The following is a 54,409-nucleotide window of genomic DNA, read 5'->3' on the forward strand; positions in this document are numbered from 1 at the left end:
CAAGGTTGTGCTCTACCCCTGAGCTACACCCGCTCAAAAATCCAAGGCCCGGGGTAGTCGCTGAGCCGTGGGTCGCTGCGTTGCGGCGACGGGGGCTATATCGCTCAATCGATTTTCAAATGCAACAGGGAAATGACAAAAAGAGCGAGAAAAAATGCATTCGTCATTCAAGTTATTGAAAGTAAATGGAAATTTTAGGGGTTTGTTTTGTGGATGCCATTGCGTGACTTGATTTTGCCGCTTAAAACCCTCTGACGGCTATTTCAGATCGAGTGACAGCAGAGAAGCGATGACATGACAAATCCGGCCCCTAAAACGCCAGAAGCCCTGTTCGAATTCTTCGATAATCTGGGCATTTCCCATAAGACAACGAGCCATGAACCGGTGTTTACCGTAGCCGAATCGCAGTCTTTGCGTGACCTCATTCCTGGTGGCCACACCAAAAATCTGTTCGTGAAGGACAAGAAGGACCAGTATTTTGTTCTGACCGTCGAAGAAAATGCGGTGGTTGATTTGAAGACCGTGCATAAGGCGATCGGTGCGGCGAGTAAGGTCTCTTTCGGCAAACCGGAAAAGATGCTGGAGTATCTGGGCGTGGTGCCGGGTTCGGTCACGGTGTTTGGTGCGATCAACGATACCGGTAATGCAGTGACCTTTGTGCTGGATGAAGCGCTGATGGAAAACGAGCTGATTAACGGCCATCCGCTTTCCAATGATGCAACCACAACTTTGACGTCCAAAGACGTGTTGCGTTTTCTCGAGGCGACCGGTCACACACCGCTTGTCTTGAAAGTGAGCGAGTGACATACGATCTTTGCCACGATAATGCTTTGGCGCACGACAGTGCGGCCTGTGCTGGCTTCAAGAACTGGAGACGACGATGAGCGGAATGGACAACCCCTATGGCGGTTCTTTTGGTGCGCAAATGAGCGCATCGGCCCAATATGGTGCCGCTAACGGTGCTGGTGAGGGCGGTTTCATCAAGGACACCACCACGGCAGGTTTTACCAAGGATGTGCTTGAAGAATCACGTCGCCAGCCTGTTCTGGTGGATTTCTGGGCGCCATGGTGTGGACCGTGCAAACAGCTCACGCCTGTTCTGGAAAAGGTCATCAACGAATCGGCCGGCCGCGTGAAGCTGGTCAAGCTGAACATCGATGATCATCCATCCATTCCTGGCCAGCTCGGCATTCAGTCCATCCCGGCAATCGTCGCCTTTGCGGACGGTCGCCCGGTGGATGGCTTCATGGGTGCTGTGCCTGAAAGCCAGATCCGCGAATTCATCGACAAGATTGCAGGACCGGCAGGCGATGACCCTGCAGCCGAGATTGACGCTGCACTGGCTGAAGCACGCCAGTTGTTGGCGGATGGTCAGTACGATCAGGCGGCCCAGCTTTTTGGCGCTGTAATGCAAGCTGCACCTGACAATGCCGGTGCGATCGCCGGTATCGCTGAGTGCATGATTGCGGTTGGCCAACAGGACCGCGCCAGCCAGTTGCTGTCGTCGCTGCCGCCGGAAATTGCCGAAGATGCAGGTATTCAGGCTGTTCAGAAAAAACTGGCGCAGTATGAAGAAGCCCGCAAGCTGGGCGACCCGACAGCGCTGGAACATGAGCTTGCACTGAACGCCGACAACCACGAAGCACGGGTGAAACTGGCAAAGATCCTCAATGTGCAGGGCAAGCGTGACGAGGCCGCAGATCACCTGCTGCTGGTGATGCGCAAGGACCGTACTTTTGATGATGATGGCGCGCGCCGCCTGCTGCTCGAGTTTTTCGATGCATGGGGCTTCAAGGACCCGGCAACGGTTGCGGCACGGCGTAAACTTTCTGCCGTTCTATTCTCCTGAACCGGGTGTGATCGCTGACAAAGGCTTGCGTTTTTGCGCAAAAACACCACATTTGGTGCTTTAGTGTATCTGGCCTGTTGTGGCTTTCACGCTGAGGGATTATCCTGATGCAAGTGGGAAATGCGAGATATGTGAAGGGCAGCGATCTGCCCGCCACCGTTCCGGTTTTTCCGTTGTCCGGCGCACTTTTGCTGCCCGGTGGCAATCTTCCGCTGAACATTTTCGAACCGCGTTATCTGACGATGTTTGATGCGGCGATGGCGGCGGAACGGTTGATCGGCATGGTGCAACCATCGCTGACAGAGGCGAATAATTACGATGTCAATACGCCCGTTTTAAGCCAGATCGGCTGCCTTGGCCGTATCACGTCGTTTACCGAAAGCGGTGACGGTCGTTATCTGGTGACCCTGACGGGCGTGTGCCGTTTCCGGCTGATAGACGAAGTGGCCTGCTCCAAACCCTACCGGGTTTTCAAACACGCGCCTTTGCTGACGGACCTCACCGGAGACGATGACGAGAGCGCCGTTGACCGGGATAGTTTGTTGCGAGTGTTTCGTGATTTTCTGGATGCCAACCAGTTGGAAGCCGACTGGGAAAGTGTCGAGCGGGCCGGAAACCGTATTTTGGTCAACTCCCTGTCGATGATGTCACCTTTCGGGCCTGCGGAAAAGCAGGCACTGCTTGAGGCGCCGGATCTTCGTTCACGCGCGGAAACGCTGATTGCGATTACCGAAATTGTACTGGCACAAGGGCGCAGCGATGGCGGTAATGTTTTGCAATGAAGGTGATGTTGCATGCATGAAAAAATGAGCCGGGTTGACCCGAAGATGCTTGAGCTTCTGGTCTGCCCGCTGACCAAGGGCACGCTGTCCTATAGCCGCGAGAAAAACGAGCTGGTTTCCGAGAGCGGGCGCCTTGCCTATCCCATTCGCGACGGAATTCCGATAATGCTAGTTTCTGAAGCCCGCAAGCTGGAAGATTAGCCTTCCAGCTGCCGCATAACATCGTCATGTCGGCGTTATGGATTTCGGCCATAAATTCTGAGGCTTGTTTTGGCTGCGTTGACAAGCCAAAAGGAATTTGAACACAATCGAATATAAAAATCTGTCGGGGAGAGAACAGATGTCCTTGCGCGCCTTGCTTCGCGGTTCCTTCGTGGTTGCTGCAACGGTTTTTGCAACGCTGCCCTCCAATGCTCAACAGGCAGACCGTAAAATAGTCACCACGCAAAATGGCGATTATTTCGGTTTTGACCTGCGTACCGAGCAAAATGTTTCACTAGATGAGTGCAAGACGACGTGCCTTGATGACGCGTCCTGCAAGGCATTTACCTATAATCCCAAGGTGCAATGGTGCTTCCTCAAATCGGACTTCAACCAGTTGAACGCTTTCCCGGGCGCTGTGGCTGGCAAAGTCGTGGAAGTGTCCAATGAACCGGATATCGGTGCGCCCAAGCGATTGTCGTTCATTTCCGACGATCTGGTTCAGGAGGCACGGCGCCTCAAGTCCAGCCTGACGGCGACGGACGAACAGGAGGCAATGGGTTTTGATGCCCTGCTTGGCAATGCCAATATGCAAAGCGGCGCGGGAAATATTCCGCAAGCGGTTGATTTCTTTAAGGCTGCCCTGTCACTGGAACCTGACAACGGTACGGTGTGGGCGCAATTGTCTGCGACCGCTGCCCGCGTCGATAACAATTATTCGATTGCCGGACAGGCTGCGTCTGCTGCGCTCAATGCCTATGAGCTGAGCCGTACCTCAAGTGCCAGAACCGACGCGCTGGATGCGTTAGCGCGAGCGTTTGAAAAAACGCAGAATTACCGTGCTGCCCTCAACACCTACAAGGCGCGTCTTGCACTCGTCGATGATGGAGCTATTCGCGCTGCCTATGTAGACCTGCGCACCCGCCAGGGCTTTAGGGTTATCGGCAACACCGTTGATACCGACAGCGCATCGCCGCGTGCCTGCGTGCAGTTCTCCGAACCGCTGTTGAAAGCCGGTGTCGATTATGCGCCTTTCGTGACGCTGGATGGTACGTCGCCAAAGGCTATGGAAGCCAAGGGCAGCGAAATTTGCGTGGAAGGTCTGACCCATGGCCAGCGCTACAAACTTGCTTTGCGTGCCGGTTTGCCATCGTCCGTGGAAGAGCCGCTGGAAAAGCAGGTCGATCTCGACATTTACGTCCGTGACCGTTCGGCCTCGGTGCGTTTTACCGGTGACAGTTTCGTATTGCCGGGCACTGCACGCCGTGGTGTGCCGCTGGTGTCCGTCAACATCGAAAGCGCATCTCTGAAACTCTACCGCGTCGGTGATCGCAACATTGCGCCATTGCTGGCCAATTCGCAGTTTCTCACCCAGATGGATGGCTATAGTTCAGACCGTATCGAAAACGAAATTGGTGAACTGGTGTGGCAGGGCGATATCGTCATTCAGCCTGAGTTGAACAAGGATGTGGTTACGAGCTTCCCGGTGGATGAAGCGCTGCCTGAGCGTAAACCTGGCATCTATGTTCTGACTGCTGTACCGCCTGGCACTGCGCCGGAAAACTGGGATTCACGCGCAACCCAATGGTTCCTGGTGTCGGATACCGGCGTAACGACCTATGCCGGAACGGATGGCCTGAATGTCTTCGTGCGTGCACTCAGCACCGCCAAGCCATTGGAAGGCGTGGAACTGCAATTGCTGGCCAAGAACAACGAAGTTCTGGCGACCGCAACGAGTGATGCAGAAGGTCGCGCGACCTTTGCCGCCGGTCTGATCCGCGGAACGGCAGCACAGGCACCGGCAGTCATTACCGCCCGTAATGGCGACAGCGATTACGTTTTCCTTGATATGACGCGCGCCGGTTTTGATCTTTCTGATCGCGGTGTGACAGGACGTGCAGCCCCCGGTGCTATCGATGTGATGAGCTGGACGGAGCGCGGAATTTACCGTGCTGGTGAAACCGTCAATGCTGTTGCGCTTGCCCGTGACATTGAAGGTAACGCCATTGAAAATCTGCCGCTAACCTTCGTGTTCTCGCGCCCTGACGGCGTTGAGGATCGTCGCGTGGTCAGTGATGGCCGGGCGCTTGGTGGACACGCGCTGCAGTTTGAAACGCAGGCCACCGCAATGCGTGGCACCTGGACAATGAGGGTCTATACCGATCCAAAGGCGTCATCGCTCAGCGAAACATCGTTCTTGGTGGACGATTTTGTGCCTGATCGGACCGAGTTCGAGCTTTCCAGCTCGGTGAAGGAAATCGTGCCCGGTGCGGAAGCTGATGTTACTGTCGATGGTCGTTATCTTTACGGTGCGCCAGCCGCCGGTCTTGAGCTTGAAGGCGAAGTTGCCCTCAAACCGACCCGCAACAGCGATGCTTTCCCCGGTTATTTCTTTGGTCTCGCTGACGAGGAAAGTCAGGAAGAAAGCCGCATGCCGCTGGAAGAACTTCCCGTGCTGGATGATGATGGCAAGGCGACCTTCCCGGTGACGTTGAGTGAAATTCCGTCGACCACGCAGCTTCTCAATGCCAATGTCATTGTGCGGATGCGTGAGGCTGGTGGCCGTGCTGTCGAGCGCACCCTGACTTTGCCGGTCAAGTCTGAAGGTTCGATGATTGGTATCAAGCCAGAATTTTCCGGTGACCTTGCTGAGAATTCGGTTGGTCGTTTCCACATCATTGGCGTTTCGGCAGACGGTGCAAAACAGGCTATGAGCGGCCTGACATGGAAGTTGATCAAGGTTGAACGGAACTACCAGTGGTATCGTCAGGGTAATTCCTGGCGTTATGAGCCGGTTGTGTTTACCCGTCAGATGGAAACCGGAACGGTGTCCGTTGACGCCAATGGCGGGCAGATTTCCGTGCCTGTCAGTTGGGGTCGTTACCGTCTGGAAGTGGAAACTGCCCAGAATGATGGCCCGACTTCCAGCGTTGAGTTTGATGCTGGCTGGTTCGTGGAGGCAAGCTCAACGGAAACGCCTGATGGCCTCGAAATAGCACTGGACAAGGAACGCTACACGGTTGGCGAAACTGCCAAGCTGCAGATTTCTTCCAAATTTTCCGGTGAACTGATGGTCACTGCCGGTTCGGAAGCGTTGATTGCCGTCCAGAATGTCTCGATTGGCGAAAACGGCGGTGAAGTGGACATTCCTGTTACTGAGGACTGGGGTGCGGGTGCCTATGTGACCGCCACACTGTTCCGCCCTGGTGATGCGCAGGAAAGCCGCATGCCGATGCGTGCCATCGGAATCAAATGGCTGGCCGTTGACCCGGCTGAGCGCAAGCTTAATGTCTCGCTGACCCTGCCGGAAAAGACGCTACCCCGTCAGCCGCTGGAAATCCCCGTACAGGTGACGGGAGCCGGTGCTGATGAAGACGCCTATGTGATGGTTGCTGCTGTCGATGTCGGGATATTGAACCTGACACGTTACCAGCCGCCAAAGCCGGATGACTGGTATTTTGGCCAGCGCAGTCTGGGACTTGAAATCCGCGATATTTATGGACGATTGATTGACGGTTCGCTGGGTGCGACCGGCCGGTTGCGCACCGGTGGTGATGGCGGGCAGGTTGCCCTACAGGGTAGCCCTCCGACCGAAAAGCTGGTGGCGTTTTTTGCCGGTCCGGTAAAACTGGATGGTGAAGGCAAGGCCGTTATCACCTTCGATATTCCGCAGTTTAACGGCACTGCTCGGGTTATGGCTGTTGCCTATTCCAAGACCGGGGTTGGACATGCGGTGTCTGATGTCGTCATTCGTGATCCGGTGGTGATTACCGCCAGTGCGCCTAAATTTCTGAGCCCCGGTGACGAGGCCCAGTTGCGGCTGGACATTGCCAATACTGATGGTCGCGCTGGCGATTACACACTGACGGTCTCCAGCAACACTGCTGCGACAGTGGGTGAAGGACTGGTGCAGCAGACCCTGACTTTGGCGACAGGTGGCAAAGCGGATCTGACTTTGCCGTTAACAGGCGAAATGCCCGGCAATGCCGAAGTGACGATACGGTTGGCGGATGCGACGGGTGCAGCTCTTGAACAGGAGTTGAACATTCCGGTGCGGCCAGCTGCCCTGCCGGTGACCACACGACGCAACATTCGTATTGCTCCCAATAGCAGCCTGACTGTGAACGGTGACCTGCTAGCTGACAGCATGCTGCTTGGTGCATCCGTTGCGGTCAATGTCAGCCGCTCGGCAGCATTCGATGTTCCGGCACTGGTGATGATGCTCGACAAATATCCTTACGGATGTGCCGAGCAAACGACCAGCCGTGCATTGCCGCTGCTCTATCTGTCTGAAATGACAAGCGACACTGCTCTTTCGCAAGACCCTGAGATCAAGAAGCGCGTACAGGATGCAATTTTCCGCGTGCTGTCCTTCCAGTCGAGTTCGGGCAGTTTCGGCCTCTGGTCGCCCGGCTATGGTGACCTTTGGCTGGATGCCTATATCACCGACTTCCTGACCCGTGCCCGCGAACAGTCCTATGAGGTTCCGGAGCAGGCGATGGTTCAGGCTTTGACCAACCTGCAAAACGGCCTGGCGATTGACAACAATGTCCGGGATCGTGGCAATGAAATCGCCTATGCACTCTATGTGCTGGCCCGCAACAAGAAGGCCGCGATCAACGACCTGCGCTACTTTGCAGATACGGCGCTTGGCGAATTCCCGACACCTCTGGCCAAGGCACAGATCGGTGCAGCACTTTCGCTTTATGGCGATAATAATCGCTCGCAGTCGGTCTTTGCATCCTCACTTGGCATGGCGGCCAACTCCGCCAATGTCAGCCTTGCCCGCGCCGATTATGGTTCGGCACTGCGTGATGGTGCGGCCTCTCTGGCACTGGCGGCAGAAAGCCGTCCGGTGCCGCCTGTTGTGCCGCAACTGGCCAGCAGTGTTGCCAAGGAATGGGAAAACAAGACCTACACCAGCACGCAGGAACAGGCGTGGATGCTGCTGGCTGCACGCGCGCTTAAGGGCGAAGACAAGGACATTCGCCTTGATGTGAACGGCGAAATGTCGACCGGTGGGTTTGGCAAACAGATGACGGGCGACGAGCTGCTGCACAAGCCGCTGACCATCTCGAATGCCTCTTCCGATCCAGTCATGGCAACGGTCACCACGGTTGCCGCGCCGGCCTCGCCGCTTGCGGCAGGTGGCGATGGGTTCACGATTTCCCGTGCCTATTATTCGCTTGATGGCGAAGAGGTAAACATTAGCGAGGCCGTGCAGAACGAACGTTATGTGGTGGTGCTGAATGTCACACCGCAGCATGACTGGCAGTCGCGCATTCTGATTACCGACCTGTTGCCAGCCGGTTTTGAAATCGACAATCCAAGCCTTGTGGATAGCGCGCAGCTTTCCAACTTCGAATGGATTGGCGAGGTCGAGGCAGCACACACCGAATTCCGCAGCGATCGTTTCGTGGCGGCATTTGATCGCTCGGCCGGTGACAATTCGGAAATTTCATTGGCCTATGTGGTGCGTGCGGTCACACCCGGTACCTACGATCATCCGGCGGCAAATGTGGAAGACATGTATCGTCCGCAGTTCTCCGCCCGCACAGCAACCGGCCGCATGTCGGTGGTGAAGGCCGAATAAGGCTTTCGCCATGATGCGGATCAAAAGCATGCGGTGTAAAAAGACAGCTATAGCGGTTGCCCTGGTCAGTATTCTGACCATCGGCGCCGCCTATACGCTGGATGCTCTCGATAAGGCCTATCCGCCGCCGCTTGATGCCGCATTGAGCCGCTCATTCGAAGTGAAGGACGCAAATGGCCAGTTGCTGCGCGCCTTTGCCACGACGGACGGGCGCTGGCGGTTGAAGACGACGGCTAACGATGTTGACCCGCAGTTTCTGAAAATGCTGGTTGCTTATGAGGACCAGCGTTTCTGGCAACATGCCGGTATTGACCCATGGGCGTTACTGCGGGCGGGCTGGCAGCTGGTCTCAAATGGGCGGATCGTCTCCGGTGCTTCCACACTGTCCATGCAGGTGGCCCGATTGATCGAGCCGCGCACGGACCGCTCCTTTTCTGCGAAATTCTTGCAGGCAGCGCGCGCGGTACAGATCGAACGACGTCTGGGCAAGGCGGAAATCCTTGACCTCTACCTCAATCTTGCACCCTATGGCGGCAATCTTGAGGGGGTCCGTGCTGCAAGCCTCGCATGGTTTGGCAAGGAGCCGAAACGCCTCTCAACGGCAGAAGCTGCTTTGTTAGTGTCATTGCCGCAACTGCCTGAAAGGCGACGACCAGACCGTTTTCCTGAGGCAGCAAAGGCCGCCCGGGAGCGGGTGTTGTCGCGCCTTGCCGTTGCCGATGTGTTAGGCGATGGTGAAGCCGCCCGCGCATCGCTTTCAATGGTACCCTCACGACGAATGGAGCTGCCGGCCTTTGCACCGCATCTGGCGGAGGTTGCCAGACGGAAAGCGCCTGATGCCGGCGAAATCTCAACCACTTTGTCGCTGTCTGTTCAAAGAGAGCTGGAGGCGCTGGCAAAACGTGCAGCTGAAAAGCTCGGGTCAAAAGTCTCGGTGGCGATCGTGATGGCTGACAGCCGCACTGGAGACATTCTCGCGGAAATCGGTTCTTCCGATTATACCGACACGTCGCGACGCGGCTGGGTGGATATGACGCGGGCGGTGCGTTCGCCTGGCTCGACACTCAAGCCGTTTATCTACGGCCTTGCCTTTGAAGATGGCGTGGCAGCGCAGGAAACGCTGATTGAAGACCGGCCGTCCGATTTTTACGGCTATCGTCCGCGCAATTTTGACATGAGTTATCAGGGTGACGTCAGCATCCGCCAAGCATTGCAGCTTTCTCTCAATGTGCCTGCGGTGAAATTGCTGGATGCGGTTAGCCCTGCTGCCTTGATGGTGCGTTTCCGAAGGGCGGGCGTGTCGTTGTCGCTGCCAGCAGGCGAGGCGCCGGGGCTTGCCATTGCGCTTGGTGGGGCCGGTGTTTCTTTGGTTGATCTGGTTCAGCTTTATGCCGCTCTTGCTAATCGTGGAGTGCCGGTCGCTCTCGGCGACGGCGTTCGATCGCAGCCCCAGGCGCAACAGACATCGACAATGCTGGATACGGTCGCGGTGTGGAATGTCAGCGATATACTGGCCAGTGTTCTGCCGCCGCTTGGCATGAAGCAGCGCGGCATCGCTTACAAAACCGGAACCAGTTACGGTTATCGTGACGCGTGGTCGGTGGGGTATGACGGCCGCCACGTCATTGGCGTCTGGGTTGGCCGTGCCGATAACGGCGCTGTGCCGGGCATTGCGGGATATGCCTCTGCTGCACCAATTCTGTTTGAAGCCTTTGAAAAATCTGGCGTGGCGATCACACCCTTGCCATCGGCACCCACAGGTGCGGTGCGGCTGGCCGCACAGGATCTTCCTGCTGCGCAACGTCGTTTCAGTGTGACATCAAGCGGGCTTGTGACCGCTTCAACCCGTGAAGCTGCGCCGCATATCGTCTACCCACCCGAGGGGGCAAAGGTGGAACTGTCGGGGCAGGGCGGTGACATGTCGCCGCTGGTTTTGAAGATGCAGGGTGGTCGGGCGCCGTTTCGCTGGCTGGCCAATGGCAAACCCATTCGCGACCTGTCGCGCAAGCGCACCAGCCAATGGCTGCCGGACGGTGCCGGTTATTCGACGCTGACTGTCATCGACGCGGATGGGCGTGCGTCCAGCGTGCGCGTCTTTGTAGATTAGCCCTGTCCGAAGTCTCGCATAACGTTATAGCGTGGTTTTAATGGCGTAGTTATTATCTGCGATCTTGCTTGTTTTTTGACATGGATCAGTTCTGAGTGGCTAAAACTATCCCATACTTATTGCCAAGTTGCGCTGGTGCGAACTAAGCGCGATGTCTGTTGCAGTGCAATATATTGTCGTCGTGACGATGACATAAGTGCGTTTTTAGGAGAGTTTCATGCTTCAGGATCGTATTCGCAACGCCAGCCTTCTCGACAGGGTGGTCAGTGCGGACGAGGCTGCTTTGCTCATCAAGGACGGCATGACCGTTGGTATGAGTGGCTTTACCCGTGCTGGCGAGGCCAAGGCCGTGCCGCTGGCACTGGCGGAACGGGCGAAGAAAAGCCCACTCTCCATTACGCTGATGACCGGTGCGTCGCTTGGCAATGATCTCGACAAGACCATGGTCGAAGCCCATATGCTGGCGCGGCGCATGCCTTTCCAGTCCGATCCGGCGCTGCGCAAGGCCATCAATGCCGGCGAGGTGATGTTCATCGATCAGCACCTGTCGGAAACCGTTGAGCAACTGCGTTCGGGCCAGATCCACGGCGTTGATGTTGCCATTATCGAGGCGGTGGCAATCACTTCCGAAGGTGGCATCGTGCCAACTACATCGGTTGGTAACTCGGCAAGTTTTGCCATTCTGGCGGACAAGATCATCGTTGAAATCAACCTTTCGCAGTCGGTCATTCTGGAAGGGCTGCATGACATTTTCATTCCCGCACGTCGGCCTACCCGCATGCCCATTCCGGTGGTGACCCCGGATAGCCGCGTTGGTCTGCCCTATATTCCGGTTCCGCCGGAAAAGATTGCCGCTATTGTGGTGACGGAAAAAGAAGACAGCTTCTCGACCGTTCTGCCACCAGATGACGATACCAAGGCGATTGCTTCCCACCTTTCGGACTTCCTGCTGAACGAGGTGAAGCAAGGTCGCATGGGTTATGAGCTGCAGCCGCTACAGGCCGGTATCGGCACCATTGCGAACGCGGTGATGCACGGTTTTATCGATACGCCGTTTCATGACCTGAAAATGTATTCCGAGGTTCTGCAGGACTCGACCTTTGAATTGTTCGACAGTGGCAAGCTGACCTTTGCATCCGGCTCATCGATCACCCTTTCAGGCGAGATGAACGAAAAAGTTATGCCGCGCCTGATGGACTATAAGTCCCGGTTAATCCTGCGTCCGCAGGAGGTCAGCAACCACCCGGAGGTTATTCGCCGTCTGGGGATTATTGGCATCAACACGGCATTGGAATTCGACATTTACGGCAATGTGAACTCCACACATGTTGGCGGCACCAATATGATGAACGGCATTGGTGGTTCCGGGGACTTTGCCCGCAACGCGTACATGTCGATCTTTGTCACCAAGTCTATTGCCAAGAATGGTTCGATTTCCAGCGTTGTGCCGATGGTAAGTCATGTCGACCACACCGAACATGATGTGGATATTCTGGTGACGGAAGTGGGCATCGCTGACTTGCGTGGACTTGCGCCGCGTGAGCGTGCTCCGGTGATTATTCGCAACTGCGTGCATCCGCTCTACCGCGACCAGTTGGCAGATTATTATGAGCGGGCTGTAAAACGTGGTGGACATACACCGCATATCCTCGAAGAAGCATTCTCCTGGCACACGGCACTGCGGGAAAAGGGCACCATGTTGCCTTCTGCCTGATCACCAAAAATGCGGGATTGTAAAAAGCAATTCCGCTTCATTGGGCTTTGCTATAGAAGGGACCCGGCCGGATGCTGTTTTGACGAAGGCTCCATGGTTCGGGGAGAATGAATCTATGCCCTTTGGAATGCGCACAAAATGTGCGGCAGTGTTTATGGTATTTGCCGTGCTGACCGGCTGTGGTGGGCGTCCAATCGGCGTGATGACCCCAACCGGAACGACCGTACCGGGCACGTCTGAAGTCAATCTTCTCGTTGCGACGACCCGTGCTCCCTCTGATAATACCGCAATCCTGTTTGGCGGAGAGCGTGGCACCGGCCTCAAGATCGACGCTGTGACTGTCTCCATTCCACCTGAAGCCAATCGCAAGGTCGGGCAGGTGCAGTGGCCAAAGAAATTGCCACCCAACCCGATCAAGGATTTTACAACGGTTTCGATCGAGCCGATCATCGGTGAGGCAGCCGGTTTTTCGTGGGTGAAGAAGCACCTTTCCAAGGACCGCCGCGTTTTGGTCTTCGTGCATGGTTTCAACAACCGCTACGAGGAATCGGTCTATCGATTTGCGCAGATCGTGCATGATTCCGGTACGGACGTGGTGCCAGTGGTGTTTACCTGGCCATCCCGCGCCAGCATCTTCGATTATAATTACGACAAGGAAAGCACCAACTATTCGCGCGACGCGTTGGAGGAAATGCTGACCCGCCTTGCCAAGGACACGTCTGTTGGTGAGATCACCGTGATGGCCCATTCGATGGGCACCTGGCTTGCGGTGGAATCGCTGCGGCAGATGGCCATTCGCAATGGTCGCGTGAATCCGAAGATCAAAAATGTCATTCTTGCTGCACCTGATCTGGATGTGGACGTATTCAGCCGACAGTACACGGCACTCGGCAAGACGCCGCCGAAGTTCACGTTGTTCGTGTCGCAGGACGACCGGGCCTTGACCCTATCTCGCCGCATCTCCGGTAACGTCGATCGCCTTGGACAGATTGATCCAACGGTTGAGCCCTATGCTTCACAGCTTGAAAAGGCCGGCATTACGGTTCTCGATCTCACCAAGCTGAAGTCAGGAGACAATCTCAATCACGGTAAATTTGCCGAAAGCCCCGAAGTCGTGCGGTTGATTGGCGACCGGTTGATTGCCGGACAGACAGTGACGGATTCTGATGTTGGCCTTGGTGAGGCAATTGGCGCCGTTGGAATTGGCGCAGCGCAAACCGTTGGCACGGCGGCCAGCGTGGTGGTCAGTGCTCCGATTGCTGTGTTTGATCCACGCACACGCGACAATTACGGTCAGCAGGTTGAACGCTTCGGTCGTTCGCTTGGCAACACAATTGGTTCGGTTGGGGATACGGCCGGCAGTGTGGTCAACGAGTCGGCAATGGGTTCGTCCGGCGTGAATTGCGATCTTTCCGTCAATCGCGATCGTGCCGTCTGTAATCGACGCTGACCGCGCAAAACTGTCGCCGGGAAACACAATTATTCAATATACAAACTGCATGCAGTTGAGTATTGCTTAAGGTTAGGTCGCGTCATGTGAACGGCGGCATTGTTCGTCTTGGTTGATTTTCGGAGAGAATATCATGCGTTGGAAACGCACACTTCAGCTTCTCGATGTGCATTGTGAAGGCGAAATCGGTCGCGTCGTCGTGGGTGGTGCGCCGAAAATCCCTGGCGACAGCATTGCTGAACAGCTTCACTGGATGAATACCGATCCGAAAGGTACCGAGCTTCGGCGCTTCCTGACGCTTGAACCGCGTGGCACGCCCATGGGGTCGGTCAATTTGTTGCTGCCACCGAAACATCCGGACGCCCAGGCGGCCTTTGTGATCCTGCAGCCGGATCAGGCCCATGCCAGTTCCGGGTCGAACTCCATCTGCGCCACAACGGCGCTGCTGGAAAGCGGCATGGTGGAGATGAAAGAGCCGGAAACGGTGATCATTCTTGAAACGGCTGCTGGCCTCGTCAAGGCAACCGCCACCTGCCGCGACGGGCGCTGTGAAAAGGTCAAGCTGACCATGGTGCCGTCTTTTGTTCATGAGCTTGATGTCAGCATCGACACACCGGACTGGGGCCGGGTGACGATGGATATCGCTTATGGCGGCATTTTTTACGCGCTGGTGGATGTGCGGCAGATCGGCTTGACCATCGACAAGGCGAACGCAGCCAAGTTGGTGGCGGCGGGTATGGTGCTGAAAGATATCGTCAACCGGGCAGTGCCTGTGGTTCATCCCGAAATCCCGGCGATCTCAGGTGTTGCCTATGTGATGTTCCGCGATGTGGATGCGGATGGCTCCATCCGCACCTGCACCACCATGTGGCCGGGGCGTGCTGACCGTTCGCCATGCGGTACTGGCAATTCGGCCAATCTCGCAACGCTTTATGCGCGCGGCAAGGTCAAACTCGGTGACGAATACACATCGCGTTCGATCATTGGCTCGGAATTTGAGGTGGGCTTGTCGGCGCTGACTAAAGTTGCCGGTCGCCCGGCTGTCATCCCGACCATTGCCGGTCGTGGATTTACATTCGGCCTGCACCAGGTGGGTCTGGACCCGTTTGATCCGCTGGCGGACGGATTTGCGATGACCGATGTCTGGGGACCAGAGGCAGGCGGTATCTAAAGCCGGTCTCAGATCGGTTCTTCCTGCCGGAAAAAATGCATTTACAGCCGCTGAAACCCGTTCAGCGGCTGTATCCCCGGTGCAAAAGATGTTAAGCGGTTGCCGCATTCCATACAGCACCCGAGGTCCGCACGATGAATTCGATCACCCTTCGCCGCCCTGATGACTGGCACCTGCATTTGCGCGATGGCGCCATGCTCGAAGGCGTGATCGGTGATACGTCCAAAGATTTCGCACGTGCGATCATCATGCCAAACCTCGTGCCGCCTGTTGTCACGACCGAGGATGCGCAGGCCTATAAGGACCGCATCGTCAAGGCTATACCGGCTGGCCATAAGTTCCAGCCGCTGATGACGCTTTATCTGACCGAACACACCGAAGCGGATGATGTTGAAGCCGGTAAAAACAGCGGCCTGATCACCGCCGTGAAGCTTTATCCCGCCGGTGCCACCACAAATTCCCACGGCGGCGTGCGTGACATGGACAAGGCCATGCCTGTTCTGGAGCGTATGGCCAAGATCGGTCTGCCGCTTTGCGTGCATGGTGAAGTGACAACGCCTGAGGTCGATATTTTCGACCGCGAGGCCGTGTTTATCGAAACGGTTCTCGAACCGCTGCGCAAGCGTTTGCCAGAGCTGAAAGTGACGATGGAACATGTCACCACAAAAGATGGCGTGGATTACATCAAATCCTCCAAGGCCAATCTCGCCGGTTCGATCACCACGCACCACCTGATCATCAACCGCAACGCCATTCTGGTCGGCGGTATCAAGCCGCATTATTATTGCCTACCGGTTGCCAAGCGTGAAGAACACCGTCTTGCGCTGCGCGCTGCGGCAACATCCGGCGACGCACGTTTCTTCCTCGGCACGGATTCCGCACCGCATATCGATCCGTTGAAGGAATGCGCCTGTGGTTGCGCCGGCGTCTACACCTCGATCAACACCATGAGCTGCCTTGCGCATGTGTTTGAACAGGACAATGCACTCGATAAGCTGGAGGCCTTCACGTCTCTCAACGGTCCGGCATGGTATGGCCTTGCCCCAAATGATGAGACGATCACGCTGGTCAAGCGTGATCAGCCCGTTGCCTTCCCAACCAAGCGGGAAACCGGTGCCGGCATCGTGACGGTGTTTGACCCAATGTTCCCATTGCATTGGGATGTGGCCTAAGCCGCAACACCCATTTACTGAATTTTGAAAAGCCAAAGACGCCCAAGGAGAGCCAGATGATCCATGCCAACTTTACAGATCGCGCCGTCATGGCAGAAATCGTCGCCAAAATGCTCTGGGAAATCAAGGCTGTGCATTTTTCTGCTGACCAGCCGTACAAGTTCGCGTCCGGCATGGCGAGCCCTGTTTACATCGACATGCGCAAGCTGATTTCCTATCCGCGCATTCGCTCAACGGCGATGGATTTTGCCGCGGCAACTGTGATGCGCGACGCAGGTTTTGAAAAGTTCGACTGTGTTGCCGGTGGTGAAACGGCTGGCATTCCCTTTGCCGCTTTCCTGTCCGAGCGTCTTTCACTGCCAATGATTTACTGCCGCAAGAAGCCAAAAGGCCATGGCCGTAATGCGCAGATCGAGGGCAACATGCCTGAAGGTTCACGCGTTCTGGTCATTGAAGACCTGACGACAGCCGGTGGTTCGATGTTTACCTTCATTGATGCAATCCGTGCGGCCGGCGGCATCGTTGATCATGGTATTGCGCTGTTTTATTACGGCATTTTCCCGGAAGCAGAACAGCGTTTTGCAGCCGGTAATGTCAAGCTGCACTATATCGCCACATGGCGCGATGTGCTGGCTGTTGCCAAGGCTGACAAGCTGTTCGATGAGAAGACATTGGCTGAGGTAGAAGCGTTTCTGGATGCGCCGCTGGCCTGGTCTGGCCGCAACGGTGGCGTCAGCGAATTGCCAACGTCCTGATCTGGTTTTTCTGCGTAACATCGGTTAAATCGATTTAAATCGCAAAGAATTTTCAGATTCATTTTTCATATGGGTGAGGAGGACCGAATGATCGTGTGTTGCGGCGAAGCTTTGATCGACATGCTGCCACGTCAAACGACGCAAGGGGAGGCAGGTTATGCCCCTTATGCAGGTGGTGCAGTGTTCAACACGGCCATCGCGCTTGGAAGGCTTGGTGTTGCCTCCGGCTTTTTCTGTGGCATTGCCAAGGACATGCTGGGCGATGTGCTGATTGAAAGCCTCAAGGCTGCCAATGTCGATTACAGCTTTTGTGCACTTTCGGATCGGCCGTCCACCGTTGCCTTTGTGAAGCTGGTCAATGGCCATGCGACGTACGCCTTCTATGACGAAGGCACGGCACTCAGAATGCTCTCGCAGGACGATCTGCCAGTGCTGGGTGATGACTGCGAGGCCATGCATTTTGGTGCCATCAGCCTCATTCCCGAACCCTGCGGCAGCACCTATGAAGCGCTGATGCAGCGCGAACATGCCAGTCGTGTCATCTCGCTCGACCCGAACATCCGCCCGGGATTCATCAAGGACAAGGAAAAACACCTGGCCCGCATTACCCGCATGGCTGCGATGTCGGATATCCTGAAATTTTCCGATGAAGATCTGGAATGGTTCGGCCTGGATGGTGATCTCGACGCCATGGCCACGCACTGGCTAAAGGATGATACCAAGCTGGTGGTGGTGACCAAGGGTGCTGAAGGTGCTGTCGGTTACACCCGGGATCGCAAGGTGTTCGTGCCAAGTCAAAAGGTTGAGGTTGTCGATACGGTCGGTGCGGGTGATACATTTGATGCGGGTATTTTGGCCTCGCTCAAATTGCAGGGACTGCTGACAAAGGCGCAGGTTGCAACGCTGAGCGAGGAGGCGATTACCAAGGCGCTGGCGCTCGGCTCCAAGGCTGCCGCTGTCACCGTTTCCCGCGCCGGTGCAAACCCGCCATGGGCCAAGGAAATCGGCCTTTAAAACAAGCTTTTGATGCGTTTTGAAATTTGCAGCGTGCGGCCGGATGACTGTCTGGGGGCACACTTCATATGTGTGTCCTACGGGCGGGGCTGCCCTGATGTAGGGCAGGTGGGGGAGACATTGGGATCAGTTGCAGGTGTCGGCTTTGGCCGGTTGATGATTTTTCTGGCCGTCTTGTTTCAGGCGGTCGGCAAGGTGAGGTTTGGCACATGGCTGACAGCCGTGCCCTCGCATTTTTTGTGTTCGTCAGTTTCACGCTTACCGCCGTGTTTTTCCTGCTTTTGTCGCGCCGCAGCGTCGGGCAAAAAGCGTGGGGGCCGATCATTCTGTTGAATGCCAGCACCGCACTGACCTTTCTTACTTTCTTTTATGCTCTGAAGCTGATCGAACCGGCCATCGTCGGCGCGGTTGATATCGGCATCGGGCCGGTTCTCGCCGTTATCCTGACCTTTGTAATGACCGGTGAACGTCCGTCACTCATCCGCGCCGTTGTGTGTATTGGGGTGCTCGCCGGATGTGGCATTCTCGCGCTTGCTGCGGTGAGTGGCAGCGGTTTTGCTTCCATTGGAGAAAATGCCTGGCTTGGCCTGGCTGCAAGTGTGGTTGCTGGTGTCGGTGCCGTGCTGATCACCATGGCTTCCAAGGCGCTTCTTAATCGCGGCTGGAAATTCGAGTCGGTGCTCGCGCATCGGTTTTATCTCATCATCCCGATTTCGCTTGTCATGACACTGGGCTCAGGCCTGCCAGCAATTGAATGGTCCGTCTATCTGGTTGCAGCTCTGCTTGCCGTGACAATGATCGGCGTTCTGGCACCGCTTTATCTTCTGCAGGTTGGTATCGGACGTTGTGACGCCTATACTGTGATGGTGACGATGGCGGCACTGCCCGTTTTGACCTTCATCATCGAAGGTTTTTCGCCGCTCTATGCCTGGTCCTGGCTGACCGCTGCCGGGATTGGTGTGGTCACCCTGTTTCTGTTGATTGATGTAATAGCCAAACGCTCCTGACGGATGGTTCCGGTTGAGGCGGCAACGGTGTGTCGGCGATAGCCGACGGCACGCACGAGGCTTGACGTTTTTGCAATCAGTAGGTAGACTGATCTACCTACTGATGAGGTTGCTGATGAGCGATGTGCAGATAACCGCGCCGGAAAGTGCTCGTGAACGTCTTTTGCGGGCGGCAGCCGTGCTGTTTTATGAAAACGGCATTGCTGGAACCGGCATTGACGCCATTGTGGAGCGAGCCGGCGTTGCTAAGAAAAGCCTCTACAACAATTTTGCCTCCAAGGCCGATCTGGTAAACCAGTATCTGCAAGTTCGCCATGCCGAATGGCTTGCCCTATATGACGTGCGGTTGGCCAAGGCGCAGTCCCCGAAAGACCGGATCATGGCGGTGTTCGATGCCTATCAGGATCATGCCGAATATGCCTATGAACGTGGATTTCGTGGATGTGGCCTGCTGAATGCGGCGGCTGAACTGACCGTTGGCGACATCGGGCGCCAGGCGGTGCGTGTTCACAAGGAAGAAGTCGAACGGCTGCTTGCCGATCATTTGGCCGAACTGATTGGCAGTGACAGGCCTCGTGCAATCAAGATCGCACGACAACTGGCCTTTCTCCTGGAGGGTGCCATTACCCGCGCCGGGCTGGAAGGCAACAGCGGGCTGGTGATTGAAGCGCGTGCCATGGCATCGGACCTGCTGGAGACATTATGAATACTGCGCCAAAAGATTTCAGGATTGGTGTGGCGGCCGTTCTATTCGCTTCCGTCGTCTGGGGTACGACCGGTACGGCGGCAACGTTCGCCCCAGAGGTTAGCGCTGCTGCAATTGGTGCTGCCGCCATGGGGATTGGCGGGCTGTTACAGGCCGCGATTGCTACCAAAAGTATCCGTCGCTCCATTCCCGATCTGGCTTTGCACTGGCGCAAGCTGTTCCTCGGTGGGCTGGCGGTGGCTCTTTATCCGCTGGCTTTTTACGGATCGATGCGTTTGGCCGGAGTTACGATTGGCACGGTGGTTACTCTTGGCTCGGCGCCACTACTGTCTGCCGTGATAGAAAATCTCGTCGATGGGGCGCGCTTGTCGAAACGCTGGTTGGGCGGTGCGCTGCTCGGCCTTGCCGGCATGTTGCTGCTTTGCGTAGCAGAAAGTTCCTCCACCGAAATCTTCACCGGTGGTCATTCGACAATTGCCGGGATTGGATTGGGTCTGGTCGGTGGCCTGACCTATGCGCTTTATTCGTGGACGGCGCGCGGGTTGATGTTGCAGGGCATTCGGTCATCCGCAGCCATGGGTGCGACCTTTGGTATTGGTGGCGTACTGCTAATGCCAGTGCTGATTATGACCGGTGGACCGTTTCTCGCCTCTTGGAACAATGCGGCGGTTGGCATCTATATGGCGATGGTGCCGATGTTCCTGGGTTACATCTGCTTTGGTGTAGGGCTGGCGCGCATTCCCGCCAGCATGGCGACGACGATAACACTTATCGAGCCGGTGATTGCGGCAATGCTTGCAGTTGCAATCATTGGCGAACGGTTGCCTATGTTGGGTTGGGTTGGGGTCGTCCTGATCATCTGCTGCCTTGTTGTCATTACGGTACCGATGAAGTTCATTCTGCGTCGACAAAGCTCACTATCTGGGCAATCGTGACAATCAGTAAGGCGGTTGTGCCGGCGCTACCGCCAAAGGATCCCGCCAATTGCCTGTATGGCGGAATGAATTTTCGTGAAGCGTCGGTTTCGCGCAATTGTGTCTGTTGATATTTAAGGCGAGATGCCAAATATATAGGCAGACAGCAGCGCCGCATTCATCAGCCGCTGCCACGTTTCTTCTTATCTCCATCAAATGGAATGCAAAATGTCTAGTTCAACATCCGCTTCGCGGGCGCAGAAGCCGTTTTACGCTTCGTTCGGCTTTCAGGTGTTCGTTGCCATGGCTATCGGCCTGGTCCTCGGCTACATCGCGCGCCAGATCGGCCCGACCGATGCTGGCCCGAATTGGCTCGTACAGACGCTTTCGACCATTGGCTCCATCTTTGTGCAGCTTCTGCGCGCCCTGGTGCCTCTGCTGATTTTCACGGCCATTGTGGCCAGTATCGCCAACCTGCGTGAACTCAACAATGCAGCGCGCCTCGTCTGGCAGACCCTGCTGTGGTTTGCGATTACGGCACTGATCGCGGTTCTCATCGGTATCGTGCTTGGTCTGGTCATCCAGCCGGGTATCAACAGCGGTGTTGCCGCAACGGCTGCCGCGGCACCTTCCAGTACCGGTTCGTGGCTTGATTTCTTGAAAGGCCTTATCCCTTCCAACGTGCTAGGCCTGCAGGCATCAACACGGATCAATGACAGTGGTGCCACCACATCGCTCAACTTTAACGTCTTGCAGATCCTTGTGGTTTCGATTGCCGTTGGTATTGCCGCCTTGCAGGTGGGTGAAAAGGCTGAACCGTTTCTGTCCTTCAACCGTTCGCTGCTTGCCATTACCCGTAAGATTCTGTGGTGGGTCATTCGCCTGACGCCAATCGGCACAATCGGCCTTCTGGGCAATGCGGTTGCCGTTTATGGCTGGGATGCGCTGGCATCGCTTGGTTGGTACTCTGCTGCGATCTACATCGGTTTGGCGATCGTGCTTTTCGTCGTCTATCCAATCGTGCTGGCGACAAACGGACTGAACCCCGTGCGGTTCTTCGCCGGTGCATGGCCTGCGATCCAGCTTGCCTTTGTTTCCCGTTCGTCGATTGGCACTCTTCCGGTAACCGAGCAGGTTACGGAGCGTAATCTCGGTGTCCCACGCGAATATGCAGCCTTTGCCGTGCCGCTCGGCGCGACCACAAAGATGGATGGTTGCGCGGCAATCTATCCGGCCATTTCGGCGATCTTTGTCGCGCAGTTTTACGGCATCCCGCTTGGTGTGCAGGAATATGTGCTGATTGCCTTTGTTTCGGTACTTGGTTCCGCTGCAACTGCTGGCCTGACTGGTGCCACCGTGATGTTGACGCTGACGCTATCCACCCTTGGCCTGCCTCTGCAGGGCGTTGGTCTGCTGCTTGCGGTTGATCCTATTCTAGACATGGGCCGTACTGCCGTTAACGTGGCTGGTCAGGCACTTATCCCGACCATCGTTGCAAAACGCCAAGGCATTCTCGATCAGGACGCCTATGACCGTGTTGAAGGCATAGACGCGCTTGATCCGACAGCCGTTCCTGCTGAATAAGCGAGGGTACTGTGAATGACAAAACCGCCGGGAAACCGGCGGTTTTTTTTATGCGATATGATGGGGCGGCGGAGGCAGGTCACTGTGTTTTGTGGTCAGCGAGCCCGGTGGATGGCCAATGATGCGTTTGAAGGCACGGCTGAATGCGGCCTGTGAGCCGTAACCGAGTTTCAGGGCGGCCGTTTCAATCGGCATATGTTCCTTGCCAATCCATTGCGAAGCAAGCCGCATGCGAAGCTCGGTTAGATAACGCAGCGGTGTTATGCCGGTCACTTCGAGAAAACGTTCGGCAAAAACCGAGCGTGACGCACCCATCTGGCTGGCAAGTTCTGCCAGAGACCAGTCGTGGCCGGGATTGTTGTGAATGGCAAGCAGAACGCGACCAAGGCGAGGATCGCGCAACGCTGCAATCCAACCGGAGGAATCGCCGCAGCCACATTCGACCCATGCCCGCACGATGAATGCTGCAACCACATCGGCAAGCCGCGCCAGAATGCCTGCAAAGCCGGCACGGGCCTGTCGCGTTTCCCGCTCCATCGCCTCCAGCATCGGCAGCAGTTCCGGGTAACGATTGATCAAGGTGCCAACAAACATCACTTCCGGCATCAATCCGACAAGCGGGTGCAGGCCGCCCAGGTCAAACTCCATGCAACCGCTGAAAACAAGGATGCGCTCAGCCACCGGTGTTTCGGGGCTGCAGGTCTTGATGGCGGTGACGGAATTGCAGAGCGGCGCAGTGTTGAAGGAACGGATGTTCTGGCAGGGCATTTCCGGGCTGGACAGCAGGGAATGTGCGCCACCACGTGGCAACAGAACGGCGTCACCGGTATTCATCTCATGCAGGCTACCGGACAGTGTTCTCAGATAGACCGGACCGCGTGCCACAAAGTGAAATTGTGCTCGTCCCTCGACCTCGCCAAACGCCAGACCAAAGGGCGGAGCAACCTCGATGCGATTGTAATTCAGGCCGACAAGTCGCATGCCCATCAGCAGTTCACTGACGAGATCCGGATCTGGCAAGGAGTGATTTTCGGACTTTCGATCAAGCATGACGGATTTTGTGACATAGATAGTCCGGCCTGTCCAGTTTATCTTCAGATCATTCCTTCCCTCCCAAAGGACAAGATGATGAACCCGACTTTTGAACCTACACAGGCTGGGGCTGGCCCGGAAACCCCTGCATGGGGTGCCGTGACCTCCATGGCGCTCGGTGTATTCGGACTGGTGACGGCAGAGTTTCTGCCCGCAAGCCTTCTCACCCCCATTGCTGCTGAACTTGGTATTACCGAAGGTGCGGCCGGACAGGCCGTTACCGTCACGGCGGTTGTTGGCATGATTGCCAGCCTGCTGATCACATCGGCTGCACGTCGCATTGACCGTCGACATCTGATGATGTTTTTCTCCGCGCTGCTGGTTGTTTCCAATCTTATGGTGGCGGCTGCCCCCGGCTTTACGCTGCTTTTGATCGGGCGTCTGCTGTTGGGCGTGGCGCTTGGCGGTTTCTGGGCAATGTCCACGGCGATCGTCATCCGCCTTGTACCGCCGCGTAATGTGCCGCGGGCCCTATCCATGGTGTTCAGCGGTGTGTCTGCTGCAACCATCGTTGCGGCGCCGATTGGAAGTTATGTCGGTGAAATGGCCGGCTGGCGTTTCGTATTCGTGCTGACGGCTGGTTTGGGTGTTATTGCTTTTATCATGCAGTATCTGACGCTGCCAAAGCTCGCCCCCTCAGGCACAAGCAGCCTGCGCACCCTTGGTACCGTTCTGACGAGGCCAGGCATCGCGCTTGGTCTCGTGGCGGCAACGCTGGTATTTGGCGGACACTTTGCGTTCTTCACTTACCTTCGTCCGTATCTGGAAATGGATATCGGTGCCAAAATCGGCATGGTCTCGGCGCTGTTGCTGGGCTTTGGATTGGCCAATTTTGTGGGCACGCTGACGGCTGGATCATTGATCGGCCGTAGCCTCAAGCTGTCGCTGGCCGTCTTGCCGCTGTTGATGGCTGCTATCGCATTCGTGATTGTGACCACACAACCGCCGCTGCCTCTGGCTGCCGTGCTTGTTGCGCTGTGGGGTTTTCTGTTTGGCGCGGTGCCGGTGTCATGGTCGACATGGCTGGCGCGCACCATTCCGGATGAAGCGGAAAGTGCCGGCGGTTTACTGGTTGCCTCCATCCAGTTTGCCATCGGCATGGGTGCGGCAGTTGGCGGCTTTATCTTCGACATGAATGGCGCAACCGGCGTTTTCGGTATCAGTGGTCTGGTGCTTGCTGTCGCCAGCATTGGCATCATTCTCGGGGTCAAGCCGCGTGCGCAGGTCAGTCTCGCCTGATCTCCTCAAAATATTGGATCATGGAAAAGCCGGGATCATCTCCCGGCTTTTTCTTTGTGTTTCAACCAGATAATCCTCTCTTGCTGCCAGTTGTCATGACTCGTCTCGGTCGATCTATTGCCATGAGTTAATCCGCCGCTTGCGCTCAGAGCGTTGCGGGTATATACCCATTATTATGGCAACCAGTAACTGTCACTGCATATTGTTGCGCCAAGCCTCCCGGAAGGTCTCGTCCTATTACGACGAGGCGTTGGCTCCGCTTGGGGTAAATATCGGTCAGTTCAGTCTGCTGAGGAAGATCAGGCGTTTGGCGCCGGCGTCACTGACCGATGTTGCTGCCGCCGCGGAATTGGACCGTTCGACGGTCGGCCGTAATGCCAAGGTACTTGAGCGTATGGGGCTGGTGGCAATTGGCCATGGCGAGGACCAGCGCGAGGCTATGTTGTCTATCACCGAGCAAGGGCAGGCGGTTCTGAATGAGGGTGCGCCGCTCTGGGACGGCGTGCAGGATGATATTGAGGCTCGGTTAGGCCCTGACAGAACGAGACAGTTACAGGAGCTGCTGGCAGCTCTCTAATTTTTATCATGAAGCGGGTATATGCATGCAAATAAGGGTATCTACCCGTATTTCGACGCAACACCAGTGATCAGGAAAGGGAAGTGCAATGTTTTCCGAACGTCTTGCTGGCTGGATGGCTGGCAAAAATCTTCATTATGGCTGGGTGGTGGCGTCGACCACATTTCTGACCATGCTAGCGACCGCCGGTGCCATGGGTTCCGCCGGCGTGATGATCCAGCCGCTGCATCAGGAATTTGGCTGGGACATTGCCGATATCTCTTTTGCCATGGCAGTGCGACTGGTGCTTTTTGGCCTTCTCGGACCGTTTGCTGCGGCCTTCATGAACCATTTTGGTGTGCGCCAAGTTGTTTTAACGGCGCTGACACTGATTGTGTTTGGCATCCTGACATCGTTTCTGATGACGGAAGTCTGGCAACTCGTCGCACTCTGGGGTGTGGTCATCGGTGTCGGCACAGGCATGACAGCGCTGGTCCTTGGCGCAACGGTCGCCACACGCTGGTTCTCGAAACGCCGCGGGCTGGTTGTTGGATTGATGACTGCCAGCAACGCAACCGGTCAGCTGGTGTTTTTACCCATTCTTGCCGCACTTACCGAAGCCTATGGCTGGCGCACAGCCCTGATGCTGGCTGTCACGGTAATCGTGTTGGCAATGCTACTCGTGCTGTTTCTGATGCGTGACTATCCGGCCGATGTTGGTTTGCCGGCCTATGGTGAGGAGACGGTGAGTGCGCGGGTAAAGCAGGATCACAAACTACTTGCCACACTTGTGTCGCCACTGCTGGTGTTGAAGGAAGTGTCTACAAACCCGGTATTCTGGGTGTTGTTCGGAACATTCTTCATCTGCGGTCTGTCTACCAACGGGCTCATTCAGACGCATTGGATTTCGATTTGCGGAGATTTTGGCATGGCTGCGGTGACGGCTGCGGGCACGCTAGCGGTTATTGGCATTTTTGATTTCTTCGGTACGGTATTTGCTGGCTGGCTGTCGGACCGTTTTGACAATCGTTTCCTGCTGTTCTGGTTTTATGGTCTGCGTGGTCTGTCGCTGATCTACCTTTCCTTTTCGGGTTTCAGTCTGGTGGAGCTGTCGATCTTCGCGGTATTTTACGGTCTGGACTGGGTTGCTACCGTTCCGCCAACCGTCAAGCTTGCGGCTGAGAATTTCGGACGCGAAAAAGCCGGTCTGGTTTTTGGTTGGGTGTTTACTGGCCACCAGCTTGGCGCTGCGACCGCCGCTTTCGGTGCCGGATATTTCAGGGATGATTTCGGAACCTATATGCCCGCTTTGCAGATCGCAGGTGTCATGTGCATGATTGCCGCTGTGTCAGTACTGCTTTTGAGAAAGCCCGGCACCACCAATCTTGCGACACCAAATTTGGCGCGGTCTTGACGTTCAAGCGGGTCGTACAGACACAGGATTGGTTTTCATGAAAAAGCCGGGAGCATATCCCGGCTTTTTTATCTTGTGTTGTTGGTTATTTCGCCAGACCGGCCAAAACCTTGACCAGCCCCTGTGTGGAACTGTCATGGCCATCGGCCTTTTCCTTGCCTTCCACAACCGGCAGCAGGCCCGTTGCCAGTTCCTTGCCAAGCTCCACGCCCCACTGGTCGAAGGAGTTGATACGGAACAGCACGCCTTCCACGAAAACGCGGTGTTCATAGAGTGCGATCAGGCGACCAAGCGCAAATGGTGTCAGTTGGTCATACACGAAGGTGATCGAGGGGCGGTTGCCGGTAAAGACGCGATGTGGCGCAATGAAATCGGCCTGTTTGTCGTCCATGCCCTTTGAGGTCAGCTGTGCCTTGGCTTCTGCCAGTGTGCGACCCTTCATCAGTGCCTCTGACTGGGCAAGGCAATTGGAAATCAGCAACTGGTGCTGATGACGCAATTCTTTCTCAAAGCCGTTGGCGGCAATCATGAATTCAGCCGGGATGATGCTCGTTCCCTGGTGAATCAGCTGATAGAATGCATGCTGTCCATTGGTGCCGGGTTCACCCCATACGACCGGGCCTGACTGACCTTCAACGGCTTTGCCGTCAATCGTGACGCCCTTGCCGTTGGATTCCATGTCGAGCTGCTGCAAATAGGCAGGGAAGCGCGAAAGCCGCTGGTCGTAAGGCAGAATGGCGCGGGTTGGATAATCCAGCACATTGCGATGGTAAAAACCGATAAGGCCCAGCAGCATTGGCAGGTTTTGACGGAATGGCGCTTCGCGGAAGTGCTTGTCCATCGCATGCGCGCCATCAAGGAACTTGCCGAAGTTTTCAGGCCCGATGGCAATCATCAATGGCAGACCAATTGCCGACCAAATGGAGTAGCGTCCGCCGACCCAATCCCAGAAACCAAAAATACGATCACTTTCGATGCCGAACGCGGCGACCTTGTCCAATGCGGTCGATACTGCGCAGAAGTGGTTCTTTACGGCGTCTTCACCCAGTTTGTCGGCGATGAACTTGCGTGCCGTTGCCGCATTGGTCATCGTTTCGATGGTGGTGAATGTTTTTGATGCAACGATGAACAGTGCTTTCTCAGGATCAATTGATTTCAGCGTGTCGGCAATATGCGCGCCATCGATGTTAGATACGAAGTGCGCACGTGGACCATCGTGGAATGGTGCGAGTGACAATGTCGCCATGACCGGGCCGAGGTCCGAACCACCAATGCCGATATTGATGACGTCGGTGATCTTTTTGCCGGTTGCGCCTTTCAGTGTGCCCAAGCGGATTGCATCGGCGAACTTGCCCATGGCGGCGAGAACGCCGTTGACATCAGGCATCACGTCCTTGCCGTCAACCACGACCGGAGTGTTGGAACGGTTGCGCAAAGCTGTGTGCAATACGGCGCGATCTTCGGTGAAGTTGATCGCCTTGCCGGAGAACATGTCTTCGCGTTTTTCAGCAACGCCACCTGCCGTTGCCAGCTTTTCAAGCAGGTCAACAATCTCGGCATTCACTGCGCATTTGGAATAATCCATCAGCAGATCGTCAAAACGGGCGCTGAAATTGTCGAAACGCTTTGCGTCATTGGCGAAAGCGGCCCTGATATCTGTTGCGGATGTGGCCGCAGCCGTAGATTTCAGGTTTTCGATGATAGCCTGCATGGAATGTTCCTCAGTTCCGTGGAAGGATGCAGAAACTATTCCCTTTCAGCAGGCCAAATCAAGGCGCGTATTTGACAAAAGAACGATGTTCTTGCCGACCATCGTTCTGTCGCTGAATGATACCGTCTTCAGCTGCGCAGTTCGCGTCGCAGGATCTTGCCGACATTGGTTTTTGGCAGCTCTGTTCTGAACTCGATCTGGCGTGGGCGTTTGTAGTTGGTCATGTTCTCAGCACAGAACGCCTTGAGTTCTTCTGCCGTCAGGTTCGGGTCTTTTTTGACTACGAATAGTTTAACGGCTTCACCGGACCGTTCATCTGGAATGCCAACCACGGCGCATTCCAGCACGCCGGGATGTGAAGCGACCACTTCTTCGATTTCATTGGGGTACACGTTGAAGCCGGAAACCAGGATCATGTCCTTCTTGCGGTCCACGATTTTGGTGTAACCGCGCTCATCCATGAAGCCCATGTCGCCGGAGCGGAAGTAACCATCCGCTGCCATGACCTTGGCGGTTTCATCCGGTCTTTGCCAGTAGCCGGCCATGACTTGCGGGCCACGAATGCAGATTTCTCCAACCTCGCCAAATGGCAGGCTGTTATCGTTTTCATCCCGAATATCCACTTCGGTGGACGGAATAGGCAGGCCAATGGTGCCTGTGAAATCATTGACATCTAGCCGGTTGACGGTTGCCACTGGTGATGTCTCGGACAGACCATACCCTTCGCTGATCGGGCGGCCGGTTACCGACATCCAACGTTCCGCCACGGGTCTTTGAACAGCCATGCCGCCGCCGAGCACAAGAAGAAGCTCGGAGAAATCAAGCGTCTTGAAGTCGTCATTGTTCAAAAGTGCATTGAACAGGGTGTTGATGCCGGGGAATACGTGAAAGCGATGATGGCGCATTTCCTTGATAAGCGCCGGAATATCACGCGGATTGGCAATCAGCACGTTGTTAGCACCCAGTGCCACGCCCATCAGCGAGTTCACCGTCAATGCAAAGATGTGGCAAAGCGGCAGGGCGCAGAGGAAAGTCATGCTTTCCGGGCGTTGTTTGCCGGCCAGTGCCGAATCAAGCCACAGCGAAATCTGCGCCTTGTTGGCCAAAAGATTGTTGTGCGTCAGCACAGCACCCTTGGAGATTCCTGTGGTACCGCCGGTATATTGCAGAAACGCCACGTCTTCTGGTGCAATATCGGTATGCACCATTTTCAAGCGGTTCGCCTCCTTCATCATGTCCGTGTAGCGGATCGCACAGGAGATCGACCATTTGGGCACGATCTTCTTGACTCGGCGCAGCACGAAATTGATCAGGATACCCTTGGCGCCGAACACGTCACCAATCGAAGCAACAACGACATTTTGAATATCGGTGCCAATGATGGCCTGCTGGGCCGTATGGGCAAAGTTCTCCAGTACAAACAGGACTTTTGCACCGGAATCCTTCAACTGATAGGTCAGTTCACGGGCGGTGTAGAGCGGGTTGATGTTAACGACAATCATGCCTGCCCGCAGAATACCGTAAACAGCAATCGGGTTTTGCAGGATATTGGGCATCATCACCGCAATACGGTCACCCTTGCGGAAACCGTGGGCCTGCAGCCAGGCTGCGACCTTGCGTGTTTCCTGTTCAAGTTCAGCGTAGGTGATCGACTTACCCATGCTGGTGAAGACTTTGCGGCCAGCATAAGCGGCGCAGTTTTTCTCCATCAGATCGCGCAAGGAGTTATAAGCCGATGACGGAATTTCCGCTGGCACACCTTCCGGATAGGAAGCAAGCCACGGTTTATCCTTTGCAGAACCTTCAGGTTTAGTTTTGAACGCGTCGTTCATGCCGCTCCTCCCAGCGTAACTTATCGCACAGCGTTTTGTGTGAGGCAAATAGCTGTCACCCGCTGTCCATGCCGTTCCGGTCCTCCAACCGAATTAGCTGCCTGATCAAAATGTATGTAACTCTAACGTACACGTCAATCTCACTGTAACGATTGTTACAGTCAAAAATACGCGACCGGATTACGCAATTTGGACCGGTGCTGACGGATGGCGCAAGAGGCGGTGGCAAACATCACCCTTTCGACGTGTCTATTTCGGTAGGGACTACAATTTTCCGCCGAAAATCCGCTTTCGTGCCCATTCGCCCGCGGGTTGGTTTTGACTTTAATCCTGATTTGCGCGATCAACAAAGAATATCGGCCTGTATGCATGGAATAACGTGAATGACTGTCGCTGCACTTGAGTTGAAAAACATCGGTAAACGGTTTGGTGCGACCGATGTGTTGAACAACATCGATCTCACGGTCAACAGCGGTGAAATCATCTGCCTGGTCGGGCGTTCCGGTTGCGGCAAGTCGACGCTTTTGAGAATTATTGCCGGTGTTGAAACTCCGGATCAGGGCACGCTGATGATGAATGGCCGGGAGATTGCCGGGCCGTCGTCATTTGTCGAACCTGAAAACCGCAATATCGGCTTCGTCTTTCAGGATTATGCACTGTTCCCGCATTTGACCGTTGAGCGAAATGTGATGTTTGGACTCAAGGGCGTGCCAAAGGACGAGGCACGTGAGCGTGCCAATACCCTGATCGACCATGTCGGACTGCGGGCATTGGCAACCCGTTATCCACACACGCTTTCCGGTGGTGAACAGCAGCGCGTGGCGCTGGCAAGAGCGCTTGCTCCGCGTCCGGCTATCCTGCTGATGGATGAACCCTTCTCCAATCTCGACCGTGGCCTGCGAGACAGCGTGCGCGAAGAGACGCTTTCACTACTACGTGGTCTCGGCACTACGGCTATCATGGTCACACATGATCCCGAGGAAGCGCTGTCTGCCGGTGATCGTGTGGTGCTGATGCAGCAAGGCCAAATCGTACAAACCGGCAGTGGATATGATCTGCACGATAGACCAAATTGCCGTTATGCGGCGGATTTTTTCTGTGCCTTCAACAAGGTCAATGGCGTCATTCGCAATGGCCGGATTGAAACCGGGTTGGGTGCCTTTACGACGCCTGAAAAACTTCCCGAGGGTGCGCAGGCCGTTGCCTATATTCGTCCCAGTGCCATTTCCCTGTCGGCAAACGGTGCGCTGAACGGCTCGGTAGAAGGTGTTATCTCCGGCAGAACCTTCCTTGGCGAGATCGAGCAACTCAATATCCAGGTTCCCGGCATGAGTGAAAATCTGCGCGTGCGCAGCATGGATCGCCTGCCTCAAGGCGTTGATCGTGTGCAGCTTAAGGTGAAGCAGGAAACGGTTCTTGTTTTCATCTAGGGTTGTATTTGCGTCGGTATCCACTGTGTTTTTGGTGTGCTATCAACTTAAAGTGAGTATTTTCTCCGAATTTGCCAGTGCATAAACTTGACATCCTTTGTCATGTATGATGCAGACCGCCTGTAACTTTTCTTAGGAGTACAGGGGATTAAGATGAGCAAAGTCATTTCTTTCAAGACAGCACTTCTCGCAAGCGTGTTCATGGCGGGTGCAGCTCAGGCAACTGAACTGAACATCTACACGACACGCGAACCGGCTCTTCTTCAGCCGCTTCTCGATTCCTTCACCACCAACAGCGGCATCAAGGTCAATACCGTATTCCTGAAAGACGGCCTGGCTGAGCGCGTTCTGAGCGAGGGCGCCAGCTCTCCTGCAGACATCCTGATGACCGTTGATGCTGGTAACCTCGTTGACTTGGTTGAAAAGGGTGTGACGCAGGCCGTTGATTCCGCCGTTCTCAAGGAAGCCGTTCCAGCTGAACTGCGTGACGCCGACGGCAACTGGTTTGCACTTTCGATGCGCGCCCGCGTTCTCTACGCTGCCAAGGATCTTGATCTGGTGTCCTTCAACTATGAAGACCTCGCTGATGCCAAGTGGAAGGGCAAGGTGTGCATTCGTTCTGGCCAGCACCCGTACAACACGGCCCTGTTTGCTGACTACGTCGCCCATTACGGTGCAGAAGAAACTGAAAAGTGGCTCGCTGGCGTCAAGGACAACCTCGCTCGCAAGGCTGGTGGCGGTGACCGTGATGTTGCCAAGGATATCCTCGGCGGCATTTGCGATATCGGTATTGCCAACTCCTATTATGTTGGCCTGATGCGTTCGGGCAAGGGTGGTGAAGACCAGATCAAGTGGGGCGAAGCGATCAAGGTCGTTCTGCCAACCTTCAAGAACGGCGGTACGCAGGTCAACATATCGGGCGCTGCTGTTGCCAAGAACGCGCCCAACAAGGACAACGCTGTAAAGCTGCTTGAGTATCTGGTCTCCGCAGAAGCCCAGAAAATCTACGCGGAAGCCAACTACGAATATCCGGTCAGACAGGGTGCTTCTGTCGACCCGATCATTGCTTCGTTCGGCGAACTGAAGATCGACAACAAGACGCTTTCGGAAATCGTTACCCACCGCAAACAGGCCAGCGAACTGGCTGAAAAGGTTGGCTTCGACAACTGATAATCAGTTTGTTACATGCTACCGAGGCGCTCGTTTTTGAACGGGCGCCTTTGGCCGTTTAAAATGCTATTCGGCCAAGATGATAGTTCTCACCTGAAGAGCAGGTCGATACGTGAGCCTTACCCCAGCCGTCGAATCCGCAAGCAAGGCCAGACGTCGTAAACTGGAAATCTGGCTGGTTGGCGCTGTGTTGATTGCGCTTTTGGCGCTGGTGCCGGTCCTGGCATTGCTTTTTGAAGCGGCGCAGGGCTCGCAAGGTCTGTGGGCGCATCTGGCGTCATCGGTACTGGCAACGGCATTGCCCGACACGCTGGTTCTGCTTGTTGGCGTCGGGGTCATTGCCGGAGTTGTTGGAACGCTTGCCGCCTGGCTGGTGGCCGCACATGATTTTCCCGGTCGCAAGATACTGGAATGGGCGCTGCTTTTGCCGCTGGCCATGCCGACCTACATCGTCGCTTACGCCTATCTCGACATCCTGCATCCGATCGGTCCGGTGCAGGAATTGGTCCGCTGGGTATTGGGTTACTCCAGCCCGCGCGAGTTTCGACTGTCGGATATTCGCTCGACCACTGGATGCATCATCCTGCTCAGCTTTGTGCTGTACCCTTATGTCTACATTCCCGTGCGGGCGATGTTCATGACTCAGGCCGGCAATTTGATCGAGGCGGCACGTAGCCTTGGCGCGTCTCGTACCGGTGTTTTTGTACGGGTTGCGGTGCCATTGGCGCGTCCGGCCATAGCGGTTGGCATCAGCCTCGCACTGATGGAAGCGCTGAATGATATCGGTGCGTCCGAGTTTCTTGGTGTACGAACGCTGACGGTGTCCGTCTACACGACATGGGTCACCCGTTCCGATCTGCCGGGTGCATCGCAGATCGCCCTGTTCATGCTGTTCATCGTCGTTGCTCTTGTTGCCTTGGAACGGTGGGCGCGTCGCAGACCGCGGTATTCCGTATCTGCGCAGCGCAATCATCCGCTGCAGCCTCTGCGGCTATCCGGGCTCAAGGGCTGGCTGGCATTTCTCGCGGGAAGCCTGCCGATCCTGGTGGGCTTCGTGTTCCCGGCGATCTATCTGGTTATCGAAGCCTGGAAGCGCTTCCGCTTCAGCGGGCTTTCTCCCCGTCTCATCGGTGAGGCAGGCAATACGCTTGTGTTTGCAGGCGTTGCGACAGCCGTAACGTTACTATGTGGCATCATCGTTGTTTACGCCATGCGGCTAAGGCCCGGTGCAACCAGCCGGTGGAGCTACCGTTTGTCGACAATCGGTTATGCAGCACCTGGTACGGTGATAGCGATTGGCGTGTTGATCGCGCTCGGCGCTTTTGATCGCTTGGTCGATGCGACTGCGCAAAGTTGGTTTGGCGTTTCAACCGGTCTTTTGATGATCGGTAGCGGCGGAGCGCTGATCTTTGCCTATACGGCGCGATTTTTGACCATTGCTGCTGGCGGTGTTGATGCCGGTTTCAGCCGCATACCGCACTCCTTTGATCATGCGTCGCGAACACTCGGTCGCTCTGCCGGTAGCACCTTTCGTCATGTGCATTTTCCACTGTCGCGGGCGGCGCTGGCCGCTGCAGGTTTGCTGGTGTTTGTCGACTGCGTGAAGGAGCTTCCGGCAACGCTTCTTCTGCGTCCGTTGAATTTTGAAACCTTCGCCACCCACCTTTACGGCGAGGCAGCTCGCGGTACCTATGAGGAAGCCTCAATTGCGGCGCTGGCCATTGTAGTCATCGGTATATTGCCTGTGATCCTGCTTGCCCGCGTCGGTCGGATTGAAACCACCCGTCGATAAGGTTTCCTGGCCGGCAAAAAGACGGGATTGTTTCAAAACGGGACATTTCGCGTGGTTTCATATCAGCACATACCTCGTCCTGTGTCCTTTGTATTTTATTCATTAGGCAAGTCTAATTAAATGAAATGAATTAAAGGAACTGCTGATGTAGTTTCGCTTTCAATGGTTTGTAGCCGCTCGTGGCTAACAACATTTGGAGGAAGATCATGAAAACAATAACAAGCAGCCTTCTCGTCTCCGCCTGCCTTCTTATGCCCGTGGGTGCCTACGCTCTCGACATCAATGTTGGTGGTGAAAAAGGTGTGAGCGTCAGCGTCGATGCAAAAGACGGGCTGGATGCGGGTGCCTCGGTTGGCGGTCGTGATGGCGTTAATGCAGGCGCTTCCGTTGGTGGCCGCAGCAGTGGCGGTCTCGGTGCTGATGTCAGCGCATCGGTTGGTGGTCGCGATGGCGTCAATGCCGATGTCGGAGCCACGGTTGGCGGTCGCGACCTTGCCAGTGCCAATGCAAAAGCCTCGGTTGGTGGCGACCGTGGATTGAAGGCCAATGTCGGGCTGAATGCCGGAACCGGTGGTGTCAATCTGGGTGTGGGTCTCGGTCTTGGTGGCACCACCACGACGACACCTGGCACACCAGGAAACCCTGGCGTCAACAATCCCGGTACCAAAAATCCGGCCCTGCGTCGCGCGATAGTCGGCTACAACAACATGTCTCGTCCGGAGCAGATCCGGCTGGCACGTCGCTGTGTCGATATCCTTGGTAGCGGTGGTTATGATGCGGCGCTGACCCAGCTCTGCCGCATGATCCAGATGGCGTCGCGCTAAACCGACCCTTGATCTTACGTAACGTAAAATCCATCACCCGCAGATGTCTTTGCGGGTGATTTATTCGTCCTTTGACAGTTGCCGTGTTGTTGATCAGGCGCCGCGCCGGCCCAGCGACATGATCCGCTGACGCAACATACGCGCAATACTGCGGGTGTTACGATACATATGGACCTGTGACGAAACTTGCCGCACATCGCGGTCGCTTTTCTGTGTCAAGCCGATGATCAATGTTCCCATCTCTTCACGCTCTTTCCAGAAGCGGCTCATGATGGGGTGATCTTCAACCGCGCAACTGTCGGTCCGTAAAATATTGGCGTCATCAAGGTGCCAGTCCGTCAGCTTCCATGTCAGCAGCTTGCCGGGCGAATATTTTGAGTAGTTTTCGTTGTAGGCCGTTTTCCAGGTGTATGCTTCGCCTTGCGCCATCAGTACCACCATGGAGGCGATCGACTGTCCGTCGAGGTCGATGGTGTGAATACGGGCCGCATCGTTTTCTGCAAGGTTGTTGATGCCTTCACGCGCAAACGCAGCGCGGTAACGGTCATCCACCAATGCAGAGCGTTTGCGCCCCTTCCAGCCGCTGGCTTCCAATGCCAAAAATTCTTCCAGACGGAAACGAATGTCCTTTGGCTGACGGGCCACATTGTAGGTCAGCGTACCGACCTTCTCCAAAAGCCGCCACTGCCGGCGCATTTCGCGCAGGTGATTGGAGGCCAATGTTTCTTTCAGATAGGCCTCGCCATCCTCATAGCTTTGCAGCATCGGACGTTGATGTTGTTCAGCGGTTGCCAGTGGCAGGTTGCGGCTGAGTGCTATGGCTTTCAGCATACGCGCAAACGGTCCATCCAGGCGCAGGTCCGGTAGAACGAGAACGTCGGGCAGATCGGCGCGGTCATCGCTTAAGGCGTCAAGCAGGGTGTCAATGGTTTCGGCCGCGGCTTCGGTATCCACCAGCGGCGTGCCAAGTGGTCCAAACGGATTGGCCCAGACACGAATAACGGATGGACCTATCGAAAAACCAGGCTTTTCGACCGAGAACGGCATCAGCAGGCGCATGCGGCTGCGCTGCTCATTGCGGTCGCGGATCAGCGCAAAACGTACAGCGCGCTCATCGATACGTGTCATGGCCGGTGCCAGAAGACGACCGGTGAAAAAGACGTTCGGTTCCATCACGCGGTTGGTGAGGAAGTCGAGTTCTTCTTGCAAGTCATAGCCCAGTTGTGCGGGATATATGCAGAACTCTCGGCCCTCGCGACCAATCTGCAGGGTCTTGTCAGCAGAAGGGGCAACCGTATCGCTCATGCCACTGGCCTTTGCGCCTGCTGGCGTCTCAACCGTTTGCATGTCGGTGGGGCGCTGGTTGGGGGTCATGATCATGCTGCCTTTTTCCGGTCGGCACGCGCAAATGGAAACTTGAAAGCAAACAGCACAATGCCAAGCGTATGGCGTACCGCGACATGCAACAGAACGGTTTCGATGACCGTAATTGCTGCCGTTGCAATTGCTGCTCCGATCAGTCCGTAAAGCGGCGTCAGGGTCAGATAGAGAATGATGCCGCACACCAGAGTTGCGACGTAAATACCAACACACAGTTTCTGGTGTCCGGTCATGTTCAGCAGTGCCTCCGCCGGTCCAATACTGGCCTTGGCCAGGAAACCGGCAAACAGAATGAACATCAAACTATAACCCTGGGTGAAGGCGGGTCCGAAGAGAGAGAGTAACAGAGGTCCGGCCAGCAGTACACAGGCGCCGATACCGAGCGACGGCCAGAATGTCCAGCGCGCTGACTGACCGGCAAAGGTGGATAGTCCTTCGCGGTCATTGTCGGCGATCAGGGCTGCAAAACGCGGTGATGCGGCAGCCTTAACGGCAAAAAAGACGAATTGCACCAGAATGATGGTTTTGGCGGCGGCGAAATAAATGCCGACATGATCGGGTGGCAGGTAAAAGCCGACCACCAATACATCGGCGTTGGTCATCATGAAGCCGATGCCGTCGATGACGAAAATCGGCAGTGCGAAGTGAAACCACTGACTGAAATGGATGGTTCTTTTGCCGCGATCGAATGTGTGATCCAGCCTCTTGCTGATCAGCAGCAGTTGCAGAACAGTTGTCGTGTAGGCGGCTGCCAATCCGGCAACCATTGCCGTTGTGGCAGTGTGAGGTTCGCCCGCCAGTATGGCGATCAGCATATAGATCAGGATCAAGAGCGGGCGTACGATGTAGGTTGGACTGAGAGCGGAAACAGGCCAGCCACTAGCTCTGGCCGTGCCATCCAGCACATCACCGAGTGCGATCATTGGCAGGATCAGGGCGCCCAGAAAGGTCGGAACCAGATAATAGTCCGGTATCATGTCGCCGAAGAAATACAGGAAGGCAGCACCGGCTGCGGCCATCAGACTTGCAGAGACGAGTGCAAAAATACGCGCTGTGGCGGTCAGGCCGCGGATCAGATGGTTGTCGCCCGCTGCCTTGTATCCCGGCAGAAAACGGATGACGGTGGCGTGGAAACCGAGACAGGACATGTTGCCGAGCAGAATGACCATGACCCAAACAAAGGCGAAAATGCCGTAGTCAAATTCACCCATCAGACGGGCAAGCATGATCTGCGATACGAAGGCTATGCCAGCACTGATAATGCGGATCAGGAAGGCGATCAGCGCCATGCGTTGGGCGCGCGTTGCTTCGGTTTCGCCGGATAAAATTCGTGCGGTTCCGAGCCTTACCGCTGCGACTTTGCAGCGAAGACTATCGGGCAGGATTTTTTCCGCCGCATAGAGAACCGTCATGATGGTCACGCAATACTTCCAAAGCCACCGGGCTATGCGCAGCCTAGCCTGCGCCAGTTAACGAAGGGTATTGGCTGCACAAAATTGATGTGTTTTCGGTACCTTGCACGTCAAGGTTTTTGCGAACGGGACAGGCTTTACTGTTGACCTGTTTCAGGTTTCCGGCATGAAAGGAACGGGTTGTTTGCGGCGCGGGAAAAGTCCCAGCACCAGCATACATCCGGTAATGATAACAACGGCACCACCCAACTGCAAAACTGAAAGTGGTTCGTGCAATACCAGCGCGCCAATCAGCACCGCTATAATGGTAACGGCAAACTCCACGCTGATGGCCTTGGTGGCTCCGATCTTGGAAACCAGCCAAAAATAGGTGATGTAAGTCAAAGCACTCATCACCATGGCAAGCGTGAAAAGATAAAAGAAATCAACGGGTCCCGGTATCGCGCGGAAGGGGACAGCGAGCAGCAGCGGCAATGTGATAAAGCCGCCGGCCAGAAATGAGCCGATGGTGATTTCCCACGAACCGGTGCCTTTCAGGCTGCGGCTGGCATAGTTGCTGCCAAAGGCAGCGCAGATACAACCGACAAGGCAGGCACCACAGCCAAGCACGAAGGACAGTGTAACTGGTACGGTTGGAAAACCAACCAGCAGGATGATGCCGCCGGCGCCGAGTAGCAGCCCGACCAGCCCCTGTACTGTCATTTTCTCCAATCCCCAGAACTGGCTGATCAACATGGAGAACAGGGGAATGGTGGCAACGATGATTGCGGCCATCGCAGTCCCAATCAACGGAGTGCCGTAGGACAGGCCGACAAGCTGACCAGCAACAGTGGTCGCGCCCACAATGGCAAAGGCACGCCATCCAGCGCCAAAGTTCAGTTTACGGCCGGTCAGCTTTGCGATCAAAAGCAACATTAGGCTGGCAATGAAACAGCGGGTTGTCACTGCGCCCACCCAGCCGAATGTTTCGACAACGCGTAACATCAACAGGAATGACAAACCCCACGCGACAGCGAGGAAAATGTATGCGGCGATTGCACCCGGTTTCATAAGACTATCCAGAAAGAGAGGCGGTTCTGGCGGCACAGTTATGAGAGGCTTTGACAGGCGTCAATCAAATTGTATGCGGCGAGAATACCGCCCGACAACCGATGGCGCATGAGTGTCTCCCCTTGCGCCATCCTGACATCCGCAGGTCGTGTTGGCCGACCAATTATTCTTCGATCGTGTATTCGCTCAGTTCACACAGGTTCTGTGTGTCTTCCGTTGTGTCCAAGTCAGCGCTGCCTTCAAACTCGAAACGCATGTCGTATTCACAGACATCACGACCGTCAGTAATGGTGACAGTGCCGCTTTCACCGGGCTTGAGAACTTGGCTGCCAAACACATCGCCTTCCCAGTTATCTACACCCACTGGCGAAGTATAAAAATGGGTCAGGACAGAGTTCGTGCCATTGATGAGCTTGAACACAAGGTCTTCAGCCATCGAAGGCGTAGCTGCGGCCACACAAAGTGCTGCCGTTACGATCGCAGTTTTGAAGTTGAACATGATTTTTCCATCCAGCTCATGAGCGAGCGGGTAATCATTAAAATAAAACCAACAAGAACTGGTAAATCTGCCTACTGATTTTTCGCCGATCCTGCGCAAGCGTCCTTGCTGTCCGTGACTACAAAAAAGCCTGCAAACGAGGTTTGCAGGCCTTTTGAATTTTTTTTGTCGCTGAACAGGCAATCAGGCCTGATCAAAAACGCCGTGGCAATGTTTGTATTTCTTGCCGGAGCCGCAAGGGCAAAGCTCGTTGCGACCGATCTTGCCCCAGGTTGCGGGGTTGTTCGGATCACGATCTTCCGGAGCAACGTAGGCCAGACCCATTGCAAAAGCCGGTTCGTTCATCTCGTCTTCGCCGGTATTCGGGTCTGCGTGATGAGCGGTCATTTCCGGCAGTTCGGCAGGCTGTGGTGGTTCCTGAACCAGTTCAACACGCATCAACTGGGTGGTGACGGCTTCGCGCAGATTGGCAAGCAGTGCCTGGAACAGTTCGAATGCTTCGGCCTTGTATTCCTGCAGCGGGTCGCGCTGGGCATAACCGCGGAAACCGACGACGGAGCGCAGGTGATCGAGGTTGACGATGTGCTCGCGCCACAGGTGGTCGATGGTCTGCAGAAGGATAGAGCGTTCGACATAGGTCATCAGCTCTTCGCCGAAACGCTCGCGACGGTCTGCTGCGTATTTTTCGGTGGCTTCCGTGATGCGCTGGAGAATGTCATCTTCAGCAATGCCTTCTTCCTTGGCCCAGTCTTCGATAGGCAGGTCAAGGTTGAGGAACTGGGCAACACCGGCCTTTAGGCCAGCGGTATCCCATTGTTCGGCATAAGCATGTTCAGGAATGTGCTTCTGCACCAGCATGTCGATGACTTCGCTGCGCATGTCGGCAACGGTTTCGCTGATGTTCTGTGCATCCATCAGTTCCAGACGCTGGTCGAAGATCACCTTACGCTGATCGTTGAGAACGTCGTCGTATTTCAGCAGGTTTTTACGCGTTTCGAAGTTGCGGGCTTCAACCTTCTTCTGGGCGCGCTCAAGGGCCTTGTTGATCCAGGGGTGGACGATTGCCTCACCATCCTTCAGGCCAAGTTTCTGCAGCATGCTGTCCATGCGCTCGGAGCCGAAGATGCGCATCAGGTCATCCTGAAGCGACAGGTAGAACTTCGAACGGCCCGGGTCACCCTGACGACCCGAACGACCACGCAACTGGTTATCGATACGGCGGCTTTCGTGGCGCTCTGTCGCGATGACGTAAAGACCGCCAGCAGCCAGTGCTTTTTCCTTGAGAACCTTGATCTCTTCGCGGATCGCCTTTTCTTTTGCGTCGCGCTCGGCGCTTGGCTCCATACCGTCGAGTTCGCGCTCAAGACGCATGTCGACGTTGCCGCCAAGCTGAATGTCGGTACCGCGACCAGCCATGTTGGTGGCGATGGTGACAGCGCCGGGAACGCCGGCCTGTGACACGATGTAGGCTTCCTGCTCGTGGTAGCGGGCGTTCAGAACCTGGAAATTCTCGAAACCAGTCTGACGCAGCATGGTGGCAAGCAATTCCGATTTTTCAATCGATGTGGTGCCAACCAGAACCGGTTGATTGCGGTCATGGGCTGCGCGGATTTCGGTGATGATCGCCTTGTATTTCTCTTCACCGGTCCGGTAGATCTCATCATCCTCGTCGATACGCTGGATCGGCAGGTTGGTGGGAACTTCGATAACATCTAGGCCGTAGATGTTGCTGAATTCTTCCGCTTCGGTCGATGCCGTACCGGTCATGCCGGCAAGCTTCTTGTACATACGGAAGTAATTCTGGAAGGTGATCGAGGAAAGCGTCTGGTTTTCCGGCTGGATCTGAACCTTTTCCTTGGCTTCAAGCGCCTGGTGCTGGCCTTCCGAATAACGGCGGCCTGGCATCATACGTCCGGTAAATTCATCAATGATGACGATCTCATCATTGCGGACAATGTAGTCCTTGTCGCGGGTGAACAGCTTGTGAGCCTTCAACGCGTTGTTGATGTGGTGAACGATTGCAACGTTCTCGACATCGTAAAGCGATTCACCCTTCAACAGGCCAGCAGCGCGCAGCAGGTTTTCCAGCTTTTCGGTGCCTTCCTCGGAGAAGTTGGCCGAACGTTGCTTCTCGTCGATTTCGTAATCGGCAGCATCAAGCAGAGGGATGAAAGCGTCGATCGTGTTGTAAAGATCGGAACGGTCATCAAGCGGGCCGGAAATGATCAGTGGCGTCCGCGCTTCATCGACGAGGATCGAGTCCACTTCGTCGACGATGGCGTAGTGGTGGCCGCGCTGAACCATCTGGGCGCGATCATATTTCATGTTGTCGCGCAGATAGTCGAAACCAAGCTCGTTGTTGGTCGCGTAGGTGATATCGCAGGCATAGGCCGCGTGACGCTCTTCGTCGGAAAGACCATGCACGACGATGCCGGTGGTCAGTCCAAGGAAGCTATAGAGCCTGCCCATGATGGTGGCGTCGCGGGAGGCGAGGTAATCGTTCACCGTCACCACGTGTACGCCCTTGCCCTCAAGCGCGTTCAGATAAACCGCCAGTGTTGCCACAAGCGTTTTACCTTCACCGGTCTTCATTTCCGATATGGCGCCCTCATTGAGGATCATACCACCAGTCAGCTGCACATCGAACGGGCGCATGCCCAGAACGCGGCGCGATGCTTCACGGCAAACGGCAAAGGCCGGAATAATCAGGTCTTCCAGTTTCTTGCCATCTGCAAGCTGCTGGCGGAATTCGACGGTCTTTGCGGAGAGCGCCTCATCGGAAAGAGCCTTAGTGGCTTCTTCCAGCGCGTTGATGGCTGCGATCTTGCTTTTAAACGAACGGACACGGCGTTCATTGGCCGAACCGAACAACTTGCGGGCGATGCCGCCTAGACTGACCATCTTGCTGGCCCTTTCTGAAGTGCCGTTTCCGCTTCGTGCTGCGACCGTCAGAGCTTTTCACAAACAAATGACGGCTTTCGCCCGGAAACGTATCTGGACGCGAGGTTGCGTGACAGATAAGAGGGGGGGCAAATGATGTCAACGGTTCTGCCGGTTACAGAATGGCCACAATCCAATGTTTGGAACATTTTCCAGCCGGAAGTGCCATGTGGAACCCGGCATAGTCTCCGAAAGGTTTATTATGTTGCGCTATAACAAAATTGCCGCCGCCGTAATCGTGGCGACGCTTGGCCTTCAACTTCCAGCTTTTGCGCAGGAAGACGCCGTTGTTGCAAAAGTGGGCGATCTGGAAATTCACCAGTCCGAACTTGATCTGGCAATTGCCAATCTCGACCCGCAATTTGCCCAGTTTCCCGATGAGCAGAAAAAAGTTGCAGCTCTGTCGTCCATCATCGATGTGAAGCTGCTGGTAAAGGATGCTGATGCGGAAGGTCTCAGAGACACCGACGCTTTCAAGAACCGCGTCAATTTCATCACTGAGCGCGAACTTCACAATGCTTACTTCCTCAAGCACGTTTCCGACGCCGTGACGCCTGAAGAGGTCAAGGCACGCTACGACAAGGAAGTCGCTGCGATGCCACAGGAAGAAGAAGTTCACGCCCGTCATATTCTGGTTGAGTCTGAAGACGTGGCCAAGGATGTCATCAAGCAGCTTGATGAAGGCAAGGATTTTGCTGAAATCGCCAAAGAGAAGTCCACTGATTCCAACAAGGATGAGGGTGGCGATCTCGGCTGGTTCGGCAAGGGCCGCATGGTGCCAGAATTCGAACAGGCTGCTTTCGCTCTCGAAAAGGGCGCTTACACCAAGACCCCGGTCAAGAGCCAGTTCGGCTTTCACGTGATCAAGCTGGAAGACAAGCGTATTGCACCACCACCGCCATTTGATCAGGTCGAGCAGCAGGTTCGCCAGATGGTCATGCGCGAAAAATATGTTGCGCTGATTGAAAAGGCAAAGACCGAGCAGAAGATCGACATCATGGATCCGGCGCTCAAGACTGGCTACGACGAAGTCAACAAAGCGCAGGACGCTGAGGCGGCACAGCCGCAGCCGCAGCCATAATCGATATTTCGCGGGGCGGTCATTACCGCCCCGTTTTCCATAGCCCCACCCCGTTTCTGTCAGGTTCCGTCATGTCCGTTGCCGTTTCTCCGCTCGCCCCCAAATCCTATCCCGAAATGCCTTCCTTGCGCGGTGTGCGCATGGCAACGGCGGCAGCTGGCATAAAATACAAGAACCGCACAGACGTTTTGATGATGGTCTTCGACAAGCCGGCCAGTGTTGCCGGTGTTTTCACCAAGTCGAAGTGCCCGTCTGCGCCAGTTGATTTCTGCCGCGCCAACCTTGCACATGGCGTTGCCCGCGCAGTGGTCGTCAATTCCGGTAACGCCAACGCCTTCACCGGCGTAAAGGGCAAGCAGGCCACCACGCTGACGGCGCAATCTGCAGCCGCTGCTGTTGGATGCGGCGAAAACGAAGTTTATCTTGCTTCGACCGGTGTTATTGGCGAACCGCTCGACGCGACAAAGTTTGCAGGCGTTCTTGGCCAAATGCACAGCGACGCGACTGGTGATTTCTGGAAGCAGGCTGCTGAAGCCATCATGACCACGGACACCTATCCAAAGGTTGCGACCCGCACTGCCGACATTGGCGGCGTGAAGGTGACAATCAATGGTATCGCCAAGGGTGCGGGCATGATTGCGCCTGACATGGCGACCATGCTCTCCTTTGTGGTGACCGATGCCGATATTGCGCCTGAAGCGCTTCAGGCGCTGTTGTCCGCCGGTGTTGGCCCGACTTTCAATTCGGTTACGGTTGATAGCGATACATCGACCTCCGACACATTGATGCTGTTTGCCACGGGTGCCGCTGCCGCTGATGGCCAGGCCCGTGTTGAAAAGGGCGATGATGCTCGCCTCGCGTCCTTCCGTGAAGCGCTAAACGATCTGCTCAAGGATCTTGCACTGCAGGTGGTTCGCGATGGCGAAGGCGCACGCAAGATGGTTGAAGTGACGGTCACCGGCGCGGAAAATGATGCCGCTGCCAAAAAGATTGCACTTTCGATTGCCAATTCGCCGTTGGTCAAAACAGCTGTGGCCGGCGAAGACGCCAATTGGGGCCGTGTCGTAATGGCCGTTGGCAAGTCCGGTGAAATGGCTGACCGCGACCTTCTGGCCATCTGGTTTGGCAATGTTCGTGTTGCCGTTAATGGTGAACGTGATCCGGCCTATTCGGAAGCGGAAACAACTGCGGTCATGAAGCTGGAAGATATTGCTGTCAAGGTGGATATCGGTCTTGGCAATGGCGCCGCTACGGTTTGGACCTGTGATCTGACCAAGGAATATGTGGCGATCAACGGTGACTACCGGAGCTGATTTTGTGACTGTCGATAAGCCTAAAAATAATGTCAATTTTCCGCTGGTTCGCCGTTTAGAGGCGGTCAGCTTCCGTGCGTGGCCAGCATCATCAGTTGTTTATGATGGCAGCTGGCAGGTGCGCATGACAGGTTCGCATCCTTCCAAGCGGATCAACTGTGTCGTGCCGTTGGATCCTTCGGATTATGGCAATACCGATATGCGGCTGGAAAAAGCGCGCAAGCGGTTTGAAGATTACGGACGGCCGCTTCTGGTGCGCGAAACGCCACTGATGCCACCGCAATTGCGCGAACATCTAAGTAAAAGCGGCTGGTCTGCCTTTGAAGAGGTCAAGGTGATGACCGCCGACATTTCAAGCGCGGAATTGCCGGAAACTATCTCACACCTGCCAAGCCAGGATGTCGGGCGTTTCGTTGAGGCTCACCTCAAGGTCTCTGGCGATGATGCCGGGCTGCGTCCGGCTATTGCCGAGATCGTCAGCTCGATCGTGCCGCCGCTTGGTCTGTTTATCAAGGAAGACGTCGAGGGCGAACCGCAGGCGACCGTCATCTGCGTACAGGACATCGATCTTGCCGGCATTCTCTCCTTGGATGTGGCAGAGGACAGCCGTCGTTTGGGTATCGCGACGCAGGTGCTGACTTCGGCGCTGCGTTGGGCGCGGTTGAGCGGTGCCAAGCTCGCCTGGTTGCAGGTGGTTTCAACCAACAAACCGGCGTTGGCACTCTACGAGAAGTTCGGTTTCACCGAAGCCTACACCTATGCTTACTGGCGAAAAGGCGATGCGCAATGAGCGAAGCGGGAAAGAAGATCGTACTGGTTGCGGCTTGCGCGCTCGTTGACAGTGACAACCGTATTCTTCTGGCACAACGTCCTGAAGGAAAGTCTCTTGCAGGCCTTTGGGAATTTCCCGGCGGCAAGCTGGAAGCAGGAGAAACGCCTGAGGAAACACTGGTGCGGGAGTTGGAAGAGGAACTGGGCATTCGCACCAAGGTTGCCTGCCTTGCGCCGCTGACTTTTGCTAGCCATTCCTACGAGACATTTCACCTGCTGATGCCACTTTTCGTATGCCGTCGTTATGAGGGAATCCCCTACGGTCGCGAAGGTCAGCTGGTCAAATGGGTAAAGGTCAATGCACTGCGTGATTACCCTATGCCACCCGCCGACGAACCGCTTATCCCTTACCTTCAGGATTTGCTTTAGATCTTTCTAAAATTGATCGTCCGTTAATAGATCGTTTAGCACCATCTGGCACATTCCACTGTGTAGAATTGGTAAACGAGGCGTAACGATGAACGAGGATTTCTGGAAGACCGTAGAGGTCCGTCGGCCTTATTCTCGTAAGGCGCGCCAAACTGGCATTTTGAACATTGCCCTGCTGTTCGGTACGGCAGCCATTGCGCTGTCTTTGATCATCACACCGATGGTGGCTGGCAAGAATAGAGAGCCGCGTCTGGCGCAGGTTCCTGATAATTTCGACATGATTACCACCGGATCGATCAAGCCTGCTGCTTCGGTAGACGGCAAAAAAACCTATTCCATTCGGCGCAGTATTCTCCAGCAAACACCCGGTTCGGTTTGTATTGTTGAAGGCTATGGCAACGAAAGCGGCTGCTGATTGTACCTGCAGTGCGGCCGGGAGGCCCGTGCCGACATTATCGGCATGAAATGACCCTGTTCATATGTTCCGGCCGCAATTGCGCGCGCCGAAATGACGACATCATTCAAGCAGCAGCAGGCTCGGCTTGCCGGACAAGGAAAATCAATGCGCCAGCTTTTTGAGATGCTGCGTGATTGTAAGGGATCGACCGCTATTGAATACGGCTTGATCGGTGGCTTGATCGCTATCGCCATTATTCTGGGCTTTGGTGCGATCACCGAAAATCTGGGCAAGATATTCGATATCATCTATAACGCACTGGCAAGTTCGACGGCCTGAAAGCTCAGGCCGTTCTTCCTGTCGTTATTGCAACTTGTTCACCCTGCCATGCTCGGCATGACCGAGGTCAAAGCTTTATTTCCTTGGTTTTCAGGGCATCCGCCAACCGTATTTTTGCCGAGCCTGGCTTAAGCGGCTTCTGCTGGCTGTCATGGGGTGCCCAGCCTGACACATAGATGAATGAGAAGGTGGCGCGGATGCGACCGTCCGGATCGGAATATCGCTCGGCGTAAATCTCGGCAGCCCGCATGAAGAAGTGACGATTAAGCGGCGCACGGCTGCGGCCCATCAACGGATTGGCCATGCCCATCGCACGCAAATCACGCATCAGCGGGAAAATGGAATCGTAACGTACCGTATAGGTTTCGGTGTCGGTTACCGGCAGGGCAAAACCTGCGCGTTGCAAGAGGGCGCCAACATCACGCACATCCGCAAAAGGAATGACACGCGGGCTGGCACCGCCGGTCAGCTCGGCCTCTGTGCTGAGCAGCACGTCGCGCAATTCGGCAAGGGTACCGGCGCCGGGGATTGCCCCCATGAACAGGCCGTCTGGCTTCAATGCGCGTCTGATCTGGATAAAGGCACCGGGTGTGTCATTGGTAAGGTGCAAGCCAAGGGGCGACACGATAAGGTTGGCCGAGGCCTCTTCGAGTGGAAATTGCTCCAGCGAAGCGACCTGTACTGTTTCGCCTGATTGGGCAAATGCGGCGTCTATTTCAACACGGTGTAACGTTTCGACCTTGCCGGTCTGCATGATCCGTCGTGCGGTGATGCCGGTTGCACCATGAAGTTCGACCGCTGTCTCAAACTGCCGCTCAACGACAACAAGCCGTTCGGCAATTTCATCGGCGGCGATATCGAGCAGAAAAAGCGCCTTTTCATCCAGTGTGCGCAGGGCGCGTTTGCGATTGGCTTCAATCAGCCGCTGGTCGAAAAGTATGTCCATGGGATGGCCTTCAGAATATTTGCTTCGCAAAGGCACCCGTTCGAAGGTAATGTCAACATCATGGGGTCGGGCAGGTTGCGTTTTTTATCATCGGGACCATTTGGGCTGCTACGCCAATGGGGCAGGGCGGTAGTTGATATCGTCTATCCTCCACAATGTGCCGGTTGCGGCATTATTATCTCGCGAGGCGGTGCATTTTGCAGTGAGTGCTGGAGTGGCATTGGATTTATCGAACGTCCCTATTGCGAAATTCTGGGACTGCCGTTTTCCAGTGATCCGGGCCCAGGCATGCTATCTTCCGAAGCGATTGCCAACCCACCACCTTTTGACCGTTTGCGATCAGCTGTCATTCACGAGGGCGCTGCGCGCAAGCTCGTTCATCAACTGAAATATCTCGATCGGTTGGATCTTGTCAGCACGATGGCTGTCTGGATGCTGCGCGCCAGTGACGGCATGATCGAACAATGTGACTACATCATACCCGTGCCACTGCACCGGAGACGATTTATATCACGGCGCTTCAATCAATCTGCAGAACTGGCACGCCATCTGGCGGACCTTTCAGGAAAGCCTTTTCTGTCTTCATCCGTTATCAGGACCAAACCAACCAAACGACAGGTTGGCCTCACTGCAAAGGGGCGACAGGACAATATGCGAGGTGCATTTGCCTTTGCGCCGGGACGCGAACTGGATGTTGCAGGGAAGAGAGTGGTGCTGGTGGATGATGTTTATACCACCGGTGCGACCGTTTCAGCGGTATCGCGACTATTAAAGAAAGCGGGCGCTGCAGATGTCACCGTTTTGACCTTTGCAATGGCTATTTCCGGCCCTATATGACGGGGTGAACAGGCTGAAACGCCTTCCATTGATGATGTTGCATAACCTGGGGAAAACCTATGGCATCTGTCACGATCTACACACGCGATTTTTGCAGTTATTGCGCCCGCGCAAAGGCTCTTCTTGATGAGAAGGGCGTTGATTATGCGGAGTATAACGCGACTGTAACGCCAGAATATCGGCAGGAAATGATAGAGAAATCCGGACGTAATACGTTCCCGCAGGTCTTCATCGCTGGCCAGCATGTCGGTGGTTGTGATGATTTGCATGCCCTTGAACGGGATGGCAAACTCGACGCGATGCTTGCGAACTGAGAACGGGATAGCGAGATGACTTTCAAGGCTGCCGCAATTCAGATGTGCTCCGGTGTTGATCCGGAGAAAAATGCCGTTGAGATGGAAAAGCTGATCCGTGAAGCGGCGGCCAATGGCGCTGTTTACGTTCAGACGCCGGAAATGACCGGTGCAATACAGAAGGATCGCGCTGCGTTGCGTGCTGTCCTGAAAGATGAAGACACCGATATCATTGCAACGACTGCTGCAAGACTTGCCAAGGAGCTTGGTATTTACGTGCATGTCGGCTCAACGGCCATTGCCAGAGATGATGGCAAGATTGCCAATCGTGGTTTCCTGTTTGCGCCTGATGGTCAGAGGATCTGCACCTATGACAAGATCCACATGTTTGATGTCGATCTCGACAATGGTGAGAGCTGGCGTGAGAGTGCAGCCTATGAGCCGGGTACTAATGCGCGCGTTGCGACGCTGCCTTTGGCATCCTTCGGTTTTGCCATTTGTTACGACGTGCGTTTCCCGTCACTGTTCAGAACGGAAGCCGTTGCAGGCGCTGAGGTGCTGACGGTTCCGGCCGCTTTTACCCGCCAGACCGGTGAAGCACATTGGGAAGTGCTTTTGCGCGCCCGTGCCATTGAAAATGGTGCTTTTGTGATTGCCGCGGCACAAGCCGGTGTTCACGAAGACGAGCGCGAAACCTTCGGTCATTCGATCATCGTCGACCCATGGGGCAAGGTTCTGGCCGTTGCCGGTGGAGCAGGTGCGGAAATCATCTATGCGGAGATCGATCCTTCGGCAGTCGCCGCTGCACGTGGAAAAATCCCGAACCTCAAGAACGCACGTGATTTCAAACTGGACACAGTTAAAGCAGCGTCTTCAGCTGGAGGTGAGGCGGCTTGATCCGTTACTCGCTCAGTTGCGAAAAGGCGCATGAGTTTGAAGGTTGGTTTGCAGGCAGTGCCGATTTCGACCAGCAGGTCGAACGTGGTCTCGTATCATGTCCGGTTTGCAATTCTCTTCAGGTTGCGAAGGCGCTGATGGCGCCTTCTGTATCTACTGCACGCAAACAAGATGAAATGCGCACCCTGGCGATGGATACAGCGCAAAAAGCGGTGCTGGCCAAGGTGAAAGAAACGTTGGCGGAAATTCGTGCCAATACGGAAGATGTCGGCGAGCGGTTCCCAGAGGAAGCCCGCAAGATCCATTATGGTGAGACAGACCAACGCGGCATTATCGGGCAGGCGACCTTGCAGGAAGCCCAGGCATTGGTCGAAGAAGGCATCGACATTGCGCCGTTGCCTGTCATCCCGGATGATGTGAACTAAACTTCATCCCGGATGATGTGAACTGAACTTCGTAAATCTTATGCGGGGCGTTTTGCCAGCAGCATGTAGTTCACGTCCATATCGCTGGACAGGTTCCAGCGATCTTGCAGCACATTGTAAAAGACACCGGTGCGGTCAATGATCTGCAGGCCGCTTTCGGTCAGCGGCTTTTCCAACTCTTCTGGACGAACCAGTTTTTCATATTGATGCGTGCCGCGCGGCAGCCAACGCAGAACATTTTCAGCCGCGAAGATGGCGAGGGCGCGCGCCTTGAGCGTGCGGTTGATGGTGGCAGCAAACATCATGCCGCCGGGACGTACCATGCTTGCACATGTTGTCACGAAGAAGTCGACATCCGCGACATGCTCCACCACTTCCATGTTCAACACCACATCGAACGTCTCGCCTGCTTCGTGAAGCTGTTCGGCTGTGACGGCACGATAGTCGACCGAGATGCCACTTTCACGGGCATGGGTCGATGCAATGCCTATATTCTTTTCCGATGGATCCGCGCCAACAACGTCCGCACCCATACGGGCAACGGGCTCTGAGAGCAGGCCGCCGCCGCAACCGATATCAAGAATACGAAGTCCCTCGAGTGGCTTATGGGATTTAGGGTCACGCCCAAATGCTTCGCAGACCTGGTTGCGAATATATTCGAGGCGCACGGGATTGAACTTGTGCAACGGACGGAATTTGCCGGTCGGGCTCCACCATTCTGCGGCCATGGCCGAAAAGCGGTCAACTTCCGTCTGGTCGATGGTCGTTTTTGCTGTTTCGTTCATCTGCAATGCTCCAAGCTGTTTGTGGACTGGAGTCCGATGATTGACGAGTGAAGTCAAGAGATACCTTTGGAACAACCTGACGGCCAGTTCGTTAACGCCGTAATAAAAGACTGAAAAGTCGGCATTTTCCAGACATCTGCGGCATGATATCACGCAGTTTGGAAGCAGAATTTTATCATCATCAAAAAATCCAAATTGCGTTCCAACGATGATTAAGAAGGATGCCGGAAATCGGCAGGCGGGCCTTGTCCAGGGAGAGAACGAACGTGAAGAAGAAATTATATGGTGCAATTGCGCTTCTGGCGCTTGTCGCCATGCCGGCGCTTGCGGAGGCGGCCACTCGAGGCTTTGCAACCGCAAACGTCAACATGCGCTCAGGCCCGAGCACCGCATATCCCGCGGTTGTGGTGATACCGGAAGGCGCGCCCTTGGTCATTTATGGCTGCCTTTCCGACACGCCATGGTGCGACGTTTCATTCAGCCGTGGACGTGGCTGGGTAGCGGGCCGTTATGTTCAGGCCGAATATCGCCAGAACCGCGTTTATGTCGAACCACGTTATTACCGCGATCTGGGCGTTCCGATCATCACCTTCGATGTCGGTACCTACTGGGATCGCTATTATCGCGACCGTGATTTTTATCGTGATCGCGATCGTTGGAGCCGTCCGCGCCCACCTCGTAATGATTGGGGTGGACCACCTCCCGGCTGGAACAGACCTCCGCCACCACGCCCTGGCGATTGGAATCGCCCCCCACCACGTCCGGGTGACGGTGACTGGAATCGTCCACCGCCACGTCCCGGTGATAGCAACTGGAACCGCCCGCCACCACGTCCCGGTGATGGCAACTGGAACCGCCCGCCGCCGCCACGTGGTCCCAATGATGGCCGTTGGGAACAGCGTTACGGTCAGGAGTGGGATAGTGGTCAGCGTCCGCCGCGCCGTGATGACCGGCGCGACGATGACCAACGCAGCGACAACCGCAGAGACGATAACCGGAGAGACGATAATCGCCGGGATCCTCCGCGCTGGAGCGAGGACAGCCGGCCCGGTGGCAACAATGGCGATCAACCACGCCGCCAATATGATCCGGACCGCCAACGTGGCGGCGCTAATGATCGGGGCGAACCATGCATGCCCGGCATGCCAGGTTGCCGCCCGAGCATTTAATGTTTGACTAGAAAGCAAGGCGGCCATAGCGATGTGGCCGCCTTTTTCATTGGGCTGGCTAGGTTTCTAGAGATCGAACGTAGCTTGTGTCTTGAAATCCACGCACAAAAAAACCGGCTGAAAAGCCGGTTTTGTCATTCGATTACAATTTGAACTCAGCGGCTGGCGACCTGTTCCGGCTTGCCTTCAGAATCGAGCAAGGCATCGATACGCTGGCGTTCATCGGTAAATCTGGCAAGTGCATCGCCGCTCAGTGATTTTCCGCCGGGAAGACGAACCTTCATGGCATCTACCTTGGTGCCATTGACGATCAGTTCGTAGTGCAGATGCGCGCCGGTCGAAAGGCCGGTCGAACCGACATAGCCAATCACCTGACCTTGGGTGACGCGCGCGCCTTCTTTCACGCCCTTGGCGATGGCGCTCTGGTGATTATAAGACGAGACATAACCATTGGCGTGGCGAATGAGGGTCTGGTTACCGTAACCATTTGCCCATCCGGCTTTCTCGATAACGCCGTTGCCGGTGGCAATAATGGGCGTGCCGCGCGGAGCTGCCCAGTCCGTACCGGTGTGCATGCGGCTGAAGCGCAAAACCGGATGACGGCGCATGCCGAAACCGGAGGTCATACGACCGTTTGGCACCGGGTTTCTGATCAGGAACTGACGGATGCTCTTGCCGTCTTCATTGAAGTAGTCAACGCTGTTATCTTCCGGGTTCTGGAAACGATAGAACCTTGTTTCGTTGTCACCGAACTTGGCATTCACATACAGCAGTTCTGAATCGTCGGTGGCTTTGCCTTCTTTATCCTGTACGGAGAAGAAAGCTTCCAGCGTGTCGGTTGGACGCAACTGTGCCTGAAAGTCGACGCTGCTGGCTAGCAGCTTGATCATCAGGCCAATCATGTCCTTGTTCATGCCGTAGGCAAGTGAGGCGCGGTAAATGCCGTCATAAACACGCGGCAAATCACGGTTTGCCATGGCGGCCGCCGGATTACTCTCGAAAGCGCTCGCTACGGCATCCAGTTTCGGAGGCTCGCTTGCTTCTACAAACTGGCCTTTGTCATTGACCGCCACGGTGACGTCGTGCCGGTTTTTACGATAGACGCTGGCGCGGACGATTTTGGCGGCACTTTCGCCTTCACCTTGCAGAATACCAACCCGCAATACATCACCAGGGGCCAGTTCGGCAGAACGCATCAAAGGCTCAAGGCTGTTTGCAGCGGTATCGGCCTGTTCCTTGCTGTAGCCATTGGCTCCCAGAAGTTCGGCGATTTTGCTGACTTGACGAACCGGTATCACATCATCTGCATATTCAAGCTGGTTGGCGACAATTGTCTGAGGTGTGGAAACAGACATATTCTGTTCAACCACGCGCGCCGAAAGGCCGGCGGTAATGTCCACATCACTTTCGGACGTGTCGAAACGGCGTGGGTCGATATAATAGAGCGCAGCGAGCTGCTCATTGCCATCGGTCAAAATGGAGCCGTTTGATCTTACAGCTTCCTCAACCTCATCAATGCTCATTGCGCCTGCATAAGCAAAATCCGGGTTCTTCAACGGAAATGCCACGGTACGAAGGCTGACTTCTGACTCCACATCAGAGCCATAAATAGTGCCGGTACGGCTTGCCGCCGGTGGCGGTGCGCCATTGGCTGCAAAGATATTTAGGGGATCAAAGGCTGGATAATCGTCCTGCGTCGCATAATTTGAGGCGAGTGCGATCTTCACATGCGCGAATGGTACGCGGCGGACGACTTCCTTGTCGCCATCATGAATGACGGTTGACACTTCCAATACTGAACGGTCAGACGGGCGCGCTGCAATATTGCTTTCAAGAATACGGCCGCCGCGACGTGTCACATCTGCTGACGCGCTGTTCATATCCGTTTTTGCAAAGGCTTCGGCAGGAATGGCCAATTGCTGGCGTCCGTCGAGAGCCGCAAACAGTGCAACGCCCATCAATATAGAAGAGGTGATACCCGTGAGAAATGTGCCGGACAGCCAACGCAATGAAATCTCCCGGCGATCAGGCGCGCGACGCCCATCTGCCAGAATTGGAGGCTCATTGCCAAGCGAACGGATCTTGTTGCGGTCCGCTATCATGCTTGTTGCGACCAGTCTTTCATTTAATCTCCAGAAGGTACTGCCGAAGGTGTGCAACTTTCAGTGCCGCGAGTCAAATGCGTAAGCTCTTACATATATACATATCAGCGCGGGACGAAATTAACGCTCCTTTGACCATTGAGATGTGGCGGAGTCAGGGCAGAATAAAGGCAGACACATTAGAGATTTCGTATGTTCCCTTGTTTGCAGTGCATGTGAGTAGGGTCTAAAACTATCGTGGCGTGCGAAACGATCGAAGAACATA

Annotated in this window: 45 protein-coding genes; 34 read left to right on the plus strand and 11 right to left on the minus strand. The window is 55.4% G+C overall.

The window, feature by feature from the left end; genetic code table 11:
- Nucleotides 1-294: 294 nt before the first annotated feature.
- From PYL13_RS26645 to PYL13_RS26720, 16 genes are all read left to right on the plus strand, one after another.
- Nucleotides 295-804, plus strand: a complete 510-nt coding sequence (locus PYL13_RS26645; protein WP_259149381.1) for a prolyl-tRNA synthetase associated domain-containing protein — start codon at nt 295-297, stop codon at nt 802-804.
- Nucleotides 805-880: 76 nt separating this feature from the next.
- Nucleotides 881-1,849 (plus strand): thioredoxin, encoded by a 969-nt coding sequence (gene trxA / locus PYL13_RS26650; RefSeq protein WP_275643785.1) that lies wholly within the window; start codon nt 881-883, stop codon nt 1,847-1,849.
- 107 nt (nt 1,850-1,956) lie between these two features.
- Complete coding sequence (locus PYL13_RS26655) at nt 1,957-2,631, plus strand: LON peptidase substrate-binding domain-containing protein (protein ID WP_250985595.1); 675 nt, start codon at nt 1,957-1,959, stop codon at nt 2,629-2,631.
- 12 nt (nt 2,632-2,643) lie between these two features.
- Complete coding sequence (locus PYL13_RS26660; protein WP_192491458.1) at nt 2,644-2,832, plus strand: Trm112 family protein; 189 nt, start codon at nt 2,644-2,646, stop codon at nt 2,830-2,832.
- A 139-nt stretch (nt 2,833-2,971) separates the two neighbouring features.
- Nucleotides 2,972-8,425, plus strand: coding sequence for an alpha-2-macroglobulin family protein (locus PYL13_RS26665; protein ID WP_275643784.1), 5,454 nt, complete (start codon nt 2,972-2,974; stop codon nt 8,423-8,425).
- A gap of 28 nt (nt 8,426-8,453) precedes the next feature.
- Nucleotides 8,454-10,532, plus strand: coding sequence for a penicillin-binding protein 1C (gene pbpC, locus PYL13_RS26670; RefSeq protein WP_275643783.1), 2,079 nt, complete (start codon nt 8,454-8,456; stop codon nt 10,530-10,532).
- A 217-nt stretch (nt 10,533-10,749) separates the two neighbouring features.
- On the plus strand, nt 10,750-12,246 hold the full coding sequence (locus PYL13_RS26675) for an acetyl-CoA hydrolase/transferase family protein (RefSeq protein WP_250985597.1): 1,497 nt from the start codon (nt 10,750-10,752) through the stop codon (nt 12,244-12,246).
- 127 nt (nt 12,247-12,373) lie between these two features.
- Nucleotides 12,374-13,696 carry an alpha/beta hydrolase gene (locus tag PYL13_RS26680; RefSeq protein ID WP_259149507.1) on the plus strand — a complete coding sequence of 441 codons (1,323 nt, stop codon included), beginning with the start codon at nt 12,374-12,376 and terminating at the stop codon, nt 13,694-13,696.
- A 133-nt stretch (nt 13,697-13,829) separates the two neighbouring features.
- On the plus strand, nt 13,830-14,867 hold the full coding sequence (locus tag PYL13_RS26685; protein ID WP_275643782.1) for a 4-hydroxyproline epimerase: 1,038 nt from the start codon (nt 13,830-13,832) through the stop codon (nt 14,865-14,867).
- 134 nt (nt 14,868-15,001) lie between these two features.
- A complete protein-coding gene (gene pyrC / locus PYL13_RS26690) occupies nt 15,002-16,039 on the plus strand; it encodes a dihydroorotase (RefSeq protein ID WP_259149367.1) in 1,038 nt (345 codons plus the stop codon).
- Between the two features lie 56 nt (nt 16,040-16,095).
- Nucleotides 16,096-16,794, plus strand: a complete 699-nt coding sequence (locus PYL13_RS26695) for an orotate phosphoribosyltransferase (protein ID WP_275643781.1) — start codon at nt 16,096-16,098, stop codon at nt 16,792-16,794.
- An 87-nt stretch (nt 16,795-16,881) separates the two neighbouring features.
- The gene (locus PYL13_RS26700) at nt 16,882-17,808 is read left to right on the plus strand and encodes a carbohydrate kinase family protein (RefSeq protein ID WP_275643780.1); all 927 of its coding nucleotides are present in this window, start codon (nt 16,882-16,884) and stop codon (nt 17,806-17,808) included.
- Between the two features lie 209 nt (nt 17,809-18,017).
- Nucleotides 18,018-18,815, plus strand: a complete 798-nt coding sequence (locus PYL13_RS26705; RefSeq protein WP_275643779.1) for an EamA family transporter — start codon at nt 18,018-18,020, stop codon at nt 18,813-18,815.
- Between the two features lie 115 nt (nt 18,816-18,930).
- Entirely contained in the window at nt 18,931-19,521 is a 591-nt protein-coding gene (locus PYL13_RS26710; protein ID WP_275643778.1) for a TetR/AcrR family transcriptional regulator, read from the plus strand.
- Nucleotides 19,518-20,456, plus strand: a complete 939-nt coding sequence (locus PYL13_RS26715) for a DMT family transporter (RefSeq protein ID WP_275643777.1) — start codon at nt 19,518-19,520, stop codon at nt 20,454-20,456. The genes PYL13_RS26710 and PYL13_RS26715 overlap by 4 nt, the downstream gene beginning before the upstream one ends.
- 207 nt (nt 20,457-20,663) lie before the next feature.
- The gene (locus tag PYL13_RS26720; protein ID WP_192491449.1) at nt 20,664-22,019 is read left to right on the plus strand and encodes a dicarboxylate/amino acid:cation symporter; all 1,356 of its coding nucleotides are present in this window, start codon (nt 20,664-20,666) and stop codon (nt 22,017-22,019) included.
- 48 nt (nt 22,020-22,067) lie between these two features.
- Here the strand turns inward: PYL13_RS26720 and PYL13_RS26725 are convergent, their stop codons facing one another.
- Nucleotides 22,068-23,069, minus strand: coding sequence for an AraC family transcriptional regulator (locus PYL13_RS26725; protein ID WP_192491448.1), 1,002 nt, complete (start codon nt 23,067-23,069; stop codon nt 22,068-22,070).
- Nucleotides 23,070-23,147: 78 nt separating this feature from the next.
- Between PYL13_RS26725 and PYL13_RS26730 the strand changes: the two genes are divergently transcribed.
- From PYL13_RS26730 to PYL13_RS26740, 3 genes are all read left to right on the plus strand, one after another.
- Nucleotides 23,148-24,350, plus strand: coding sequence for an MFS transporter (locus PYL13_RS26730; RefSeq protein WP_275643776.1), 1,203 nt, complete (start codon nt 23,148-23,150; stop codon nt 24,348-24,350).
- Nucleotides 24,351-24,525: 175 nt separating this feature from the next.
- Nucleotides 24,526-24,927 carry a MarR family winged helix-turn-helix transcriptional regulator gene (locus PYL13_RS26735; RefSeq protein WP_275643775.1) on the plus strand — a complete coding sequence of 134 codons (402 nt, stop codon included), beginning with the start codon at nt 24,526-24,528 and terminating at the stop codon, nt 24,925-24,927.
- Between the two features lie 88 nt (nt 24,928-25,015).
- Entirely contained in the window at nt 25,016-26,320 is a 1,305-nt protein-coding gene (locus PYL13_RS26740) for an MFS transporter (RefSeq protein ID WP_275643774.1), read from the plus strand.
- 85 nt (nt 26,321-26,405) lie between these two features.
- Here PYL13_RS26740 and pgi read toward each other — a convergent pair whose 3' ends face one another.
- Nucleotides 26,406-28,031 carry a glucose-6-phosphate isomerase gene (gene pgi, locus PYL13_RS26745; RefSeq protein ID WP_275643773.1) on the minus strand — a complete coding sequence of 542 codons (1,626 nt, stop codon included), beginning with the start codon at nt 28,029-28,031 and terminating at the stop codon, nt 26,406-26,408.
- Nucleotides 28,032-28,159: 128 nt separating this feature from the next.
- Entirely contained in the window at nt 28,160-29,863 is a 1,704-nt protein-coding gene (locus tag PYL13_RS26750; RefSeq protein WP_259149351.1) for a long-chain-fatty-acid--CoA ligase, read from the minus strand.
- Nucleotides 29,864-30,246: 383 nt separating this feature from the next.
- Here PYL13_RS26750 and PYL13_RS26755 point away from each other — a divergent pair, with 383 nt between their 5' ends.
- The 4 genes from PYL13_RS26755 (at nt 30,247) to PYL13_RS26770 (ending at nt 35,079) form a co-directional block, all read left to right on the plus strand.
- A complete protein-coding gene (locus PYL13_RS26755) occupies nt 30,247-31,293 on the plus strand; it encodes an ABC transporter ATP-binding protein (protein WP_275643772.1) in 1,047 nt (348 codons plus the stop codon).
- A gap of 153 nt (nt 31,294-31,446) precedes the next feature.
- Nucleotides 31,447-32,463, plus strand: a complete 1,017-nt coding sequence (locus PYL13_RS26760) for an extracellular solute-binding protein (RefSeq protein WP_192491442.1) — start codon at nt 31,447-31,449, stop codon at nt 32,461-32,463.
- 112 nt (nt 32,464-32,575) lie between these two features.
- Nucleotides 32,576-34,255, plus strand: coding sequence for an ABC transporter permease (locus PYL13_RS26765; protein ID WP_441296710.1), 1,680 nt, complete (start codon nt 32,576-32,578; stop codon nt 34,253-34,255).
- 206 nt (nt 34,256-34,461) lie between these two features.
- The gene (locus PYL13_RS26770; RefSeq protein WP_250985611.1) at nt 34,462-35,079 is read left to right on the plus strand and encodes a hypothetical protein; all 618 of its coding nucleotides are present in this window, start codon (nt 34,462-34,464) and stop codon (nt 35,077-35,079) included.
- Between the two features lie 93 nt (nt 35,080-35,172).
- Here the strand turns inward: PYL13_RS26770 and PYL13_RS26775 are convergent, their stop codons facing one another.
- The 5 genes from PYL13_RS26775 to secA form a co-directional block, all read right to left on the minus strand.
- A complete protein-coding gene (locus tag PYL13_RS26775; protein ID WP_250985633.1) occupies nt 35,173-36,384 on the minus strand; it encodes a GNAT family N-acetyltransferase in 1,212 nt (403 codons plus the stop codon).
- A 71-nt stretch (nt 36,385-36,455) separates the two neighbouring features.
- Nucleotides 36,456-37,871 carry a lipopolysaccharide biosynthesis protein gene (locus PYL13_RS26780; RefSeq protein WP_275643786.1) on the minus strand — a complete coding sequence of 472 codons (1,416 nt, stop codon included), beginning with the start codon at nt 37,869-37,871 and terminating at the stop codon, nt 36,456-36,458.
- Between the two features lie 153 nt (nt 37,872-38,024).
- The gene (locus tag PYL13_RS26785; RefSeq protein ID WP_275643771.1) at nt 38,025-38,921 is read right to left on the minus strand and encodes a DMT family transporter; all 897 of its coding nucleotides are present in this window, start codon (nt 38,919-38,921) and stop codon (nt 38,025-38,027) included.
- 163 nt (nt 38,922-39,084) lie between these two features.
- Nucleotides 39,085-39,420, minus strand: a complete 336-nt coding sequence (locus tag PYL13_RS26790) for a hypothetical protein (RefSeq protein ID WP_250985613.1) — start codon at nt 39,418-39,420, stop codon at nt 39,085-39,087.
- A 183-nt stretch (nt 39,421-39,603) separates the two neighbouring features.
- Nucleotides 39,604-42,321 (minus strand): preprotein translocase subunit SecA, encoded by a 2,718-nt coding sequence (gene secA / locus PYL13_RS26795; protein WP_259149341.1) that lies wholly within the window; start codon nt 42,319-42,321, stop codon nt 39,604-39,606.
- Nucleotides 42,322-42,562: 241 nt separating this feature from the next.
- On the opposite strand from secA, the gene PYL13_RS26800 reads away from it, so the two are divergent.
- The 6 genes from PYL13_RS26800 (at nt 42,563) to PYL13_RS26825 (ending at nt 46,690) form a co-directional block, all read left to right on the plus strand.
- The gene (locus PYL13_RS26800) at nt 42,563-43,441 is read left to right on the plus strand and encodes a peptidylprolyl isomerase (RefSeq protein ID WP_250985615.1); all 879 of its coding nucleotides are present in this window, start codon (nt 42,563-42,565) and stop codon (nt 43,439-43,441) included.
- 71 nt (nt 43,442-43,512) lie between these two features.
- Entirely contained in the window at nt 43,513-44,754 is a 1,242-nt protein-coding gene (gene argJ, locus PYL13_RS26805) for a bifunctional glutamate N-acetyltransferase/amino-acid acetyltransferase ArgJ (RefSeq protein WP_250985616.1), read from the plus strand.
- A gap of 4 nt (nt 44,755-44,758) precedes the next feature.
- Nucleotides 44,759-45,544, plus strand: a complete 786-nt coding sequence (locus tag PYL13_RS26810; RefSeq protein ID WP_250985617.1) for a GNAT family N-acetyltransferase — start codon at nt 44,759-44,761, stop codon at nt 45,542-45,544.
- The gene (mutT, locus tag PYL13_RS26815) at nt 45,541-45,954 is read left to right on the plus strand and encodes an 8-oxo-dGTP diphosphatase MutT (RefSeq protein WP_192491434.1); all 414 of its coding nucleotides are present in this window, start codon (nt 45,541-45,543) and stop codon (nt 45,952-45,954) included. Before PYL13_RS26810 ends, mutT begins: the two co-directional genes overlap by 4 nt.
- An 88-nt stretch (nt 45,955-46,042) precedes the next feature.
- Nucleotides 46,043-46,369, plus strand: a complete 327-nt coding sequence (locus PYL13_RS26820; RefSeq protein WP_250985618.1) for a hypothetical protein — start codon at nt 46,043-46,045, stop codon at nt 46,367-46,369.
- Nucleotides 46,370-46,516: 147 nt separating this feature from the next.
- Nucleotides 46,517-46,690 (plus strand): Flp family type IVb pilin, encoded by a 174-nt coding sequence (locus tag PYL13_RS26825; protein ID WP_250985619.1) that lies wholly within the window; start codon nt 46,517-46,519, stop codon nt 46,688-46,690.
- Nucleotides 46,691-46,757: 67 nt separating this feature from the next.
- Here PYL13_RS26825 and PYL13_RS26830 read toward each other — a convergent pair whose 3' ends face one another.
- The gene (locus PYL13_RS26830; protein ID WP_250985620.1) at nt 46,758-47,636 is read right to left on the minus strand and encodes a methyltransferase domain-containing protein; all 879 of its coding nucleotides are present in this window, start codon (nt 47,634-47,636) and stop codon (nt 46,758-46,760) included.
- 60 nt (nt 47,637-47,696) lie between these two features.
- Between PYL13_RS26830 and PYL13_RS26835 the strand changes: the two genes are divergently transcribed.
- The 4 genes from PYL13_RS26835 to PYL13_RS26850 are packed head-to-tail and all read left to right on the plus strand — an operon-like array spanning nt 47,697 to nt 50,088.
- Nucleotides 47,697-48,473 carry a ComF family protein gene (locus tag PYL13_RS26835; protein ID WP_192491430.1) on the plus strand — a complete coding sequence of 259 codons (777 nt, stop codon included), beginning with the start codon at nt 47,697-47,699 and terminating at the stop codon, nt 48,471-48,473.
- A gap of 59 nt (nt 48,474-48,532) precedes the next feature.
- Nucleotides 48,533-48,787, plus strand: a complete 255-nt coding sequence (grxC, locus tag PYL13_RS26840) for a glutaredoxin 3 (RefSeq protein WP_192491429.1) — start codon at nt 48,533-48,535, stop codon at nt 48,785-48,787.
- A gap of 15 nt (nt 48,788-48,802) precedes the next feature.
- Nucleotides 48,803-49,663, plus strand: coding sequence for a carbon-nitrogen hydrolase family protein (locus PYL13_RS26845; RefSeq protein ID WP_250985621.1), 861 nt, complete (start codon nt 48,803-48,805; stop codon nt 49,661-49,663).
- Nucleotides 49,660-50,088, plus strand: a complete 429-nt coding sequence (locus tag PYL13_RS26850) for a DUF1178 family protein (protein WP_275643770.1) — start codon at nt 49,660-49,662, stop codon at nt 50,086-50,088. Before PYL13_RS26845 ends, PYL13_RS26850 begins: the two co-directional genes overlap by 4 nt.
- 38 nt (nt 50,089-50,126) lie before the next feature.
- On the opposite strand, the gene ubiG is transcribed toward PYL13_RS26850, so the two are convergent.
- Nucleotides 50,127-50,873, minus strand: coding sequence for a bifunctional 2-polyprenyl-6-hydroxyphenol methylase/3-demethylubiquinol 3-O-methyltransferase UbiG (ubiG, locus tag PYL13_RS26855; RefSeq protein ID WP_275643769.1), 747 nt, complete (start codon nt 50,871-50,873; stop codon nt 50,127-50,129).
- 266 nt (nt 50,874-51,139) lie between these two features.
- On the opposite strand from ubiG, the gene PYL13_RS26860 reads away from it, so the two are divergent.
- Nucleotides 51,140-52,042, plus strand: a complete 903-nt coding sequence (locus tag PYL13_RS26860) for an SH3 domain-containing protein (protein WP_275643768.1) — start codon at nt 51,140-51,142, stop codon at nt 52,040-52,042.
- Nucleotides 52,043-52,197: 155 nt separating this feature from the next.
- Here PYL13_RS26860 and PYL13_RS26865 read toward each other — a convergent pair whose 3' ends face one another.
- The gene (locus PYL13_RS26865) at nt 52,198-54,144 is read right to left on the minus strand and encodes a M23 family metallopeptidase (RefSeq protein WP_275643767.1); all 1,947 of its coding nucleotides are present in this window, start codon (nt 54,142-54,144) and stop codon (nt 52,198-52,200) included.
- Nucleotides 54,145-54,409: the final 265 nt, after the last annotated feature.

Source organism: Agrobacterium sp. Azo12, from assembly GCF_029193765.2.
GTDB lineage: Bacteria > Pseudomonadota > Alphaproteobacteria > Rhizobiales > Rhizobiaceae > Agrobacterium.

Coding starts and splice junctions, on each gene's coding strand:
- PYL13_RS26645 (WP_259149381.1), top strand. CDS start 295: ATGACAAATCCGGCCCCTAAAACGCCAGAAGCCCTGTTCGAATTCTTC.
- trxA (WP_275643785.1), top strand. CDS start 881: ATGAGCGGAATGGACAACCCCTATGGCGGTTCTTTTGGTGCGCAAATG.
- PYL13_RS26655 (WP_250985595.1), top strand. CDS start 1,957: ATGCAAGTGGGAAATGCGAGATATGTGAAGGGCAGCGATCTGCCCGCC.
- PYL13_RS26660 (WP_192491458.1), top strand. CDS start 2,644: ATGCATGAAAAAATGAGCCGGGTTGACCCGAAGATGCTTGAGCTTCTG.
- PYL13_RS26665 (WP_275643784.1), top strand. CDS start 2,972: ATGTCCTTGCGCGCCTTGCTTCGCGGTTCCTTCGTGGTTGCTGCAACG.
- pbpC (WP_275643783.1), top strand. CDS start 8,454: ATGCGGTGTAAAAAGACAGCTATAGCGGTTGCCCTGGTCAGTATTCTG.
- PYL13_RS26675 (WP_250985597.1), top strand. CDS start 10,750: ATGCTTCAGGATCGTATTCGCAACGCCAGCCTTCTCGACAGGGTGGTC.
- PYL13_RS26680 (WP_259149507.1), top strand. CDS start 12,374: ATGCGCACAAAATGTGCGGCAGTGTTTATGGTATTTGCCGTGCTGACC.
- PYL13_RS26685 (WP_275643782.1), top strand. CDS start 13,830: ATGCGTTGGAAACGCACACTTCAGCTTCTCGATGTGCATTGTGAAGGC.
- pyrC (WP_259149367.1), top strand. CDS start 15,002: ATGAATTCGATCACCCTTCGCCGCCCTGATGACTGGCACCTGCATTTG.
- PYL13_RS26695 (WP_275643781.1), top strand. CDS start 16,096: ATGATCCATGCCAACTTTACAGATCGCGCCGTCATGGCAGAAATCGTC.
- PYL13_RS26700 (WP_275643780.1), top strand. CDS start 16,882: ATGATCGTGTGTTGCGGCGAAGCTTTGATCGACATGCTGCCACGTCAA.
- PYL13_RS26705 (WP_275643779.1), top strand. CDS start 18,018: ATGGCTGACAGCCGTGCCCTCGCATTTTTTGTGTTCGTCAGTTTCACG.
- PYL13_RS26710 (WP_275643778.1), top strand. CDS start 18,931: ATGAGCGATGTGCAGATAACCGCGCCGGAAAGTGCTCGTGAACGTCTT.
- PYL13_RS26715 (WP_275643777.1), top strand. CDS start 19,518: ATGAATACTGCGCCAAAAGATTTCAGGATTGGTGTGGCGGCCGTTCTA.
- PYL13_RS26720 (WP_192491449.1), top strand. CDS start 20,664: ATGTCTAGTTCAACATCCGCTTCGCGGGCGCAGAAGCCGTTTTACGCT.
- PYL13_RS26725 (WP_192491448.1), bottom strand. CDS start 23,069: ATGCTTGATCGAAAGTCCGAAAATCACTCCTTGCCAGATCCGGATCTC.
- PYL13_RS26730 (WP_275643776.1), top strand. CDS start 23,148: ATGAACCCGACTTTTGAACCTACACAGGCTGGGGCTGGCCCGGAAACC.
- PYL13_RS26735 (WP_275643775.1), top strand. CDS start 24,526: ATGGCAACCAGTAACTGTCACTGCATATTGTTGCGCCAAGCCTCCCGG.
- PYL13_RS26740 (WP_275643774.1), top strand. CDS start 25,016: ATGTTTTCCGAACGTCTTGCTGGCTGGATGGCTGGCAAAAATCTTCAT.
- pgi (WP_275643773.1), bottom strand. CDS start 28,031: ATGCAGGCTATCATCGAAAACCTGAAATCTACGGCTGCGGCCACATCC.
- PYL13_RS26750 (WP_259149351.1), bottom strand. CDS start 29,863: ATGAACGACGCGTTCAAAACTAAACCTGAAGGTTCTGCAAAGGATAAA.
- PYL13_RS26755 (WP_275643772.1), top strand. CDS start 30,247: ATGACTGTCGCTGCACTTGAGTTGAAAAACATCGGTAAACGGTTTGGT.
- PYL13_RS26760 (WP_192491442.1), top strand. CDS start 31,447: ATGAGCAAAGTCATTTCTTTCAAGACAGCACTTCTCGCAAGCGTGTTC.
- PYL13_RS26770 (WP_250985611.1), top strand. CDS start 34,462: ATGAAAACAATAACAAGCAGCCTTCTCGTCTCCGCCTGCCTTCTTATG.
- PYL13_RS26775 (WP_250985633.1), bottom strand. CDS start 36,384: ATGAGCGATACGGTTGCCCCTTCTGCTGACAAGACCCTGCAGATTGGT.
- PYL13_RS26780 (WP_275643786.1), bottom strand. CDS start 37,871: ATGACGGTTCTCTATGCGGCGGAAAAAATCCTGCCCGATAGTCTTCGC.
- PYL13_RS26785 (WP_275643771.1), bottom strand. CDS start 38,921: ATGAAACCGGGTGCAATCGCCGCATACATTTTCCTCGCTGTCGCGTGG.
- PYL13_RS26790 (WP_250985613.1), bottom strand. CDS start 39,420: ATGTTCAACTTCAAAACTGCGATCGTAACGGCAGCACTTTGTGTGGCC.
- secA (WP_259149341.1), bottom strand. CDS start 42,321: ATGGTCAGTCTAGGCGGCATCGCCCGCAAGTTGTTCGGTTCGGCCAAT.
- PYL13_RS26800 (WP_250985615.1), top strand. CDS start 42,563: ATGTTGCGCTATAACAAAATTGCCGCCGCCGTAATCGTGGCGACGCTT.
- argJ (WP_250985616.1), top strand. CDS start 43,513: ATGTCCGTTGCCGTTTCTCCGCTCGCCCCCAAATCCTATCCCGAAATG.
- mutT (WP_192491434.1), top strand. CDS start 45,541: ATGAGCGAAGCGGGAAAGAAGATCGTACTGGTTGCGGCTTGCGCGCTC.
- PYL13_RS26820 (WP_250985618.1), top strand. CDS start 46,043: ATGAACGAGGATTTCTGGAAGACCGTAGAGGTCCGTCGGCCTTATTCT.
- PYL13_RS26825 (WP_250985619.1), top strand. CDS start 46,517: ATGCGCCAGCTTTTTGAGATGCTGCGTGATTGTAAGGGATCGACCGCT.
- PYL13_RS26830 (WP_250985620.1), bottom strand. CDS start 47,636: ATGGACATACTTTTCGACCAGCGGCTGATTGAAGCCAATCGCAAACGC.
- PYL13_RS26835 (WP_192491430.1), top strand. CDS start 47,697: ATGGGGTCGGGCAGGTTGCGTTTTTTATCATCGGGACCATTTGGGCTG.
- grxC (WP_192491429.1), top strand. CDS start 48,533: ATGGCATCTGTCACGATCTACACACGCGATTTTTGCAGTTATTGCGCC.
- PYL13_RS26845 (WP_250985621.1), top strand. CDS start 48,803: ATGACTTTCAAGGCTGCCGCAATTCAGATGTGCTCCGGTGTTGATCCG.
- ubiG (WP_275643769.1), bottom strand. CDS start 50,873: ATGAACGAAACAGCAAAAACGACCATCGACCAGACGGAAGTTGACCGC.
- PYL13_RS26865 (WP_275643767.1), bottom strand. CDS start 54,144: ATGATAGCGGACCGCAACAAGATCCGTTCGCTTGGCAATGAGCCTCCA.